Here is a 50,849-nt window from a genome sequence, read left to right as displayed (position 1 = left end):
GACGACCGCGGCCGTGACGACCGCCGTGACGACCGCGGCCGTGACGACCGCCGCGGGCCCGACGGGCAGCAGAGCCGCGTCTGGCACAACGGCCGTCGCTACGTCGGCGGCACCACGAGCGTGCGCAACAGCGACCGCCCCGGCGCCGCCCGCACCACGCCGAAGCCGAGCGGGGAGCGCGACGGCCACGGCGCGCCGCTCGAGGGCACGCCCGAGCGGCCGATCATCCCGGACTGGGACGCGGCGGACGGGACGGCGTCCGGCGGGGCCGAGCCGGGCCTCCAGGCCGAGGGGGAGCGCCTGCAGAAGGTGATCGCCGCTGCGGGCGTGGCATCCCGACGCGTCGCGGAGAACCTGATCGTCGAGGGCCGCGTGACGGTCAACGGGCAGGTGGTGGACGCCCTCGGGCGTCGCGTCGACCCCGCGACCGACGCGATCGCCGTCGACGGCGTGCCGGTGCAGATCGACTCCTCGCGGCGGTACATCGTGCTCAACAAGCCGACCGGCGTCGTCTCGAGCCTGCAGGACGAGCGCGGCCGCCGCGACCTGACCGAGTTCGTCGACCGCTACGAGGAACGGCTGTTCAACGTCGGTCGCCTCGACGCCGAGACCTCGGGGCTGCTCGTCCTGACGAACGACGGCGACCTGGCCCACGTGCTCGCGCACCCGTCCTTCGGGGTGCAGAAGACCTACATCGCGAAGGTGCACGGCAACGTGAACCCGGCCGTCGTGCAGCGACTGCTCGAGGGCGTGGAACTCGAGGACGGCCCGATCAAGGCCGACCGGGTGAAGTTGCTCGAGTCCTCGCGGGGAGAGTCGCTCGTCGAGATCACCCTGCACTCGGGCCGCAACCGGATCGTCCGTCGCATGCTCGAGGCCGTCGACCACCCGGTGCTCGAACTCGTCCGGCGGTCGTTCGGGCCGCTGCACCTCGGCAGCCTGCCGCCGGGCAAGATGCGCGAGCTCGGCACGGTCGAGGTGGGCAAGCTGCTCGCCACGGTCCGCGACGCGAAGCCGACGGGCCGGGACGACCGCGACGTCGCGCTGGACGACGACGACGAGGACGACGACGAGTCGGCGGACTGACGGGGACGGACACCGCGATCGGTAGGCTTGCCCGGTGACCGACCTGACGCCGCACGACACGGACCGCCGCCTGCGGGGTCCGGTGCGCGTCGTCGGCGCCGGGCTGCTCGGCGCCTCGATCGGCCTCGCGCTGCGCGAGAAGGGGGTGGACGTCGTCCTCGACGACGTGTCGCCCGCCGCGCTGGCGCTCGCCGTGGACTACGGAGCCGGTCGTCGGCCGGCGGTCGGGGACGCCCCGGAGCTCGTCGTCGTGGCCGTGCCGCCGGACGTCGTGGCGACGGTCGTCGCCCGCGAACTCGCGGACCACCCGGACGCGATCGTGACGGACGTCGCGAGCGTGAAGGCCGGTCCGCTGGCGGAGCTCGTCGCCGCGGGTGCGGACGTCAGCCGCTACATCGGGTCCCACCCGATGGCGGGGCGTGAGCGCAGCGGCCCGACGGCGGCGCGCGCCGACCTGTTCGTCGGTCGCCCGTGGGTGATCGCGGGGCACGACGGCATCACCTACCAGCGCGCCGCGGTGGTCGAGGACCTGGCGCTCGACGTCGGCGCGACCGTCGTGCCGATGGAGCCGGCGGCGCACGACCTCGCCGTCGCCTACGTCTCGCACGTGCCGCAGATCGTGTCGACGCTGATGGCCTCGCGGCTGCGCGACGCCCCGGACGGCGCCCTCGGCCTGGCCGGCGGCGGCGTGCGCGACGTGACCCGGGTGGCCGCGAGTGACCCCGGGCTGTGGGTGCAGATCATCGGTGCCAACGCGGCGAACGTCCGGCACGTGCTGGCGGACCTGCGTGACGAACTGACCGGGCTGCTCGGCGCACTCGACGACCCCGCTGCGGCCGGTGCCCCGCGCACCCTCGCCGAGGCGATCGCCGCGGGCAACCGCGGCGTCGAACGGCTGCCGGGCAAGCACGGCACCACCAAGCGCTTCGCCCAGGTCGTCGTCCTGGTGGACGACACACCGGGGCAGATCGCCGCGCTCCTGACGTTCATCGGGGAGATCGGCATCAACCTCGAGGACATGCGCCTCGAGCACTCACCGGGCGCACCGATCGGCATCGTCGAGGTGTCGGTCGTCCCCGAGCAGGAACAACGACTCGTCGAGCAGCTCGAGGGTCGCGGATGGAGGATCGCAGCAGCATGGGCATGATCGACGACGTGGACGCAGCGACGAACGAACCCGGCGCGACCGGCGGACCCGACGGGCCCGACACCGGCCTGCCCACCCCGACGCCCGGCGACGGTGCGCGCGGCGGCGCCGAGGGCGGCCCGCTCGGCGGCCCGGCCGGCCTGGGCGAGCCCGGCGGCGAACCGGGTTCGACGACTGCTCCGGTGCCGTCCGGCCTCGCCGACGGGGCCTACGTGGCGAAGACCGTCATCGCGGTCGACGGTCCGGCCGGCAGCGGCAAGTCGAGCGTGTCCCGCGCGGCGGCGCGCGTGCTGGGCTTCGGCTACCAGGACACCGGAGCCGCGTACCGGGCACTCGCGTGGCACGCCCTGCAGCAGCGGGTCGACCTCGACGACCCGGCGGCGGTCCTGGCGAGCTGGGACACCTTCGACTACGCGATCGGCACCGACCCCGACGACTACTTCGTGAAGGTGGGGGAGACCGACGTCACCGAGGCCATCCGCACCCCCGACGTCACCGGCGCGGTCGCCCACATCGCGAAGCTGCCCGACGTCCGGCACCGCCTCGTGCAGCTGTTCCGCACCGTGATGCGGAAGACCGACGCCCCGGGGATCATCACCGAGGGCCGGGACATCACCACGGTCGTCGCCCCCGACGCCGAGGTCCGGATCCTGCTCACCGCAGACGAGTCCGTTAGGATGGCCCGACGATCGGCAGAGGTCACGACCCAGTCGGCCGCCGAGACCTCCGCAGCGCTCGCTCGTCGTGACGCGGCGGACGCGAAGGTCGTCGACTTCATGAACGCCGCGGACGGCGTCACGACGCTCGACTCCACCGACCTCGACTTCGACCAGACCGTGCAGGCGGTCGTCGACCTGGCCCGCGCGGCCACGCACTGACGCGGACCGGACGGCCTCGGCCGGCCGGTCACGCACCGACGCAGGACCGGACGGCCTCGGCCAGCCGGTCACCGCACCGCACTGACGCACGACCGGACGGCCTCGGCCAGCCGGTCACCCACGGCCGGACCCCCGGCCCCGGCCGGCAACGGCCACCGACACCGCGGCCCCGGCCGCTCGCGAGGAAAACCACCATGGCCCAGCTGGACAACCCGGACAACGACGACTTCCCCGAGTACGACGACGCCCTCGGCGCGCGCCTCGCCGGACTCGACGAGGCAGAGGCCGAGCAGCGCGCCACGGCACTCCGCGCCGGACTCGAGGAGTACGACCTCGAGGACGAGGACCTCGCCCTGCTCGAAGCCGGTCAGATCGGCGAGGACGGCGTCCACTACCTGCCGGCCTACCCGGTGCTCGCCATCGTCGGCCGCCCGAACGTCGGCAAGTCCGCGCTCGTGAACCGCATCCTCGGCCGCCGCGAGGCCGTCGTGCAGGACGTCCCCGGCGTCACGCGCGACCGGGTCAGCTACAAGGCCGAGTGGAACGACAAGCGATTCACGCTCGTCGACACCGGCGGCTGGGAACCCGACGCCCAGGGCATCAACGCCTCGGTCGCCGCGCAGGCCGAGGTCGCCATCGACCTCGCCGACGCCGTGCTCTTCGTCGTCGACGTCACGGTCGGCATCACCGCCACCGACGAGCACGTCGTGAAGATGCTCCGCGGCACCGACCGTCCGGTCATCGTCGTCGCGAACAAGTCCGACGACGACCGCCGCGACCTCGACGCCTACGAGCTGTGGAACCTCGGCCTCGGCGAGCCGCACCCGGTGTCGGCACTGCACGGCCGCGGCGTCGCGGACCTGCTCGACCTCATCATCGCGACGCTGCCGGACACCTCGGCCGTCGCGAAGCAGGAGGTCGGTGGCCCCCGTCGCGTGGCCATCCTCGGCCGTCCGAACGTCGGCAAGAGCTCGCTGCTCAACAAGGCCGCCGGCGAGGAGCGCGTCGTCGTGAACGACCTCGCGGGCACCACCCGCGACCCGGTCGACGAGCAGATCGAGCTCGGTGGCAAGGTCTGGCGCTTCGTCGACACCGCCGGCATCCGCAAGCGCGTGCACCTGCAGCAGGGCGCCGACTTCTACGCGTCGCTCCGCACCACGGCCGCACTCGAGAAGGCCGAGGTCGCCGTCGTCGTCCTCGACGTCACCGAGCCCGTCTCCGTGCAGGACCTGCGGATCATCGACCTCGTCCTCGAGTCGGGCCGCGCGCTCGTCCTGGCCTACAACAAGTGGGACCTGCTCGACGACGAGCGCCGCCGCTACCTGGAGCGCGAGATCGAGCAGGACCTGGCGCACGTCGCCTGGGCGCCGCGCGTGAACATCTCGGCCCGCACCGGCCGCCACCTCGAGAAGCTCGTGCCCGCGCTCGAGACCGCCCTCGACTCGTGGGACACCCGCATCCCGACCGGCAAGGTCAACGCGTTCATCGCCGAGCTCGTGCAGGAGCACCCGCACCCCGTCCGCGGTGGCAAGCAGCCGCGCATCCTGTTCGGGACGCAGGCGTCGAGCCAGCCGCCGACGTTCGTGCTGTTCACGTCGGCCTTCCTCGACCCGCAGTACCGCCGGTTCATCACCCGCCGGCTCCGCGAGGTCTGGGGCTTCTCCGGCACGCCGATCAACGTCAACATGCGAGTGCGCGAGCGCCGGAAGCGCTGACCCGCACAGTCCGCCCAGAACGCGCCCCGGATCCCCGGGGCGCGTTCTGCGTCGCGGTGCTCCCGTCCGTCGGTGCTCCCGTCCGTCGTGCTCCCGTCCGTCGGTGTCGACCGGGAGGCCCGGTGCGGCTCCGCCCCGTCGGTGCGGCACCATGGGAACGTGCGCATCGAGCGGTGGGGGACAGGGCGACGTCGGTTCGCGACGGGTGGCGTCGTGGCAGCGGTCGCGGTCGCGGTCGTCGGCGCGGTGGCGCTCTGGTCGGGCGCTCGGTCCGACGACCAGGAACCCGTCGCCCGCGTCGACACGGTCGACCACGGGACGGCACGGGTCCCGGCCGAGGGCCTCGTGCCGTCGAACGGCCTCGGGGACACCGTGCCGGACTCCGGGGAACAGGCGCGTCCGGTCGACACGTCGCCGGTCGAGCCGTGGTGGCTCCGGGTGCCCCCGGTCGCCGGCGAGGTCGTCGGCGTGGGCGGAGCGGCCAGCGGACACGTCCGCATCGCCCGGCTCGGCGGCGAGGACGCGATCGAGGTCCACGTCGACGGCCTGCGCACCCGGGCCCGGAGCGGCGTCTCGGTCGTCCTGGCAGCGGGGACGGTGCCCGCCGACGGCGACCCCCGGACGGAGATCCCGGGCACGTCCGTCGAACTGGCGCAGTTCCAGGCCTCGGAGCGTGAACTGTCGATCACGGTGGGCGACCCGTGGAGCCTGCCCGAGGAGGTCCGCTCGCTCGTCCTCACCGACACCGCCACCGGCGAGGTCGTCGGCAGCGCGACCCTCGTGCCGGTCGGCTGAGCGCACCGGGGACACCGCCGGGTACGGCACCATGGACTCGTGACCCAGCAGAACGACGGCCTCGGTGCCCGCGCCGATCGTCTCTGGTGCCGTCTGCGGCTCGACCGTCTGGCCGGCGGCCGGCAGGGCGGCTACGTCGTCCGTGAGGACATGCTCGACCACCCGGACACCGTGCGGTCCTTCCGGTGGATCCGGTGGCTGCTCGTCGCCGAGACCATCGTCGGGGTCGCCGCCGTGGTGATCGCCGTGCTGCTCACGCACGCCGGGCAGTCGGTGCCGTGGGCGGTCTGGTTCCGCGCCACCGTCGTCCTGCTCATCACCCTGACGCTCTACGTCTTCGCCTGGCGCGCCCAGCTCGGCTACTACTGGGCGTACCAGCGCATGCGGTTGTTCAGCCGGGTCTTCCCGATCGTGACGCTCGTCGTCGCCGCGATCCCCGGGCTGTACCCGTTCTGGATGGTCATCGAGCAGATCGTGTTCTCCCTGCTCATGGTCGGCATCGGCGACGTGCTCACGTCGGACCACATGCGCACCGCGTTCCCCAAGCCCGCGCGGCAGTAGCGCGCTCGTCCCCAGGCGCCGCACCGCGGGCACCCGCGTCGTCGGGCAGCGCTACGATCGAGGCCACGGGGGTGGACTGTGAAACTCAAGGTGACCATCGCGGACGCGGGGACCGAGCGGGACGTCGTCGTCACCGCGGACGTCACGGCGACGATCGGCAGCGTCGCGGAACGGCTGGTCGGTGGCCAGGGCGTGCAGACGGGCGTGCCGCTGACCCTGCGGGTCTGGCTGCCCGACCGCCCGCAGGCACGACTGCTCAACCCGTCGGCGAGCGTGCACGAGTCCTCGCTCCGCTCCGGGTGCCGGGTGCAGGTCGTCCCCGCCACCGACCGCCGCCGCGGCGACGACGTCGAGGACGCCCCCGCCGCCGTCGTGCAGGTGCTCTCCGGGCCCGAGGCGGGCAACGAGTACACGCTGTCCCAGGGCGTCAACCTGATCGGGCGGGACGCGATGGCCCAGGTCTACCTGGCCGACGACGACCAGGTGTCGCGCCGGCACGCCTCGGTGACGGTGGGCGAGACGATCGAGGTCGTGGACCTGAACTCCGCGAACGGCGTCGCCGTCGACGGCCGGCTGATCGCGCGTTCCTTCGTCGGGCCGGACGCCGTCGTCCAGGTCGGCGGCTCCACCCTGCGGATCCTCCCGCTGTCCACGTCACCCCTGCCGGTCGCGCCGGGTGCGGCCGGGGCGGACCACACCGAGTTCTCCCGTTCGCCGCGCGTCGACCCCGCGCACCGCGGCAAGGACTTCACCCTGCCGGAGATCCCGGTGCCCGGCGAGAAGCCGCGGCTGCCCGTCATCGCGATCCTCGCGCCGATCATCCTCGGCGGCGTGCTCTTCCTCGTCACGAAGCAGCCGTACACGCTCATCTTCATCGCGCTGTCCCCGATCATCATGATCGGCACCTGGATCGACCAGCGCGTGCAGAACCGACGGCGCAAGCGCGACGAACGGCAGCGGTTCGAGGAGTCTCTCGAGGACACCGGTGCCCGGCTCGCCGCCGCCCGCGCGCAGGAGGTCGAGGCGCGCGTGGCGGAGTCACCGGCACCCTCGGTCGTCACCGCCGCCATGCGCGACCGCTCCGAGCTGCTCTGGACCCGCAAGCCCGAGCACACGACCTTCCTCGAGGTGCGCTTCGGCGCGGGGGAGCAGCCGTCCCGCTCCACCGTGGTGATGCCGTCGAAGAACTCCGGCAGCGTCGACGACTGGAACCGGGCCGAGGCGCTCGCCGACGAGTACGCGACCGTTGGACCCGTCCCCGTCGTCGAGACCTTCGAGCGTGCCGGGGCCATCGGCGTCGCCGGCACCGGTCTGGTCGCCGACGACGTCGCCCGGTCGCTCGTGGTCCAGCTCGTCGGCCTGCACAGCCCGGCCGACCTCGTCGTCACCGCCTTCGCCGGCGGCACCACGACCGACCAGTGGGCGTGGCTGAAGTGGCTGCCCCACGTGGACTCGCCCTACAGCCCGCTGCGCTCCGCCGGGCTGGTCCGCGACTTCGCGGGCGCGTCGACCCTGCTCGCCGAACTCGAGGGCCTCGTCGCCACCCGTCGCGCCGCCGGCGTCGGTCGCGGCGAGCACGTGCGGTCGCGCATCGACGAGAGCCGTGCGCTCGACGAGGAGCACGGCGAGTCCGTCGACCGCCTGCCGGCGACCCCGGCCGTCGTCGTCCTCGTCACGGCCGAGGCCCCGGCGGACCGCGCGCGCCTCGTCGCCCTGGCGGAAGAGGGCCCCGACTACGGCGTCCACCTGCTGTGGTTGGCCTCGACCCTCAGCGCGCTGCCCGTGGTCTGCCGCACGTACGTCTCCCTCGACCGCGCCTCGGGCACGGCGACCGTCGGCTTCGTCCGCTCCGGGCAGTCCGTCGTGCTCGACGAGCTCGACCGAGTCGACAGCATCGAGGCCGCCACCGTCGCACGGTCGATCGCGCCGGTGCAGGACTCGGGTGCCCGGGTGCTCGACGAGACCGACCTGCCGCACAGCGTCGCCTTCGTCGACCTGTACGAGGGCGACGTCGCCGGCGACGCCGGAGCAGTCGTCAGCCGGTGGGCGAAGAACGACAGCCTGACGGCCGACTGGGTCCCCGGTGCCGGTCGCGAGTCGGGCGGCATCCGCGCCGTCGTCGGGCAGGGACCGAGCGAACCGCTCGCCCTCGACCTGCGCGCCCACGGCCCGCACGCGCTCGTCGGCGGCACCACCGGTTCGGGCAAGAGCGAGTTCCTGCAGACCTGGATCATGGGCATGGCGGCGGAGTACTCGCCGGACCGCGTCACGTTCCTGCTCGTCGACTACAAGGGCGGCGCCGCCTTCGCGGAGTGCGTCGGGCTGCCGCACACCGTCGGCCTCGTCACCGACCTCAACCAGCACCTGGTCCGCCGGGCGCTGACCTCGCTCCGCGCCGAGCTCCGGTACCGCGAGCACCTGCTCAACGAGCGCGGTGCGAAGGACCTCGTGACGCTCGAGCAGCGCGGCGACCAGGCGGCTCCGCCCGCGCTCGTCATCGTCATCGACGAGTTCGCGGCGCTCGCGTCCGAGATCCCGGAGTTCATCGACGGGGTCATCGACGTCGCCCAGCGCGGACGCTCCCTCGGGCTGCACCTGGTCATGGCGACGCAGCGGCCGAGCGGCGTCATCAAGGACTCCCTGCGGGCGAACACCAACCTGCGCATCGCGCTCCGCGTGGCCGACCCCGTCGACAGCGAGGACGTCCTCGGGGTGTCCGACGCCGCCTTCTTCGACCCGGGCACCCCGGGCCGAGCCGCGGCGAAGATCGGCCCCGGGCGGGTGCTCGACTTCCAGACCGCCTACCTGGGCGGCAGGTCCGACGACGTCGTGCACGAACCCGACGTCGAGGTGCAGGAGTTCCCGTTCGGCCCCGGCACGGTGTGGCCGAGCGCGCCGCGCGCCCCGCGCGACTCGAAGCGCGCGAAGGACATCGAACGGCTCGCCGCCACGATCACCCGGGCTGCCGACGACCGGGCGCTCGCCGTGCCCCGCAAGCCGTGGCTCGACCAGCTGCCGGACACGATCGACCTCGGGGCGCTGCCCGCGTCGACCGGTTCGACGCTCGTCGTCGGCACCGTCGACGTCCCGGAGTCGCAGCAGCAGACGCCCTTCGGCATCGACCTCGACCTGATCGGCAACCTGGCGGTGCTCGGGGCCGGTGGCGCGGGCAAGTCGGCTGCGCTGCGGGCGGTCGCCGTCGCAGCCTCGGCCGTGGCCGACCGCTTCCCCGTGCAGATCACCGGGCTCGACTTCGGCGGCGGCGGCCTCAGCATGCTCGAGGCCCTGCCCACGGTGGGGACCGTCATCAGCGGGCCGGACGACGAACGCATCACGCGCCTCCTGGCCGACCTCGAGGCGACCGTCTCGGACCGTTCCGCGCGCTTCGCGGCCGCGCGCGCCGCGAACATCAGCGAGTACCGGGCGGTCACCGGCGTCGCGGAGCCGCGCATCCTGGTGCTCGTCGACGGCATGGGCGCGTTCCGCAACGAGTACGAGTTCCGCCCCGGATCGCAGCAGGTCTTCGACCAGGTCGTCGCCGTCGCCGCCACCGGGCGTGCGCTCGGCGTGCACCTGGTGATGTCCGCCGACCGGATGGGGGCGTTCCCCTCGAACCTGCAGGCCGCCATCGGCGAGCGGATCGTCCTCCGCCTGGCGAGCGAACTCGAGTACATCGCGGCGGACGTCCCCGCCGACGTGCTCGAGGACGCCGTCGCCGGCCGGGGGCTCGTCGACGACCACGAGGTCCAGCTCGCCGTGCCCGCCGGCAGCGCGGACCTGGTCGTGCAGGACGCCGCCGTGTCGTCGCTCGCCACCGCACTCGTCGCCCGCGGCGTCGCCGTCGCGCCGCCGATCCGTCGCCTGCCCGCCGTCGTGGACCAGGCGTCCCTGCCGGCGTCGGTCGGCGGTCGGCCGACCATCGGCCTGGCAGACGACACCCTCGCGCCCATCGGCATCCCGGGCGACGGCCTGTTCGTCGTGACCGGCCCCTTCGGATCCGGGCGTTCCACGACCATGCAGACCCTCATCCGGTCGGTCCGCCAGACCTGGCCCGAGCGACCTGCGCACCTCATCGTCGGACGCCGGTCGGTCCTGCGGGACGCCACGGCCTGGGCGTCGGCATCCACCGACGGATCCTCGGCCGAGACCCTGGCGTCGGAGCTCGCGACGCGGCTCGAGAGCGCCACGCCCTTCGACGACGCCGAACCGATCATCGTCATCGAGAACGTCGGGGACTTCGAAGGGCTGCCCGCCGAGGGCCAGGTGGCGCGGCTCATCAAGGCCGCGCGTCGCGCCGGCGTCTTCGTGCTCGCCGAGGCGGACACCGTGACGGCACCGAGCGCGTGGCAGCTCTTCGGCGAGCTGAAGACCGCGCGCGCCGGCATCGCCCTGCAACCCGAGGAGACCGACGGACTGACGCTGTTCCGCACCGCGTTCCCGCGGGTGACCCGCTCGGACTTCCCGGTCGGTCGAGGGATCATGGTGGACTCGGGGCGGATCACCCGGGTACAAGTCGCTCACACAGTCGAAGCGAAGGTGACCCGCTAACAGGGGGTAGACATCTCACGCGCGAGGTTTTATCACGTGGTGGTACGGTGGGCGTAGTCGCCGGAGGGGCTGGCGACACCGACCACCGTGAAGGGGTGCAACCGTGGCGAACATCAACGTCTCGTACCAGGAGCTCAACAGCAACGCCGACCGGCTCGTCGCCGGCCGTGACGAGATCAACGCGACCCTGTACAAGCTGCAGGCGCAGATCGCCTCGCTGACCCAGGCGGGGTTCCAGACGGACCGCTCCTCGGGTGCGTACAACGAGGCCTACCAGCGCTTCACCACCGGCGCGCAGAACACCATCGGCGGGCTGAACGACCTGGCGCAGTTCCTGCGCACCACCGCCCACACGCTGGGCGACGTCGACCAGCAGCTCGCGTCGAAGCTCGGTCGCTGAGCGGAGAGATCTGACATCGGGAGGCCGATGCCGCAGCAGTGCGGCGTCGGCCCTCCCTGTCATGGGGGTGACGGGTGAGCGGCAAGCTCAAGATCTCGTACGACGCGCTGGACGCGCTGTCGACGAAGGTGACAGCAGCGGGGGACGACATCGAGATCGGATCGAAGATCGAGGGCGGTCAGGGGAACGCCGAGCTGGGATCTGACGTCGTGTCGGGTGCCCTGCGCGACGCCACGGCGCAGCAGGTCCAGCGGTCGAAGATCGCTGCCGACAGCATCCGCGACGCCGGCAAGTTCCCGACGTCGGTGAAGCGGTCGTACGCCGACGCCGATGCCGCCCAGGCACAGGCGGCCGGCAAGTGAGCTGGTCGGAGGCGGACCCCGGTCAGGGCAGTCCGGCCGGTATCCAGGGCGTCGCAGCGCTGCGCACCGCGCGTGCCGCCAAGGTTCGTGATGCCCAGCGCACCATCCAGTCCGTGGCGTCGCAGTCCGGCGTCGACTGGGAGGCAGCGAGCCAGCGGTCCTTCGCGGCGGAGCTCTCGAAGAAGGCGGCTGACATCGAGCTCGTGGCGACCGGCCTCGAGAAGCAGGCGACGGCGCTCACGACGTACGCCGGTGCGCTGACGCAGATCAAGGACCGGCAGGTCGTGCTCGAGACGCGTCGCGCGACGGCGGAGCAGGACTTGGCGTCGGCGCGCGCGAAGATGCCGTTCCCTGAGCTGTTCCCCCAAACGACCTCGCCGCTGCTGACCGGCAAGCCCGCTCCGGACGACGAAGCTGCGAAGGCTGACCTCGCCAAGCAGAAGGCCAAGGCGCAGGGGCTGATCGACGATGCACAGAGCGACCTCCGTGCGATCGACGCCGAATGGGACACCCTCGTCTCCGATCGCCGCCGTATCGACGCGACCTGCGCGGCCGCGCTGCAGAACCAGGACGTCCTCGGCGGACTGAGCAACTTCTCGGGAGTCGACGTCGCCAGCAAGTCGCCCGACGACCTGTTGGCGCTGCTGGTCGGGCTGTCCGCGACCGACCGCGAGATGCTCCTCGCCGACAACCCCGACCTGGCGAAGAAGATCGCGGCTGCGTCGCCCGAGGCCGTGGCCGCGTGGTGGACCGCGATCGGTGACCCGGCCGACCCGACTGGGTTCAGCGAACAGCAGCAGTGGTTCCTCGCCACCATGCCGGTGACGATGGGAGCGCTCGACGGACTGGCACCGCAGGCACGTGTGGCGGCGAACAAGACGAACGCGCAGGACCGGCTCGATGCCGACCAGACCGAGCTCTACTCGGTGATGGTGACCATCGCTGCGCTCGAGGGCCACGTCAGCACCCGTGCCCTCGAGAAGCGTCGGGCCGAACTCGAAGCCGAGATCGCTTACCTCAAGGATGCCGTCGGAGACAGCCCGACGAGGCAGCTGTACCTGTACGACCCCGATCGGTCCCGCATCATCGAGATGGAGGGGACGATCACCGACCAGACGAAGCACGTCGTCACGTACACGCCGGGTACGTTCGCCGACCTGGCCAAGTTCTACGACGGCTCGACGCAGGCGATCGCATCCTCCATCGTCGCGGGCCACCCCGATACCGTCGTGTTCGTGTACAAGGACGGTCGGTACCCGGGGGAGTACGGACAGAAGAGCGACATGGACCTCACCAAGATCTTCGAGGCCAACGACGAAGAGTTCGCCCTGCAGTCCGGGAAGCAGCTCGCGTCGTTCGAACAGGGGTTGAACGCGAGCAGCCCGATCGTCCGCGCGGCAGAGTCGACTGCGATCGCACACAGTTGGGGGCTGGCGAACGTCACGTCCGCCGAGGTCGCCGGTGCGCACTGGGACAACGTCGTGTCGCTCGCGGGTGCCGGCATGCCCGAGCAGTGGTCCCCGGACCCGTCGACGAACTACGTCCACGAGAGCTACCCCGACCTGCTGTGGGAAGCCCAGTTGACGGGGAAGGTGTGGGACGGCCGGAACCCCGGCACCTCGGACGCCTTCGAACAGCACTTCTACGCCGGACCCGAGTCCTTCATCAAGACGGGTTCGGTGATGGGAGTGGACTACGCCTACCCCGATCAGGGTGTGCTGTTGGACAACCACAACCTGATCGCGTCCAACGCGCGAGAGAATCGAGCCGTGCTGGACCACATCGACAAAGTCATCTACGGGGTGCGATGAACCGCTCACGCAAGCTCATCGCACCGATCGTGTTCCTGACTCTCCTGACGGGATGTTCGACCATGGACAACAACCGACCCGAAGCTCCTTCCGAACCGGCGACCCCGAGCGCCTCGCCCGAGGTCGAGATCCGTGCGGCGAAGGCGCGGACGCAACGCGTCGAGCTCGAGATCGCCGAGGTCGTACCCGACCGATCGAGTGTTCGTCAGCAGGAGAAGGGGGCGCTCTTCCCGTGTGGTAAGCGCCAGCGTCAGTGGTCGGGAGGCACGAACGTCGTGACGACCGACGAGCCCGACATGGACGCGGTCGTCGCGGCTGTCGAGAAGGCGTGGAGCGACCGGTCGGGCTGGACGATCGACAAGCGTGAAGACACGGTGGGACTCGCGACGATCGACATCTCGACCAGTGACGGGGAAGGCTACCTGATCTCACGAGGGACCGAAGCGAAGACTGTGCACATCCGGTCGTCGTCGTCGTGCTTCGCCGTGCCGGAGATCTTCTCGGGCGGTGGCACCTGGTGATCGCGAGTCGACTCCGGGCAGCCCGACAGGGCGTGATGGCCATGGAGGAGCGACGTGTCGAGCGGGTCGACATGAGGCGAGGGACGACGATCGCGCTGGCCGCCTCGACGATGGCTCTGGGACCACAATCGTCATAGTGACCGCCACTGATGCTGACCAGCGTGAAGACGACGTCGCCGCTTCCAGCAGTGATCTCCTCAAGTCGGCTTATTCGGTGAACGAATGGAAGCCCACCGCAGGGGTTCGAGTCGTAGTCGAGGACTACGACGGTCCACCGCTCGGGCGACCCCTGGATCGTGCTGGGTGGGAGCTCGTGGGATGGGACCAATCGGTCACCGGAACGGTCTTCCTCGGTGCCGCCGAGATGGGGAGGCAGTTCGGTCAGTGGCCAGCGGCGGCCTCGTGGACGTCCCGCTGGCTCACGATGCGAAGCCCCTCGAGAAGTCCGCGCAGGTCCGCAGAACGGCGAGCAGCGAACTGCCCTTGGTTCGTCGGAAGACCTGTGACGCCATTCGAGTCGGCTCCATGACGTCGAGCATCCATCGACCGCTACCGACGACGACCAACTTCGGACAGAACATGCGACTCAGACTCATCGCGCCGATCGTCCTCGTGGCCTTGCTGACGGGCTGCTCGGCACCGGGCAACGATCGACCCGCAGCCGGCGAGCCCGCAGCACCCACCGCGTCGCCCGAAGTCGTCATCGGCAAGGCGAAGGCGGAGACCCAGCGCACGGAACGGGAGATCGCGGAGGCCGTCCCCGACCGATCACGTGTCCGGCAGCAGGAGAAGGGCACGCTCTTCCCCTGCGGCGAACACCAGCGTCAGTGGGTCGGTGCCACGATCGTCGTCACGAGCGGGGAGCCCGACATGCATACTGTCGTCGCGGCGGTCGAGGATGCGTGGCGCGGCAAGTCGGGGTGGGATCTCGAGAAGCGTCGGGATTCCGATGGACTCGCGACGATCGACCTCTCGGCTGATGACGGGGAGGGGTACCTGGTCTCACTCGGGACCGAACCGAACACCGTGCACATCTTGTCCTCGTCGCCGTGCTTCGCGGTGCCCGAGGTGTTCTTCGGGGGTGGCTCGTGGTGACCGCGCGTCCCCGCCTGCTGCTCGGCGCCACCGGTGCTGTCAGCGCGATGGTCGTCCTGCTGAGCGGTTGTGCCCTGGTGCGTGGGCCGGTGGAGGACCCGGAGGTCAGTACGGCCCAGGCCAAGAAGTCCGCGCAGGACGCCGAAGAGTCGATCATCGATCTGATCCCGCCGTCCGATGTGGTGGCGACGCACCAGATCGAGACTGCATCCTTCCTGAGTTGCTCGACCGGCTTCCTGTGGTCCGGGAACATCCAGGCGACGCTCGCCGAGGGCACCGACGCCGAGCGGGTCCTGCGGGGCATGGGTGCGGCGGCGCGACGCGAGCAGTTGGACGTCAGTCATGATCGGACGTCCGTCGGGTCGCTGCGGTACGCGTTCGTCGACCGGCAGGGTGTGCGACTGTTGGCGTCCGTCTGGGACGACGGCCGGAAGATCGACGTCAATTCGTTCTCGGCGTGCTTCAGGGTTCCGGACGACTGGGTGCCACCATCGAGCTACTGACGGTGACGATGCGAACGTGTACGGAAGGGGGGAGCCGATGGAGTCCGGTGAAGAGTCGTCCGCTGCGCGGGGGCGTGTGCAGCACTGGAAGATCCTCGTCCCGGCAGCGCTGACGGTCGTCAGTGCTCTGGTGGCGTACCTGTCACTGGAAGGCGTGTCCCACGGGAGACCGGGGTGGGCGATCTTCTGGTCGCTCGTGATGGTGTTCTCAGCGCTCGGGACGCTGATGGGGATCGCTGACGTGACGGATGCGAGCCGTCTCGTTCGTGTGCTCGGCATCGTCGCCGTCCTGTTCGCTGGCGTCCTGCTCGCTTTCGAGGTCCTCCTGCTGGTCGTCGTCGTGATGGTGACCGTCGCGAACTCCGGTGGTGCCTGATGCGCGCTCGAACGATCGCGGTCGCCACAGCCGCCGCGGTCGGGCTGCTGCTGGCCGGTTGTGCGCACGCCGACCCACTGCCCGCTGACCCGGATGAGCGCCTCGCCGTCGTGAAGGCGACCGTGCAGCGTGCCGAGCTGCGGACGATCCACGCGCTGCCGTCCACGCAGGTCGGGTCGGTGCGACAGCTGTCGACCGGATCGTTCCTCGACTGCTCCTCCGGCGTGCGGTGGAGCGGCAACATCCGAGCGACCCTGAGCGAGGGGGTGGACGCGACGGCTGCGCAGCAGCGCATCGCCGAGACGTTCGCCACGAGGGACGGCTACGACGTCAGCGAGGACCCGTTGCGGCGCGGCGACGTCCGGGTCCAGATCATCGACCCGGACGGGGTGCAGCTCCTGGTGACCATCTGGGACGACGGCACGGTGATCGACGTCATCTCCGGCTCCGCCTGCTTCGGGTTGCCGCAGGACTTCGACCTGCCGTACGAGTACTGACGCTGGCGGATCCCCAGCGCCGTGCCCTGACCCGGCTCAGGCCACCGTCGCCAACGCGAACGGCAGCACGGCCGACGCACCCGCGCGACGGAGCTCCCGCCCCGCCACGGTCATCGTCCACCGGCTGTCGACCAGGTCGTCCACGAGCAGCACCGGGCCCTCGTGGGCCTGCAGAGCGGCGGCGAGCGACGGGTCCACCGTGAAGGTGTCCCACACGCCGGACAGTCGGTACGCGCTGTTCGTCGCGCCGTCCCCGCGGGGCGTGCCGCCGTTCCGGCCGAGCGTGCCGAGGAACTGCAGCCGGCCGATCGTGGACAGCGCCTGCGCGAGCGACCCGACGAGTTCGGGCCGTGACCGCGAGGACATCGCCACGACACCGGTCGGCCGGGTCTCCCACGGCCAGTCCTTCAGCGCACGGACGCAGCCCTCGACGAGTTCCCGCGACACGGGCGCATCCGGCACACCCGACCCGAACAGTGCCCGCAGTGGCCCACCCCAGCCGAGGTCGGTCAGACGCGCCACAGCTCGGCCGGGCTGCACGAGTTCGTCGGGGCCGATCTTGCCGCGGACCGCGACGCCGAGCGAGGCCATACCGGAGGGCCACTGCGCACGCGGGGCGACCTCGACGCCGACCTTGTCGAGGGCGGCGGCGGCACCGGTCGAGTCGGAGTCGGAGACGTCGGTCGGGAACCAGGCGCCCGCGCAGTTGTCGCACCGGCCGCAGGGCTCTGCGGAGGGGTCGTCGAGGTCCTGCTGCAGCAGCTGCATGCGGCAGGCAGAGGTGGCCTCGTAGTCGAGCATCGACGCGGCCTCGGCGGCACGGGCCGCGGCGACGCGTTCGTACCGGGGTGCGTCGTACTGCCAGGGCTGCCCGGTCGCGACCCAGCCGCCGGTGACCCGTCGGACGGCACCGTCGACGTCGAGCACCTTGAGCAGGAGTTCGAGGGTGGAGCGCTTGATGTCGACCAGGCCTTCGAGGGCGACGGTCGACATCGCGGTGTCGGTCGACAGGGCGTCGAGCACGGCGGCCGCGCGGGCTTCGGTCGGCATCGAGGCGCTGGCGAAGTACTGCCAGATCTCGCGGTCCTCGCGCCCGGGCAGCAGCAGGACGTCGGCGTTGTCGGTGGCGCGGCCGGCGCGACCGATCTGCTGGTAGTACGCCACGGGCGACGACGGTGCGCCGACGTGCACGACGAAGCCGAGGTCAGGCTTGTCGAAGCCCATGCCGAGCGCACTGGTGGCGACGAGGGCCTTCAATTCGTTGCCCTTGAGCTGCTGCTCGAGCTGCTCCCGCTCGTCGGTGTCGGTGCGCCCCGTGTAGGCGCGGACGGCGTACCCGTTGTCACGCAGCAGCCGCGCGATGTCCTCGGCCGCCGAGACCGTGAGCGTGTAGATGATGCCGCTGCCGGGCAGGTCGCCGAGGTGGGCGAGGAGCCACCCGAGTCGCTGCCGGGCGTCGGGCAGCGTCAGCACGCCGAGGCGAAGGGACGCTCGCGCGAGCGACCCGCGGATCGTGAAGACCGGGTCGGCGGGACCGGCGGTGAGCTGCTCGGCGACGTCCTCGACCACGCGCTCGTTCGCGGTCGCCGTGGTGGCCAGCACGGGGACGCCGTGGGGGAGCGAGCGGATGAGCTCGGCCAGCCGCCGGTAGTCCGGTCGGAAGTCGTGGCCCCAGTCCGAGATGCAGTGCGCTTCGTCGACCACGAGCATGCCCATCCGGGCGATGAGGGTCGGCATCTGCTCGTCGCGGAACTTCGGGTTGTTGAGGCGTTCGGGGGAGACGAGGAGCACGTCGACCTCGTCACGGGCGAGCGCCGCCTGGGTCTCGCCCCACTCGTGCGCGTTCGCCGAGTTGATCGACACCGCTCGGACGCCGGCCCGGGCTGCCGCCGCCACCTGGTCGCGCATCAGGGCGAGCAGCGGCGACACCAGGACCGTCGGGCCGCCACCACGGCGACGGAGCAGCAGGGTCGCGAGGAAGTACACGGCGGACTTGCCCCACCCGGTGCGCTGCACGACGAGGGCGCGCTGCCGGTGCTCGACCAGGGCGGAGATCGCCTCGAGCTGGCCGGGGTGGAACACGGCGTCGGGCCGGCCGGTCAGGGCAGCGAGGGCCTGCTGTGCCTCGGCGGCGATGTCCGCGGACGGTGCGACGGCGGACGGAGCGGGGGAACCGAGACCAGACATGCCCCCATGCTGTCAGCAGCGACCGACGAAACCCCGCCCGGGCGCCTCACTGGTAGGTGATCAGCGACGGTGTCGGGGTCACCTCGGACATGGTCTGCGACGGGGTCAGCATGGGCGTGTCCTCGTCGTAGAAGTTCTTCCAGCCCCAGTGCAAGCCCTTCGGCGCGCCGGCGTGCAGGGCCTTCCACGTCGCCTGCTTGTCCGGCTGCGAGCCCTGCCCGTCGACGTGCACGAGCATGTCGAGCTCCGGGTGGGTCTCGAGCGCATCGCGGTCCTGGATCATCGACAGCCGGAACTGGTGCAGCACCAGGGCCTTCGGCGGCAGACCTTCCTTGCGCACGAGCGCAGCCAGCCACGAGGAGACCTCGTTCACCTCGGACGCCGACACGCTGCCGATCTGCTTCAGGGGCACCTGGTCCTTCGTCAGCCGCCACTCCGGGTCGAGCGCCAGCCAGACGCCGGGTTTCTTCAGCAGCGACTCGTACTTCTTCGCCTGCGACAGGAAGTCCGAGCGCCCGGGCTGCAGGTCGATGATCACCGGCATGTCCGCGTCGTGTGCCGCATCGACGTAGGGCTCGAGCGTCGACACCGGCAGCTCCGTCGAGTAGTCGCCGTCCGCCCCGGCGTCGCCCGCGGCGACGGTCGCGATGACCTCCATCGCCGGCGTCACGAGTTCGTCGGACTTCGCCCGGTACGGCTTCGCGACGGCCTCGGCACGCCGGACGGTCGCCTCCGGCCCCTGCTCGCCGAGCACGCCGAGCGCCGGCGCACCCGGCGCCCCGTAGAGCGCGACGTAGCGGTGTCCGTCGAACGGCCGCTGGCCGCCGTTCCGCAGCTGGAACCCGCTCTCGGCCGCCCGGACGGTCCACTCGGGGTCGGGCAGCGCGGCGAACGCCGACCCGACGAGCAGCGTCGGCCCGCCCGCGCCGTCGTGCAGGGCCGTCACGACGTCGGGCGCCGCCGCGGGATCGGTCACCCCGTCGGGCATGCGCACGACGTGTGCACCGGCGGCCTTCGCGGTCGCCACGACCGCGGCGTCGGCGCTCGCGTCCGCCACCACGACCGTGGTCGGCCGGGAGGCACGCCCCGCCTCCGGTGCGTCGCCCCCGTCCGGCGCGTCCTGCTCCGTCGCGTCGGTGTCGACCGACACGTCGCCCTCGGCCTGGTACCACCCGGCGCCGAGCCGGTCGAGTTCCCGGGCGACGGCCTTCCCGCCGCCCTCGCCCGCGAGGAGCACCGGCACGTGGGAGCGCTCGGCCACCCCGCTCGCTGCCGCCACCGCGTCGGCGTCGCCGGCCGGTGCGACGACGGCCCCCGGCGCGCTCCGGAACAGGGCGCGACTCGCCCGGAGCGACCGCTCGGCCGCATCGGACCCGGCCGCCACGGTGACGGTGTCCGCGGACGCGCTCGACAGGGTCGCGCGGGTCGGCTCCGGCTCGCTCGACGTGCACCCGGCGGCGCCGATCAGCAGCCCGCAGGCGACGGTCGCGACGAGGACTCGGGCAGCAGGTCGGGAACGCATCGGGCCACCCTACGAGCCAGGCGGAGAGGTCCCTGGGAATCCGACGGGTGTCGTCTCGTAGAAGGGAGGTATGCCCCACCACCCCGACGACCGCCCGCTCATCGGACCGGTCCGGTCGCCCGAGGTGCACTGCATGACGCTCAACGTGCGCCGCCGCGTGCCGCGGCCACCATCCCACCCGGACGCCTGGGAGCGACGCCGCGACGCCGTGATCGCGCTCGTCGCCTCCGAAGCGCCCACCGTCCTCGCCGTCCAGGAGGCCCTGCCCACCCAGGCCGCCGACCTCACCGCCGCCCTCGGGTCCGGTTGGGAACCCGTGCTGGTCGGCCGCGGACGCAGCGGCGGTGGCGAGCAGGTCGGGCTGTTCCTCGACCGCTCCCGCCTCGACGTCGTCGAACAGCGCACGTGGGCGCTCTCCCGCACCCCCGCGCGACCCGGGTCCCGCTCGTGGGCCACGTCGTTCCCGCGGCACGCCGTCGGCGCCGTCGTCGACGACCGGGCGACCGGCGTGCGGTTCCTGGCGATCGCGACGCACCTCGACGTCGCCTCGCCGTGGGCCCGGCTCCGGTCCGCCGGACTGCTCGGCCGCATCGTCCGGCAGCGCGGGCTGCCCGCGGTCGTCATGGCCGACTGGAACAGCCCGGCAGGGTCCGCACCGTGGCGAGCACTGGCGGACGCCGGTGTCGTCGACAGCTGGAACCGGGCCTCCCGTCAGGTCGGCGAGGCGTACGGGACGTACCCGCACTACCGGAGCCCCCGTGTCGGCGACCGGCGCATCGACGGCGTGCTCGTGACCGACGAGGCGGAGGTCGAGCGGGTCGCCGTCTCCGACCGGCGGCCGGGCGACGTCTGGCCCTCCGACCACGCGGCCGTGCACGCGGTCGTGCGGTGGGCGTCGTGATCCGCTCGCTCGGGCCGACGTTCCTGCGGCCGCGGTTCCTGGCGGCCGACGTGGTGCGTGCCCTGACGCTCGTCAGCCTCGTCGTGGCGAGCATCGGGTGGGGCGGGACCGCGCTGCCGGTGATGGCCCTGTCGCTGCTCGGGGTCGTCGTGCCGCGGATGCTCGGACTGCGGCCGGCGTTCGACATCGCCGTCTGCGCGCTCGTGCTCCTCGCCGGGTGGTCGAGCGTGCTCGAGTGGTACACGACCGTCTTCCTGTGGGACAAGTTCATGCACGTCGTCCTGACCGGGCTGCTCGCGGCGGTGCTGTACGTCATCGGCTCGGACCTGCGGGCGGTCCCGGCGCCGCACGCCGAGCGCCGGGTCGTCGTCGCGGTCCTCGCGCTCGCCGCGGGCCTGGCCATCGGCGCGGCGTGGGAGATGGGGGAGTGGCTCGGCCACAACTTCGTCGACTCGGCGATCTTCGTCGGCTACGACGACACGATCGGCGACCTGGCGGCGGACGGCGCCGGCGGGCTGCTCCTCGGGCTCGGGCTGCCGTGGCTCGCGGCCCGGCGCGAGGTGGTGCAGCCGACCCGCCGTGGCACGGAGGCGGCCTGACGTCCGCTATGCTGGACCGGTCGCTCGCGCTCCGGTCGGACGCGGGCGAGGATCCTCCGGGATCCTGAGCCCCTCGGGGCTCACGGGCTGTGGCGCAGCTTGGTAGCGCACTTGACTGGGGGTCAAGGGGTCGCAGGTTCAAATCCTGTCAGCCCGACCGAAACACCGGCTCGGACATCGTCCGACACCGGTCGCAACGCAGAAGCCCACCGAGGACCTCGGTGGGCTTCTGTGTTGCCTGGTGGCAGCGACGTGTCGAGCGCCGCGCCCGTCGCTCATCCCGAGACGGCTGCGGCCCTCCGGCGTCGGTCGATCCGGCAGACGACGAGGGCGACGACGGCACCCAGGAGTGCGCCGATCGTGTTCATGAACCAGTCGTTCGTGTCGCAGCGTCGACCGAGTGCCGGTGCGAGGGCCTGCACGACCTCGATGACGGCGGACAGCGCGACCGTGCCGGCGAGGACGGTGAGCGGACGGTCCGTCGCCGCCCCGAGGAAGAGCGCGAGCGGCAGCAGCAGCGCGACGTTCGCGAGGGTGTCGAGGCCCTGGAACGGCACGGAGAACTGCACGGCGCACGTGACGCCACCCGTCCGGGCCCCGTCGGGCAGCAGGGTGAGTGCGAGCACCGCGACGAGCGACAGCCCCGACAAGCCCAGCAGCACGCCGCGGAGCCGCAGCCGGTGGAGTGCCCAGGCCAGCACGGCCGCGATGACGACCGCCACCCAGAACGCAGGACGGACCAGGGGTGCGTGCTCGACGAGGAACGTGGAGATCACAGGGTGCCTTCGTGGTCGAGTCGGTCGAGCCAGATCCGCATGAGTGCGGTCTCCTCGGGGAGCAACGCGCTCGACCCGTCGTCGTCGAGCCGGGCGCGGAGCTGCCGACGAGCAGCCGCGTCGACGTCGTCCTGGTCGCCGGCGGACGCCTCGACGAGGACGGCGTCGAGGACCGCGTCCCGGAGCGCGTCGTCGTCGGCACCGTCCGGAGCCGTCGTGGTCATCTGGTGGAGTGCGAGTCCGACGTTGGCGGCGAGCAGCATGGTCGCTGCGACGGGGACGTCGACGCGGAGCAGGCCCGCGGCCGCGCACCGGGTCAGCGTCCGTTCGAGCAGAGCGGTCAGGCCGTCCCGCGCGGAACTGCTCGCCCACGGCCGCGGAGCGAACATCAGCCGGTAGAGGGCGGCGTGCTCCCGAGCGAACGCGAGGTGGTCGTCCCATCCACGGCGCAGGTCCGCTGCCGGGTCGTCGGACACCTCGAGCTCGGCCTTCCGTGCGGTGTACCGCTGCAGGCCCGTCTCGGCGAGGGCGTCGAGGAGCCCGCGCTTGTCGCCGAAGATCCGGTAGAGCACGGGCTGGGTCACGCCGGCCGCTTCGCAGACCGCTCGGGTGGCGACGTCCCCGTCGGGGGCCGTGACCAGCTGGTCCTCCGCTGCGCGGAGCAGGGCGCTGCGGAGCGCTTCGTCAGATCGGGCCATGCACCGATCGTAGCGCAGATTGTACCGTTGATCGTAACCGTGCTACGTTTTGCCGTAGCGTCGAAATGCTCGACGCGTATCACTGAAAGGACAGACGATGAGCACCACTCCTCGCCGCGTCGCCGTGGTCACCGGCGGCTCTCGCGGCATCGGCCGCGCCGTCTCGACGCGGCTCGCCGCGAACGGCTTCACGGTCGTCGTCAACCACGCCAGCGGGACGGCCGCCGCCGAGGCCACCGTCGCCGAGATCGAGCGGACGGGCGGCCGTGCCGTCGCCGTGCAGGCCGACGTCGCGGACGAGCACGCCGTCGCCGCGATGTTCGACCGGGTCGAGGCCGAACACGGCGGCGTCGACGTCGTCGTGCACTCCGCCGGCCGCCTGGCGCTGTCGACGATCGCCGACCAGGACCTCGACGTCCTCGACGCACTGCACCGGACGAACATCCGCGGCACCTTCGTCGTCGCGCAGCAGGCCGCCCGTCGTCTCCGGGCCGGCGGGGCGTTCGTCGGGATGTCGACGTCGGTCGTCGGCACGCAGTTCCCGACCTACGGCGCCTACGTCGCGAGCAAGAGCGCGGTCGAGGGCATGACGATGATCCTCGCGAAGGAACTCCGCGGCCGGGACGTCACCGCGAACGTGGTGGCCCCGGGGCCGACGGCGACCGAGTTGTTCCTCGACGGCAAGACGCAGGAGCAGATCGACACCCTGGCGAAGGTCCCGCCCCTCGAACGGCTCGGCACGCCGGAGGACATCGCCGGTGTCGTCGCGTTCCTCGCCGGGCCCGACGGGCACTGGGTCAACGGCCAGACCATCCGCGCCAACGGCGGGATGGTCTGATGCCGACGCCGCGGGTCGTCCTCGTCACGGGCGCGTCGAGCGGCTTCGGCCGGCTGACGGCGGAGTCGCTCGCGCGGGCGGGGCACATCGTCGTCGCCGGGATGCGAGCGGTCGACGGCCGGAACGCGCCCGCCCGCGCCGCGCTCGACGACCTCGCCGTGCGCGAGGGCCTGCAGCTCGGCGCGGTCGAGCTCGACGTGCAGTCGGAGCAGTCCGTCGACGAGGCGGCCGGTGCCGTGATCCGCGAGCACGGGCGCATCGACGTGCTGGTGCAGAACGCCGGCCACATGGCCTACGGCCCGGCCGAGGCGTTCACGCCGGAACAGTTCGCCGCCCTGTACGACGTCAACGTCGTCGGCGCCCAGCGCGTCGCACGTGCCGTCCTGCCACACCTGCGTGCGCGCCGGTCCGGACTCGTCGTCTGGGTCGGCAGCTCGTCCACCCGCGGCGGCCACCCGCCGTTCCTCGCCCCGTACTTCGCGGCGAAGGCCGGCATGGACGCCCTGGCCGAGAGCTACGCGGCGGAACTGATCCGCTTCGGCATCGACACCACGATCGTGGTCCCCGGCGCCTTCACCTCGGGCACGAACCACTTCACGAACGCCGCCGTCCCGACGGACACCGCCCGCATCGACGAACACGACACGGAGTACGGGGCGCTCCGGCGCGAGCTGACCGACCGCCTCGCCGCGATCGTGCCTGCCGATGCCGACGTGCAGGACGTCGCCGACGAGATCGTGCGCGTGGTCGGCCTGCCGGACGGCGGCCGCCCGTACCGCACCCACGTCGATCCCTCGCGCGACGGCAGCGAGGTCGTCTCGGCGGTCGCGGACCGCATCCGGACCGAGTTCTACCACCGCGTCGGCATCGAGGACCTCCTGTCCTCGAACGCCGCACTCTGACCCCCCGGACCGTCCGGGACACCCCACCGAGAGGAACACCATGCCCTTCGCCAACATCAAGGTCCCCGCTGACACCCTGACCGCCGAGTCGAAGAAGAAGCTGCAGGACGCCGTCACCGACGCCATCGTCGACGTCTACGGCGAGCGAGCCCGCCCGACGACGCTCGTCATCCTCGACGAGGTCGCCGACGGCGGCTGGATGCTCGGCGGCACCGTCCTCAACGAGGCGCTGCTCGGCCGCGTCTGAGTGCGCGCGTGCGGTGGGGCCGGCAGCACCGGCCCCACCGCACACCGTGCGTCGTTGCTGCTGCGTGCCGTCAACGTGCGCCCCGCACTGGGGGCTTCGCCTGCGATCACTCGCAGGTACTGTTCCTCAAAACATGACACATTATCGCGTCCGCGATCTCCGTGTGTCGACACTCTCAAAGGAAGACCATGCAGCTCACCCAGCGAGCACGCCGCGCCGTCGCCCTCGCCGTCGTCCCAACGGCGGTCCTCGCGTCCGGCCTCATCATCGCCCAGGCGTCCTACGCCGCCTTCTCCGCCACCACGAGCAACGGTCCGGACAGCTGGTCGGCCGGGTCCGTCGCACTGAGCGACGATGACTCGGACACCGCGCTCTTCGCGGCCACCGGGCTGAAGCCCGGCGACACCCAGACCTCGTGCATCGTCGTCACGTCGACCGGGTCCCTCCCCTCGACGGTTCGGCTGTACGGCACGGGCCCTATGACCACCAACGCGCTGTCGAGTTCACTGAACGTCTCCGTCACGCAGGGCACCGGCGGGACCTTCGGCAACTGCAGCGGCTTCACCCCGCTGTCGTCCGGGGCCTCAGTCTGGTCCGGCACCCTCGCCGACTTCGGCACGACCGCCACGAAGTTCTCGAACGGCGTCGGCACGTGGCGCACCACCGGCGCCTCCTCCGAGTCGCGCACCTACCAGGTGACGGTCGCGCTCGACGCGGCGACCCCGAACTCCGCCCAGAACGGGACCGCGCGCATCGGTTTCACCTGGGAAGCACAGAGTTCCTGAGTCCGGTCGTGGTCGACGTCGCCCTGCGTCCGGACGGACGACGCGAACGGCGCCCGGTTGCGGTGGCGTCGCCGCCCGAGGACGCCTCTGCCGCAACCTGGGCGGTGTTCGTCGCGGCGCTGCTCAGCCGCACGATCCTCCTGGTCACGGCGAGCCTCCTGCTGTGGGCAGCGTTGCCCGCGGCGTGGGCGTGGATCCCCACGACGGTGGTCTCCGGTTCGATGGCGCCGCAGATCCGCCCCGGTGACGTCGTGATGGCGATGCCGGTCCACGATCGGGACCTCGCGGTCGGGCAGGTGCTCCTGGTCGAGGATCCCAACCGTCGGGGAACGCTGCTGCTGCACCGACTCGTCGCGCGGACGCCGTCGGGTGCCCTGCAGCTCCGCGGTGACGCCAACCCCACGCCCGACGTCCGGACGGTCAAATCGGAGGCCGTTCGCGGTATCGGCGTGCTCCGGGTCCCGCTGGTCGGTCTCCCCGCACTGTGGGTCCGTGAGCACGACGTCGGCAGGCTCGCCGTGACAGCGCTCGGACTCGTGGGCGCGCTCGTGCTGTCGTCCCGGCTGAGCGGCCCCACCGGCCCCGATGTGATCCGTGCGGTCCGGCACGGACGGCGACGGCGACGGTCCGCACGTGCGGAGCGGATCCGGAGCGTGGTCCTGATAGGCGTGCTGGCGGTCGTCGCCGGCGTCGTCGTCGCGAACGGTGCCGCACATGCCGCCTTCTCGGCGACCGCTGCGAACACGGGGGACCGGTTCGCCACCGGCACCTTCGCGTGCCTCCAGCGTGCCCCGTTCGCACACACGTACCTGACCTACCGGTTCAATGACGCACCCGGGACGATCGCGGCGGACGGGTCCGGGAACGGACACCACAGCACCCTCACCCCGGGTGTCTCGCTCGCCCCGGGCTCGTGCCGACCAGGTGACAGCCCGTCCCTGCTGACCGGCGGTGTCCGGGGGCAGGTCGTCACGGACGTGGCGGTCGATGCGCCGCAGGTGTTCGCAATCGAGACGTGGTTCCGGACCACCACCACGACGGGCGGGATGCTCCTCGGCTTCGGCAACGTGCAGACGGACCAGTCCACCAGGTACGACCGCCAGCTCTACCTCTCCGACGAGGGCGCGGTGTACTTCGGCGCCTACAACGGTACCAACATCGCGATCAGCTCCGCAGCGGGCCTGAACGACGGCGCGTGGCACCTCGCCACCGCGACCATGGACGCCTCGGGCATGCGGCTCTACGTCGACGGCAGGCAGGTCGCGACGAACACCAACGCCCGGGCCGAGGTCAGCACCGGGTGGTGGCGGATCGGCTTCGACAACCTCAACGGGTGGCCGGGCAACCACACGACGTTCCACTTCCGGGGCAACCTCGACAACGTGGCCGTCTACGACGACGCCTTGACCCCGACCGCCGTCCAGGAGCACTTCGCCGCCGGCCGATGAGCGGTAGTTCGTCCGGGACATCAACAAAGCGCTTCGAACTCGCACCGTCGGTGAGATCGATCTCACACGATAGGAACCCCAGACCGGTACTGACCTGGGAGTACCCCAGCGCGTGCGTCCGACGCACGTGACCGACGGACGGGAGGCCCGGTGCCAGCTGGCGCCGGGCCTCCCGTCCGCCCTCGGTCGCGCCCAGGGGGCGGGATCAGACGGACTCAGCCACGCGCTCGGCGTCGCCGGTTCCGCAGCGTCAGGACCACCCCGCCGGCGGCGAGCAGCGCGGCTGCGAGCAGCCCGATCGGAAGCAGGTCCGCTCCCGTCCAGGCGAGCGCACCGCCCGGGTCGCTGCCGGCCGCGGTGCCGCCGTCGCCGGGTGCCGCAGTGCCGCCGCCGGCGCCAGCGGTCGGCGTGCCGCCCGGCGCGGTGGCACCCGGTGTGCCGAGCGTCGGCGACGCGGTCGGTGCGGGCGTGGCAGCGGCGGCCGTGACGGTGAAGGCCGTCCTGGCGAGGGCGTCCCCGCCGACCGAGGCGGTGACGGTGACGCGACCGGAGGCCGTCGTCGGGACCCGCAGGTCGGCCGAGAACGCACCGGCCGCGTCGGTGTGGGCGGTGGCCGTCCCGATCCGCGGTGCGGTGGACAGGGCCACGTCGGCGTCGGCCGGGAAGCCGCTGCCGGTGACGGTCTGCGTGGCCCCGGCGCGGACCGTCGGGGACTCGACGCGGAGCACCGGGGTCGCCGCCGCCTCGCTGCTGAAGCGCACGACCGTGCGCTCGGTCACGGACCGCTCGTCGACCGGCACGCTGATGGTGCGCGTGTCGGCGTCGTAGCTCCAGGCATCCTCCGCGACCACGCGGCCGTCGATGGTGACGGTGCGGGGTCGGTCGGCGTTCGTGAACGTCGCCGTCCACGAGCGGTCCTGCACCTGGCCGGCGAAGGTCCCGTCGGCGGGCGCGATGTCGAGCTCGCCGCCGGTCGCCTGCTGCGTGTAGCGGACGGCGGTGGAGGCGCTGCCGGTGGCGGCCTTCGCGGTCGCCTTCGTCACCGCCGTCCCGCTGTCCTCGTGCAGGTCGAAGGTGCCGTCCGCGCCGGTCGCCACCGTCAGCGTGACGGCGTCGAGCGGTGCGGCGTCGTTCCGCACCTGCTCCGAGCGGGTGGGGACGATCCCACCGCTCTTCACGAACACGGGCATCGCGTCCAGGCCGGTCGTGACGTCGGCGGTGGTGCCGCCTGCGTAGGTCGTGCCGGTGAACCAGTCGGTCCACGAGCTGCCTGCTGGGAACCAGACGGAGCGGGTGGCCGTGCCGGTCTCGTCGTTCGGGGTGGTGACGGGGGCAACGAGCACGTCCGGGCCGTACAGGTACTCGGAACCGGCCTGCGCGTAGGACTCCTGCGCGTCGGGGTACTGCAGGTAGAGCGGCTGCAGGATCGGGGTGCCGGTCTCGGTCGCCTGGGCGGCGAGGGTGTAGGTCAGCGGGACCAGGGCCTCGCGCAGGTTCAGGAACTGCTTCGCCGAGGCCTCCGCCGCGGCCGGGTACTGCCAGGGCAGCCGGTCGCTGTGGTTGCTGTGCAGGCGGTCGATCGGCTGGAAGGCACCGAGCTGCACCCAACGGGCGTAGAGGTCCTCGGGCAGCTGGGTCGTGCCCTCCTCGGCGCCCTCGATGCCGTACTGCGCACCGTTGTGGCCGCCGATGTCGTGGCTCACCGATGCCAGACCGGTCGCCGCGGACTCACCGGGGGTGTAGCCGACCTCGGCGAGCAGCATGTCCCACGACGACGTGGTGTCGCCGGTGAAGTGCACGGTCGTGCGCTTGTCCGCCCACGGTCCGGTCGGCACCGCCTGCGGGTTGCCGTAGCCGCCCGCGGTCAGCGAGCCGTACGCCCGCGAGAACGCCAGACCACGGCCGCCGAGTTGCTCGTCGGTGTACTTGGCGTACTGCTGGTTGATGAACGCGTCGGGGGTGACGCCGTTCGCCGAGTACTTCGAGTTCTCGCTGCAGCACCAGTCGAGCCACCACATGTCGACGCCTTCCGGCTGCATCGAGCCGTGCAGGTCGAAGTACGCTTCGAGCTGGTCGGGGTCGGACCAGTCGAACAGGTACCGGTCGCCGTCGCCCTTCGTCAGCTTGCCCTTCGCGGTGGCCTGCGCCTCGGCGAACTTCGGGTCCTGGCTCGAGATCGACGGGTGGATGTTGAGGGTGTTGTGGATGCCCTCGGCGTGCCAGTCGGCGAGCAGGCCCGTCATGTCCGGGATGCGGGCCGGGTCGACCGACCAGCCGTCCCACTTGCTGTCGCCCTCGTTGGTGGGGCTGCCGATCTTGTAGTCGGTGTCGATGGCCATGACGTCGACGGGCACGTCCTCGTCGGCGAACCGCTTCGCGATGGCGAGGTAGTCGGCCTGCGAGCGGTCGTAGTACTCGGAGTACCAGACGCCGTACGCCCAACGGGGCAGCAGCTTGGTCGGGCCGGTCAGGACGGCGAGCTCCTGCAGCGCGTGGCGGTGGTCGGTGCCGTACCCGAACACGTAGCCGTCCTGGTAGGGCTCGCCGCCGTGGTCGCCGGCGGGCGTGACGGTGTCGGTGCTCTGGTCGTACAGGGCCGAGGCGCTGTCGTCGAGGAGCGACCAGCCGTCCTGGTAGAGCAGGCCGGGGTTCGTCTTCACGGCACCGTTCGCGGTGTCGAGGTCGCGGCGGTAGCCGCCGAGCGGGGCGTGCGCGGCGAGCACGGGCGACCCGGTGTCGACCACGGCGACCGTGTCGAAGTTGACGTTGCAGTTGTTCGCCACGGTCGGGCAGCCGATCACGACGTCGTTCGCCCCGGCGGCCAGGTGCACCGGCACGGTGACGGTGTTCCAGTAGTCCCAGCCGCTGGTGCGGGGGAGCTCGGCGGTGGTGGCCTGCTGGCCGGCCGGTGCCGCGGTGAGCGTGGGCGTGCCGGCGGAGCCGTTCGCGTAGCGGACCTGCAGCGCGTAGTCGCCGGCGGCGGGCACGTCGGTGACGTGGGTCGTCAGCTGTGCGCCGGCGCGCTCGAACCCGGCGACGAAGCCGGACCCGGCGGCGCCGTTGTGGTTCGTGGCCGTGGTCGCCGGGGCGGTGCGTGCCGAGTCCTCGGCCTGGCAGACCGTGCCGAAGGCGCAGTCCTCGCCGCTGACCGTGGTCGACGGTACCGGGTAGGCGTCGCCGGCCGGCACGAGGGCCAGGCTGTCGACGTTCACGCGGCCGGAGTCGCTCGCGGTGCGCTCGACGCGGACGCGGTGCTCGCCGGCGGGCAGGTCGAGCGTCGTGGCGGCGGTGGTCTTCCAGTCGTCCCAGTTCTGCCCCGGTGCCAGGCTGATGGTCGTCGGGGCGCCGCCGTCGACGGTCACGCTCAGGGTGCGGGTGGCGACCTGGCCGTCACCGCCCTGCGAGTTCGCGTACCGCAGGGCGAGGTCGTACGAACCGGCGCGCGGGGCCGTCGTCGTGAAGGTCATCGCGTTGCCGACCGACTCGAAGCCCGCGGCGAAGCCAGCCCCGGTGAAGCCGGTGTGGTCGGTGGCGAGGGACAGGCCGGTGAGGCCGAGCGTCTCGGCCTCGCACAACGTGCCGATCGCGCACGACGGGGTCGGCGTCGACACCCACGGCGTGCCGGTGACCCGCTGCCCGGACGGCAGGGTCAGTGTCGTCTGCAGCGTGTCCTGCGTGAACGCGCCGGAGCCCTCCTTGTACCGGACCGTCATCGCGCCGGTGTCGAGCGTCAGCCAGCCGTCGCGTTCGGTCTTCGTGAACGGCGTCGGCGCGAAGTCGTCGCGGCCGATGACGTTGAAGGTGCTGCCGTCGGTGAACGTCGAGTCGCCGGCGTACTCGGTGCGGATGAGGGTGGGGGAGAGCACCTCGAACCGGGCCTGCCCGGAGACGACGGTGCGGTCGGCTGCCGGATCCGCGGCGGCCGGGATCGCAGCGATGCCGACCAGGCCGAGCGCGGTCGCCGCGATGATCGCCGAGGACAGCGCACGGCGCGGCCCTCGGGAGCGGAAGGAGATGGGGCGCAAGTGGGTGCTCCTCGTGGACGACGTCGTCCATCGGGCCGTGCGACGGCCGGGATCTCGGGCCGCCACCACGGCGACTCGTTTACAACGCTGTAAACCATACGGCTCGGATGGCCCCCGAGGAAGGGGCACGAGGGGCGTCTCGTTCTGTGGACTCCGGTGCCGCCTCGCGACACGGGCGACCGTTCCGCTCCGGGCGATGCGGTCGTCGGCCCGGTCGTCAGCGCCGCCGTCAGGGCAGTCGTCGGCACCGCCGTCAGCGCGGTCGCCAGCCGGCGCGGTGGGCGGCGACGATCGCTCCGGCCCGGTCCCGCGCGCCGAGCTTGGCGAGGACCGCCGACACGTGCGACTTCACGGTGCGTTCGGCGGTGCGGAGCGCCACGGCGATCTCGGCGTTGCTGGCCCCGTCGCACACCAGGTCGAGCACGGCGCGCTCCCGCGGGGTGAGCGACGAGAGCGCCCGTGCACGGTCGGCGTCGGGCTGCGGCTGCGCGACGGCGCGCGCGACGACCCGGGGCAGCACCCGCGGGTCGATCCAGGTGCCCCCACCGGCGACCACCCGGACCGCTTCGACCAGGGCCTCGGCGGGACTGTCCTTGAGGACGAAGCCCGCGGCACCCGCGTCGAGCGCCGGCCACAGCACGTCGTCGTCGTCGAAGGTGGTCAGGGCCAGGACGGGTGGGGCGTCCGGCAGCGCTCGGAGCCGCCTGGTCGCCTCGATGCCGTCGGTGCCCGGCATGCGGACGTCGGTGAGGACGAGGTCGGGTGCGGTCCGTGCGACGGCGCGCAGCAGCGCGTGCCCGTCGGCGCACTCCTCCACGATCTCCAGGTCGGTCTCGGCGCGGAGCACGAGTGCCAGGCCGGACCGGATCATCGCCTGGTCGTCGGCGAGGACGATCCGGACCGTCACCGGATCGCCGCCCCGCTGTGGTCGGCCACGACCGGCAGGCGACACGCGACGAGCCAGCTATCGCCGTCGGGACCGCTGACGACCGTGCCGCCTGCGCGCTCGACCTGCTCCCGCAGGCCCGGCAGGCCGTAGCCGCCGGTCGAGGGGACGGGTCCGTCGAGCGGCCGCTCGTTCTCGACCGTCCCGACGAGGACGCCGTCGTCGTCGGCGATCCGCACCCGCACCGGGGTGCCCGGCAGTCGGTAGCGTGCGGCGTTGGCGAGGGCCTCCTGCACCACCCGGAACAGCGTGCCCCGGGCCAGGACGGGCAGCGCCTCGACGTCCGTGTCGACGACCAGCGACACCTCGACCCCGGCGTCCCGGTACGTCGCCACGAGGTGGTCGAGGCTCCACGACCGGGTCGGCTCGTCGCCGTCGGTCCGGAGCAGGCCGACGACGTCCCGGACGCCGTCGAGGCTCTCGCGGCACACGAGCTCCGCCTGCGACAGGGCCGTCTCGGCGGCGTCCACGTCGGTGCGGAGGATGCGACGGGCACCGCCGATCTGCAGCACGACGACGGTCAGCGAGTGCGCCACGAGGTCGTGGACGTCCCGGGCGAGGCGCGTGCGGTCCTCCTGCGCACGGGCGGCGGTGAGTCGTGCGTCGACCTCGCGCAGCTCGGCGGCGAGCGTGCGGGTGTGCGCGAGCAGGAGCCCGACGACGATCGCCAGCAGGTTGCCGATCGCGAAGTAGACGGCGCCCTCGTTGAACGGCCAGCCGACGGCGGCCGGAACGAAGGGTGCGGCGGCCCCGACGACCGCGGCCAGGGCGACCCGGCCGCGGCCCGCCCTGCGTCCGACGAACTGCGAGAGCGCCGACGTCACGAGGAACTCCACGGCGTTCAGGTCGACGAGCACCGTGACGACGACGGGCGGCCCGACGGCGAGGACGGCGGCCAGCCACTCCGGCAGCGTCCGCCGGGTGCCCGCGACCGCCCACGGCACCAGGGCGACCGCGATCAGGACGAGCGCCGGCGGCGAGTTCCACGACGCGACGGCGCCGGCGAGGGCGCCGAGGACCACGGGGACGGCCCACAGCCGCTCGAGGCGCCGGGGTCCACCCGGTTCCGATCCCTGCATCGTCGTCCTCTCCTCGGTGCACGCTAGCAAGCGCCCTCCGCCCGTCCCCCCGTCGACCGACCGGTCGGACACGGCCCGCAGGACGAGGTCGAGGCGTCCGCAGGGACGATGCGTCGCGCCGCCGGCCGCTCGACGATGGGTGCATGACCTCGCTCTCCACCCGGCTCCAGGACCGCATCGACGCCCGGCCGCACCGTGCGCCGGACCCGTCGGCGTCGGCCCCCGCTCGGCGTCTGCTCGGGATCGCGACGGTGGTCAGCCTGGCGTTGCTCGTCGTGAGCGCCGCCGCGATCGCCCTGGACGGTGAGCACATCGGCGGTGAGCCGGCATGGGTCAAGCCGTCGAAGTTCGCGGTGTCGATCGCGCTCGCCCTGCTGACCATCCGGTGGGTGCTCGGTGCGGTCCACGCGCACCGCAGGACCCTCACCGTGCTCGCGACCGTCCTCGTCGTCGCGCTGGCGGTCGAGGTGCTCTGGATCGACGTGCAGGTCGTGCGCGGCACGACGAGCCACTTCAACACCGGTGCCCCGTTCGACGCCGCCGCCTACGCCACGGGCGGTTTCAGCGTGGTCGCCGTCTTCCTCGCGACCGTCGTCGTGGCCGTCCTCGCACTCCGCACCACCGGCCTCGACGCCGGCGTCGCCGCGGGGATCCGCTGGGGACTGCTGCTGTGCGTGGTCGGCATGCTCGAAGCGGTGTCGATGATCGTGAACGGCACGACGTCGACCACGAACGGCGGACACACCGTCGGCGCGCTCGACGGCGGCCCCGGCCTGCCGCTCACCGGGTGGTCGCTGCACCACGGCGACCTGCGGGTGGCGCACTTCGTCGGGCTGCACATGCTCCAGGTGCTGCCGGTGCTCGCGTGGTTCCTGCTCCGTCGGACCCGGCTCGACGAGCGGGTCCGACGCGACCTGCTCCGGGTCGCGGGTGTCGGTGCGATCGCCCTCGTCGCGCTCCTGTGGTGGCAGGCGGAGCGCGGACAGGCCCTCCTCGAACCGGACGCCGCGACGATCGGTGCCGCGGTCGTCCTCGTGGTCGGGACGGCCACCGGTGCGGCGGCGGTCCTGGTGACCCGCGCCCGCCGGCCGGCGGGGCGGTAGGCGCGACCACGGGCGGACGGGAGGCACGTGCCGGTCCGGCACCGCGCCTCCCGTCCGCATCGTGGCCGGTCCCGGCGCCGTGGCGGGCGGGGGACAGCGCCTCAGCGCGTTCTCGGCCACGGCGGCGTTCCATGGACGCATGAAGTACGTGGTCTACGGCGAGAACAAGGTGATGACCGGCGACGCGATCGCGGAGGCGGTGCTCGCGTACGCGGCGGCGCTCGGCGAGAACGGGACGACGGACATCGTCGAGATCCCGACCTCGGACCAGGACGGCCTCGCGGCGACCGCGCAGGTGCTCCTCGGTCCGGCGTCCCAGGTGATGATCGAGGTCGCCCCCGAGGACGAGCTCGAACCCGAGGACCAGGACCTCGTCAACGAGCTGACACGGCGCACGGCGGAGGTCGGCGGGAGCCGCTTCGTCGACGCGGCGTCGTCGCACTCGGACGACCCAGCCGCACGGAAGCTGCGCACCGACCCGCCGTCGACGGACTGACCCCGCCGCGGTCGGCGCCGACGAGGCGCTGACCGGCCACACCCGCTGCGGCACCTCGCCGAGTGCGCTACGGTGTGCAGCAGAGGGAAAAATCCCGCACTGCTCAGGCAGTGCGGAAGCGCGCACGCGTCTCACGGGAGCCGCCACTTCTTCATCGAAGGAGTGCGCCCGTGACCGTCCGATCCCCGCTGCCGACCGGCACCTCGAAGCCACCGGACCGCCTCCGCGACGCATGGGTCGCGTTGACCGGCCTGTCCGCGGTGTTCCTGTTCGAGATGCTCGACAACTCGGTGCTGAACGTCGCGCTGCCCACCATCGGCCGTGACCTCGCAGCGTCGACCTCCGCGCTGCAGTGGGTGACCGGCGCCTACTCGGTCGCCTTCGGCGGCCTCATGCTCCTCTTCGGCGCCGTGGCCGACCGGTTCGGTCGCCGCCGGGTCATGCTCGTCGGGCTCGTGCTGCTCGCGGTCGCCAGCGCGCTGACGCTCGTCGTGGACTCGGTCGGCGGGCTCGTCGCCGTCCGGGCTCTGATGGGCGTCGCGGCGGCCATGACCACGCCCGGGTCGATGGCGCTCGCCTTCCGGCTCTTCGACACCGACGGCCTGCGCGTCCGGGCGCTCACCGTCATATCCACCGCCGGGCTCGTGGGCCTGGCGGTCGGGCCGACGGTCGGCGGGTTCGTCCTCGCGGTCGCCCCGTGGCAGGTGCTCGTCGTCGCCAACGCGCCGATCGCCGCCGTCGCGTTCCTCGGCATCCGTGCCGGGGTCGCAGCCGACCGGCCGGAGGACCTGCGGCGCGACCCGGTCGACCTGGCCGGGGCACTGCTCGGCGCCGTCGCGGTCGTCGGGGTGCTCGTCACGCCGACCGTCCTGGTCGCGGGCAGCGGGGGAGCGGCCGCGTGGGGAGCGCTCGCCGTCACCGTGGGCGCCGGGGTCGCGTTCGTGCTGCGCGAGCGTGCGGCGCGCCACCCCCTGCTCGACCTCCACCTCGTCGCACGTCCCCTGGTCGCGAGCGGTCTGGCGTACAAGGCCGCCGCCGGCCTCTCGATGGCCGGCCTGTCGACGATGGTGACGCTGCAGCTCCAGCTCGTCTGGGGCTGGTCACCCGTGCTCGCCGCCGTCGGGACGCTGCCGCAGGTGCTGGTGCTCCTGCTCAGCGGGCGCTTCGTCGGCCCGTTCGTCCGCCGGGCCGGACTCGGACGAGCGGCGTGGACGAGTGCCGCCGCGGTCGTCCTCGGCCTCGCCGTGTTCGCCGTGGCCGGCCGCTTCGGCTACCCGTCCGTCCTGGTCGCGCTCGTCCTCGTCGCCGCGGGGATGCGGGTGGTCGGTGCGGTCGCCGGCAACAACGTCCTCGCCGGCCTGCCCGCCGACCGGACCTCCGTCGGAGCGGCACTCGTCGACACCGCCGGTGAGCTCGCGACGGCCGTCGGCGTGACCGTGACCGGCGCGGTCCTGGCGGCGCTCGTCAGCGGCAGCATCACCGCGACCGTCACCTCGCCCGACCGGAGCGCGTCCATCGGCACGGCGCTCGCCGTCGCCGCCGGCGCGGTCACGGTCCTCGCCGCGGTGCTGGTCGGCGTCGGACTGGCACGCGCGCGTGCCGGGACCGCCGTGCCCGTGCCAGGGACACCCAGCACCGACCAGCCCGTCGCCGCCACCACCACCAAGACCACCACGACCACGATGCAGGAGCCCTCCGATGTCTGAGCCCACCGTCCGCCCGCCGTTCGACCCCGAGCTCGCCGGGTTCCTCGACGCCGTCGCGTCCCGCGGCCCGTTCACGCTGACCGAGGACATGCTGCCCGGGATGCGGCAGCTCGACGTCACCGAGGACGTCCTCGACGCCCGACTGCGGGAACGGGGACTCGAGCGGTCCAGCGTCACCGTGCCCGGGCACCGCGGCGACCCGATCACCCTCGCGGTCATCCGGCGCACCGGCAGGACCGGGCCGACGACGGCCGTCTACACGATCCACGGCGGGGGCATGGCCTTCGGGCACCACCTCGGCAACCTCGACTCGTACGACGGGTGGCTCCTCGACCACGACGTCGTCCTGGTCAGCGTCGACTACCGGCTCGCACCCGAGCACCCCGACCCGTACCCCGTCGAGGACTGCTACGCCGGCCTCGTCTGGGTTGCCGAGCATGCCGACGAGCTCGGGGTGGACCCGGCACGCATCGTCATCGCCGGCCAGAGCGCCGGCGCCGGCCTCGCCGCGGGGACGGCCCTGCTGGCACGTGACCGCCGGGGGCCGTCACTCGCGGCACAGGTCCTGGTCTCGCCGATGCTCGACGACCGGGACGCCACCGTCTCGGCGGCGCAGATCGACGGCGTCGGGATCGCCGACCGGCAGATGACCCGCTTCGGGTGGCAGGCGTACCTCGGACCGCGTCGCGGCACCGACGACGTCTCGGTGTACGCCGCGCCGGCCCGGGCGACCGACCTGTCCGGGTTGCCCGCGACCTACCTGGACTGCGGCAGCGCCGAGGTCTTCCGCGACGAGACCGTCGCCTACGCCGGCGCGCTCTGGACGGCCGGTGTCGACGCCGAGCTGCACGTCTGGCCGGGCGCCTTCCACGGCTTCACGAGCATGGTGCCGGAGGCGACCGTGTCGAAGCGGGCGACGGCGGCCCTGGCGGACTGGACACGGCGGCTGCTCGGCGAGCCGGAGCCGGTCGCGCCCCGGGCCTGATCGCTCCGGGCCTGACCGCTCCGGGCCTGATCGACCCGCAGCGTGCGGACCGGGAGGGCGACGGGCAGCCCGTCGCCCTCCCGGTCAGCGTGCACGGGTCAGGCGGAGCGGCGACGGCGCACGGCGGTCCAGCCGAGCAGACCGCCGCCGAGCGCGACGGCCACCGCGGCGCCCGCTCCGACGCCCAGGCCGACGGGCGAGCCGGTGTACGCGAGCTCGCCCGTGGCGGAGGGCCCGGTGCCGCCGTCCGTCCCGCCGACGACGGCCGGCGTCGCCGTGGCCGTGGCCGTGGCCGTGGCCGTCGGCGTGCTCCCCGTGGCGGGGAGCGGGGTGGGCGGGGCGACGACGGGTGTCGCGGACGGGGTCGGCGGTGTGGTCGCCGTGGGTGTAGCCGGCGCGGTCGGCGGGGTGCTGGCCGTGGGCGTCGCCGGGGCGCTCGGCGTGGGCGTCGTGCTCGGGGTCGGGGTGCCGGTCGGCTCCGGCGTCGCCGGGGCGCTCGGCGTCGGGGTGGCGGTCGCGGTCGGGACGCAGGCGGCGTCCGAGGCTCCGGAGTACGTCCGGTCGAAGCGCCGGTCGCCGTCGCCCGACGTGACCGCGACGGACCACGTGTGGGTCGCCGTGACGTCGAGCGCGTAGTGGCGGTCGTAGCCCTCGCGGCCGAACGTGGTCGTGCCCTGGTCGGCGCCGTCGAGCACGACGTCGGCGGTCGAGCCCGACGGGTAGCTCGTCAGGCTCACGTGCAGGTCGGTGCAGGTGGCCGAGACGACCGGGGTGTGCGCCGAGGCGATGCCGGCGACCGCGACGGCCGCGATCCCGCCGGCGACGATCGAGACGGCGGCACCGCTGAGGATGCGCGTGGTGGTGCGTTGCATGGTGTTCTCCGTTGGGTTCGGGTCCTTCACGGAGGGCCTGCCGAGCGACCGACAGGCGTCGCCGCAGCACGGCCTCGCCGGGGGCGGTGCCGTTCTGCGGTGGGTGCGGACGTCGGGTGAACTCGGGCAGTTCCGTCCTGGTGACCCCCGATCGGGGGTCGGAGGTACGTTAGCAGGTCTCATGTTCCTGCGGTCGGATCCCGTCCGGCGGCGAGGGTCCACCCGCGGGCAGCGCCACGGGCGGCACGGACGACGGGTGCCCGCGACGTGCCGTGCGCGAGCCCACCGGAGGTGCCAGACTGGCCGCATGGGGGGACCATCACGACGAGCGCGCGTGCTCGCGACGACCACGGCCATCACCTGCACGGCGATCCTGGTGGGCTGCAGCTCCGGCGGCGGCGAACCGCAGGGCAGCGGCGACGGATCGGCACGGCCGGCCGCACCGACCTCGACGCCGACCCCGACCGCCGCGCTCACCGAGGACGCCCTGCGCTCGGCGGTCCTCACCACGAGCGAGCTCCCCGTGGGCGGGTGGACCGAGAAGCCCGACACGAGCGACGGCGACGGTGACGGCAGTGGCGGTACCACCTCGCGCGATGCCGAGAGCCCCGGCGCCTGCGCGGCGGACTTCTCCGAGGCGTTCCCCGACGAGTTCGACGACGTCCCCGAGAGCGGTGCCGACTGGACCCGCGAGTCGACGTCGTCGTACCTCTCCGTCGCCGTCGCCGCCGACCCGGACGCCGCCGGGCACGTCCGGACCGTCGCCGACGCCGTCGCCGACTGTCCGACGGACGGCGCGACCTACACGATCGACGGCCAGCAGCAGCGCATCACGACGGTGCCGCTCGACCTCGGCGAGTGGGGTGCGGCGTCGACCTGCATCCGCTACGAATTGAGCTCCGTCACCGGCGAGACCTGCATGGTCGCCGGCGACGGGCACCTCGTCCTGGTGACCGTCGGGTCACCGTACTCGTTCGGCGTGCCGGAGGACACCGAGCTCCGCACGATCGTCGACGCCGCCGTGCAGAAGGCCGAGCGCAGCCTGACCTGACGCCCCGGGCAGCCGCCCGCGCGGTTCAGCGGTCGTCGTCCCCGGTGCGGTCCAGGGCGGCGTCGAGCGCCGGGTCCTCCGACACGTGCTCGGTCCGGACCGGGAAGTCCTCGACCGCGTCCGCGGCGACGGGAGCCTCCGGAGCGCCGGGTCGTGCGCCCCGGACGCGCCGCTTCACCGCCGCCCACGGTCGGGTCAGCCCGCCCAGGCCGCCCGCGCCGGGGCCGCCGCGCCCGCCGCGCTCGGTGGGCTCCTCGACCTCGAGGCCGTAGTACGCCCCGACGTGCTCGAGCAGCACCTCGCGCTCGGCCTTGTCGTAGGCACGGCGCTCCCGGGTGAACGCGATGATCGTCGACCAGCACGTCAGCAGCAGCACGACGCTGAACGGCAGGGCGGTGGTGATCGCCGCCGTCTTCAGGGCGTCGAGCCCGCCGCTCAGCAGCAGCGCCACGGCGAGCAGGGCGGACACGAACGCGAAGAAGACGCGGAGCCAGTTCCGCGGTTCGATGTCCCCGCCGGAGGAGATCATCGCCATGACGAGCGCGCCGGAGTCCGAGGACGTCACGAAGAAGACGCCGATGAGCAGGATCGCGCCGATGGTGAGCACGGCGCCGGCGGGCAGGTCGCCGAGGAGTGCGAAGAGGGACCCCTCGACGTCCACCGTGCCGTCCGCACCGACCAGGCCGCCCGCACCGTCGGTCTGGCGGTGGATCGCCGACCCGCCGAGCACGGCGAACCACAGGAAGGTCAGGGCGGTCGGGACGAGCAGGACGCCGAACACGAACTGCCGGACGGTGCGGCCCTTCGAGATGCGGGCGATGAAGACGCCGACGAAGGGCGCCCACGACATCCACCAGCCCCAGTAGAACGTGGTCCAGGCGCCCTGCCACTCCTCGCCGGCCGCACCCTGCTGCGCGGTGACGTTGAAGGACAAGCCGACGACGTTCTGCAGGTAGGCGCCGATGGACTGCACGAAGTCACGGAGCAGGAACTGCGTCGGCCCGACGATGAGCACGAAGAGCAGGAGCGCCGCCGCCAGCAGCAGGTTGAAGTTCGACAGGACCTTCATGCCCTTCGACACCCCGGTGACGAGCGAGACGATGGTGACGGCGGTGATCACCGCGATGATGGCGATCTGGCTGACGATGCTGCTCTCGGCGATGCCCGCGGCCTCGAGCCCGGCACCGATCTGGATCACGCCGAGCCCGAGCGAGGTCGCGACGCCGAACAGCGTGCCGACCAGGGCGAGGACGTCGATGAGGTTGCCCCACCCGCCGCGGACCCGCTGGCCGAGCAGCGGCTCGAGCGCCCAGCGGATCGAGACGGGGCGGCCGCGGCGGTGGATCGCGTACGCGAGGGCCAGGCCGAGCACGACGTAGATCGCCCAGGCGTGCAGGCCCCAGTGCAGGAACGTCTGCACGAGCGCCTGCTGGGCGAGTTCGTTCTCGTCGCCCGTGACGCCGGGGCGCGGCGAGGCGAAGTGGCTGAGCGGCTCGGAGACGCCGTAGAACACCAGGCCGATGCCCATGCCCGCCGCGAAGAGCAACGAGAACCACGATGCCGTGGAGAACTCCGGCTCGTCGGCGTCCTTGCCGAGCTTGACGTCGCCGAACCTGCTGAAGCCGACGAAGAGTGAGAACCCGACGAAGAACGCGGCGATGAGCACGTAGTACCAGCTGAAGTTGCGGACGATGCCGTCCTGCAGGCCGACGAACATGGCCTCGGCACTCGAGGGCGAGACGAGGGTGAACGCGACGAAGCCGAGCACGAGGACGGCCGCGGGCCAGAACACCCACCGCCTGACCTGGTGACTCGACGTCGTGGACTCGGGTGCTGGAGGGGTGGTGCGCGACATGCCCTCCATCGTGCCCGGCCGCGTGTCTGTACGCCCACTCAGGCGTGTCGCGCCGTGGACGCGGACGGTGACGGGCGGGAGGCGCGGTGCGGCACCGCCCCGCGCCTCCCGTCCGTCCCACGGCCCGGTCTCGAGCGCGCGGGGTAATTACAACGTTGACATCACCTTTACAGCGCTGTAAAAAAGGGGTGCGCGACGACGCGCACAGAGGGAGTGACCCGATGGTGGGAAGCAGGACCGGAACGCGAGCGGCCGTGAGTCGACGGGGGTTCCTCGCCGGCGCAGCCAGCGGGCTCGCACTCGGCACGATGGCGCTCGCGGGCTGCGCGACCCCGCGCGCAGCGGCCGGCGGCACGACGACGCTGCGCTTCTACGAGCAGAAGCAGGAGGTGATCGCCTATTTCGACGACCTGCTGCGCCGGTTCGAGGGCGCCCACCCGCGGCTGTCCGTGGTGCACGACACGACCACCGCGATCGCCCCGCAGTTCGTGCGCGGCGAGCCCGCCGACGTCGGTTGCTTCAACGACAACCTGGAGCTCGCGCGGTACATCGAGCGCGGGGTGCTCAGCGACCTCTCCGACCTGCCGTCGGCGGCTCGGGTCCGACCCGACGTCGACACCCTGACGAACCAGTACGCCCGGTTCGAGGACCGCACGAGCGTGCTGCCGTACTCGCTGGCGGCCGCCGGGGTCATCTACAACAAGCGGATCTTCGCCGACCACGACCTGCCGGTCCCGACCACCTGGGACGACTTCGTCGAGGTGTGCCGGACGCTGCAGAAGGCCGGCGTCACCCCGATCTACGCCACCGACCGCGACACCTGGACCCTGTGGCAGGGCCTGTTCGACTACTCCGTCGGCAGTCTCGTCGACACCGGCACGTTCTTCCGGAAGATGAAGGCGCAGGGCACCGACATCGGACCTGACTCCGAGGTCTCGTTCGAGCAGGACTTCGCGGTCCCGATGGAGCGCGCGAAGACGATCTCGTCGTTCTTCAACCCGGACCACGCCACCCGCGCCTACGCCGACGGCAACCTCGCCTTCGGACAGGGCAAGGCCGCGATGTACCTGCAGGGCCCGTGGGCGCTCGGCCAGATCGCGCTCATCGACGAGGACCTCGAGGTCGGCACGTTCGCCCTGCCGGTGTCGAACGACCCGGGGGACCGGAAGGCCCGCGTCAACATCGACCTCGGGCTCTGGATCCCGACGGCCTCGCAGCACCGTGACGAGGCCCGCGAACTCGTCGAGTTCCTCATGCAGCCCGAGGTCATCGACGCGTACAACGACGACAACCTGGCGTACTCGCCGACGAAGGACGCCCCGCCGCAGCAGGACGAGCGGCTCGCCGGTCTGCAGCAGTACGTCGACGACGCCGCCTTCTACCAGGGGGCCGGCACGTTCATCCCCGCCTCGATCCCGCTCGGCAACTACCTGCAGTCCGCGATCCGCAGCGGCGACTTCACCTCGATGCTGCGCCGGCTCGACGCGGACTGGCGGCGTCTCGCCGGCCGGTCGGCGACGGTCTGACCCGGACAGGAGCCACCATGACCATGCAGACACCGCTCTCCCGCGACACCGACCCGGCGACGTCCGGACCGGCGACCGCGGCCGCCCGCACGCACCGCCGCGTCGGGTCCCTCAAGCGCACCGAGGGCATGTACTACCTGTTCCTCGTGCCGGCCCTCGTGCTGTTCACGGCGTTCGTCGTCGCACCCGCGTGCGTCGGCATCTTCTACAGCTTCACCGACTACCTCGGCTTCGGGCAGTGGCAGTTCCTCGGCATCGAGAACTACCGGGCGCTCGTCTCCGACCCCGCGATCATCGGGTCCTACGGGTTCACGCTCGGCTTCGCGGTGGTGACCGTCATCGTCACCCAGGTCATCGCCCTCGCACTGGCGATCGCCCTGGCGAAGCGCGTGCGGTTCGCCGCCGGACTGCGCTCCGTCTTCGTCATCCCGATGGTGATCTCCGGCATCGTCGTCGCCTACGTCTTCAACTACCTGTTCTCGAACACGGTGCCGGCCCTCGCCACGGGCGTCGGGTTCGGGCCGCTCCAGCAGAGCATCCTCGGCGACCCGAACCTCGCCTGGCTCGCGATCGTCATCGTGTCCGCCTGGCAGACGGTCCCCGGGGCACTGCTCATCTACACGGCGGGGCTCACCTCGATCCCCGAGGACCTGTACGAGGCCAGCGCGCTCGACGGCGCCACCGGCTGGAAGCAGCTCCGCGCGATCACCCTGCCGCTGCTCGGCGGCTTCATCGTCATCAACACCGTGCTCGGCGTGAAGGGCTACCTCGGGGCGTACGACGTCATCGTCGGCCTCACCAACGGCGGACCCGGCAGCGCGACGAGCAGCGTCGCGATGACCATCTTCGGCGGCTTCACCGGGGGCGACTACGCCTACCAGATGGCGAACGCGACCGTGTTCTTCGTCATCACCGTCCTCATCTCCGTGCTGCAGCTCGCGGCGACCCGCGGAAGGAACCTGCGTCTCGCATGACCGCCACCGACACCCGCACCGACACCCGCACCCTCACCACCGCCGACACCGGCCGTCCGGGCCGCCCGCGCCGGCACCGCCTCGGCGGCACGAACTGGACGCTCACGGTCGTCCTCGGCCTCGCGTCGCTGACCGTCCTCATCCCGCTCTACGTCACGGTCGCGATGGCGTTCAAGACGAGCGCACAATCCGTCGACGGCAACGCGCTCTCGCTGCCGTTCCCGTTCAACCCGGGCTCCTTCGCCGAGGCGTGGCAGCTCACCCGCTTCCCGGTGTCCTTCACCGTGTCGCTCGGCGTCGCCGCGCTCACCGTCGTCGCGACACTGCTGCTCAGCTCGTTCGCCTCGTACGCGATCGTCCGGAACTGGCACCGCCGGTTCTTCCGCTGGTCGTTCGTGTACCTGCTCGCGGCGATGTTCCTGCCGTTCCCCGTCGTCGCACTGCCGCAGATCAAGCTCACCGCCGAGATGGGGCTCGACAACCCGGTCGGCGTCGGGATCCTGCACGCCATGTTCCAACTGTCGTTCAGCGTGCTGCTCTACTCGGCGTACCTGCGGTCGATCCCCGTCGAGCTCGAGGAGAGCGCCCGCATCGACGGCGCGTCCACGTGGCAGATCTTCTGGCGCATCATCCTGCCGCTCCTCGGCCCGATGAACGCGACCGTCGGCATCTTCGCCTTCCTGGCGTCCTGGAACGACTTCATGATGCCGTCGCTCATCACGGCGGACCCGGCGCTGCAGACGCTCCCCGTGGTGCAGAACATCTTCCAGAGCAAGTTCGGCACGAACTACAACGTCGCCTTCGCCTCGTACCTGATGGCGATGGCCCCGACGATCATCGTCTACCTGTTCGCGCAGCGCTGGGTCATCAGCGGCGTGACGCAGGGCGCGGTCAAGAGCTGAGGGACAGCGAGTGAGCACCACGACACCGACCACCACCACGAGCACCGTCCGGCCGTTCCCCGGGTCCGACCCGGTCGCCGACCCCGCCGCCGTCGTCACGGGGGAGCACTGGCGCGTCACCGTCCTCGACGCCGGGGCGTTCCGGGTCGAGTGGAGCGAGGACGGCGGGTTCGAGGACCGCGCCTCGACCTTCGCGATGCGCCGCCGCCTGACCGTGCCGTCGTTCACGGTCGACCGCACGGCCGACGGCGGCGTCCTCGTCACCACCGAGCGCGCCCGGCTGCGGTACGACGGCCGCCCGTTCAGCCCGAGCGGACTCGTCGTCGAGACGACCGGCCCGGACGCGAACCGGTGGCGCTGGGGACAGGAACCCCGCGACCTCGGCGGCACCGGACGCACCCTGGACGACGTCGACGGTCGGATGCCGCTCGAGTCCGGCGTCCTGGCCCGCGACGGCATCACCGTGCTCGACGACAGCGCGTCCTTCCTGTTCTCGGACGACGGTTGGATCGGCACCCGCGTGCCCGGTCGACGCGACGTCACGGTGTTCGCGTACGGGCGCGACTACGACGCCGCCCTGCGGGCGTACCACGCCGTCTCCGGCGCTCCCACCCGCCTGCCCCGGTGGGCCCTCGGCAACTGGTGGAGCCGCTACCACCCGTACAGCGACGCCTCGTACCTCGAGCTGGTGGACCGCTTCGCCGACGAGCACCTGCCGTTCTCCGTCGCGGTCGTCGACATGGACTGGCACCGCGTCGACTCCGTGCCGCCGCGCTTCGGCAACGGGTGGACCGGGTACTCGTGGGAACCCTCGCTCTTCCCGGACCCGGCAGCCTTCCTCGCCGAGCTGCACCGCCGGGGGATGCGCACCACCCTCAACCTGCACCCCGCCGACGGCGTCCGCGCCTTCGAGGACGCCTACCCGGCGATGGCCGAGGCGATGGGCGTCGACCCGGACACCGAGCAACCGATCCCGTTCGACCCCACCGACCGCCGGTTCCTCGAGGCGTACTTCGCCGTCCTGCACCGGCCCCTCGAGGACCAGGGCGTCGACTTCTGGTGGATCGACTGGCAGCAGGGCCGCGAGACCGGCCTGCCCGGCGTGGACCCGCTCTGGCTGCTCAACCACTTCCACCTGCTCGACTCGGCACGCGGCTCCGACACCGCCGACGGCATGACGTTCTCCCGCTACGCCGGCCCGGGCAGCCACCGGTACGCCGTCGGGTTCTCCGGCGACGCCGTCGTCTCGTGGGCGTCGCTCGCGTTCCAGCCCGAGTTCACCGCCACCGCCGCGAACATCGGCTACCCCTGGTGGAGCCACGACATCGGCGGCCACACCCGCGGCGTCCGCGACGACGAACTCGCCACCCGGTGGGTGCAGTTCGGGGTGTTCTCGCCGATCATGCGCCTGCACTCGGCGAACAACCCGTTCATCCGCAAGGAGCCGTGGGCGTTCCCCGCCGAGGCCCGCGCCGCGATGGGCGACGCCCTGCGCTTCCGGCACCGGCTCGTGCCGTACCTGCACACGATGAACCACGGCACCGCCGAGGGCGCCGCCCTCGTCCGACCGCTCTACCACCTGGAACCCCGCCGGGACGAGGCCTACGAGTCGCCGAACACCTACGCCTTCGGGTCGGAGCTGCTCGTCGCCCCGATCGTCGCACCCCGCGACCCGGTCAGTCGGCACGGGGTGGCACGGGCGTGGCTGCCGCCGGGCACCTGGACCGACGTGTTCACCGGCACCACCTACGCCGGCGACCGGTTCGTCGACCTGCACCGCACGCTCGACACCGTCCCCGTCCTGCTCCGCGAGGGCGGCGTGCTGCCCCTGGCAGCACCGGACGAGACCGACGCGACCGCGAACCCGACCGCACTCGAGGTGCTCGTCGCCCCCGGCACGTCCGGGTCCTTCACCCTGGTCGAGGACCGCGAGGGCGACCCCGACCGCACCGCCCGGACCCGCCTGACGTGGGACGCGGCGCTCGCCGAGTTCCGGGTCCACCCGACCGAGGGCGCGGTCGACGTCGTGCCCGGCCGTCGCTCGTGGCGGGTCACCTTCCTGGCGGTCCCGGCCGACGGCCAGGCGACGTCGGCGCGTGCCGAGGACCGGTTCTCCGTCGACCTCGACGTCGACACCGCCGCCGGGGGAGTGGTCACCCTGGCCGGCCCGCCGGTCGTCGGGCTGGACGCCCGACCCGCCGTCCGCCGCGTGCTCGAGGGCGCCCAGGCGGGCAACCCCGAGAAGCTCGCCGCCTGGCAGGTCGTGTCGAAGGACCTGCCGCGCGCCGACCGGATCGTCGAGCTCGGCACCGTCGGCCTGCCGGAGTCGGTGCGCGCGGTCGTCGTCGAACTCCTCGGCAGCGTGCACCCGAGCGGCCACTGAGCGGGCGGGCCGGCACCGCGCGGACCGCGGGTCGGCACCCGGGCACGCGTCGGACGGGAGGCACGGGGCGGGTCCGCCACGGGCCTCCCGTCCGACGGCGGTCACCGCCACCCCGGTGGCTGCGTCGGCACGGAGGGTCCTGCCCGGTGGGGCGGCGGCCGTCAGGCCGTCACGCCGGCCGGGGCGCGGTCGACCGTGCCGTCGGGGAACGGTGCGCTCTCGCCGACGACCAGCCGGTGGCCGACCGTGACGAGCCGTCCGGGCACGTCCGACCCGTCGATCCGCTCGAGCAGCAGGTCGAGCGCCGTGTCCGCCAGCGCCACCGTGTCCGGCGCGACCGACGTCAGGCTCGGCACCAGGCTCGAGCCGAGCCCCATCGCGTCCCAGCCGACCACGGCGACGTCCCGCGGGGCGTCGAGCCCGCGCAGCCGCATCGCCCGCAGGACCCCGACGGCGGCCAGGTCGTCGCGGCAGAGCAGCGCGTCGAGCCGGAGCCCGGCGTCGAGCGCGCGGCCGAACGCGACCTCGGCCCCCGCGGCGTCGCCGACCTCGCGGGGGACGAGCAGTGCGTCGTCGAGGGGCAGCCCCGCGGCGGCGAGTCCGGCACGGTAGCCGTCGAGCCGCACGCCCGAGGTGCTCGACTCCGGTCCGGTCTCGTGGCCGAAGAACCCGATGCGGCGACGGCCGAGCGCCACCAGGTGGGCCACCGCCTGCGCTGCCGCGGCGGCGTTGTCGATGACGACCTGGTCCGCACGCTCGGGTCGCCGGTCCTCGCCGAGGAACACCACCGCGGTGTCGCCGCGCAGGCGGTCGATCACCTCGGGCGACAGCGCCTGCGGGTGCAGCACGACGCCGTCGACCACCCCGGACTCCCGCCCGCGCACCGCGGACCGCTCGCCGTCCGCGTCGCCGAGGGTCTCCTCGAGCAGCAGCTGGTAGCCGCGAGCGGCGCACACCCGCGAGAACACGTGCGCGAGCTCGGCGAAGTACGGGCGTCGCAGGTCGGGGAAGGCGAAGGCGAGCATGTTCGACCGGCCGGTGGCGAGGGACCGGCCGGAGACGTTCGGGCGGTACCCGAGCTCGTCCACCGCCGCCTGCACCCGGTCGCGCATCGCCGGGCTGACGTGCTGGTACCCGCGGACGACGTTCGAGACGGTCTTCGTCGACACGCCCGCGTGCACGGCGACGTCCTGCAGCGTGACCTTGCCCATCCGGCCACCGTAGCCGGACCGGCGGATTGCCAGGTGCAATCGCATGTGCAGGCCCTAGAGTCGCGACAAGCGCAATCGCGTGAACTCTCTCGAACCGGCCGAAGGGCCGGTCCGTACTGAAGGTCGGTCCTCATGACCACCACTCCGCTCGCTCCCGGGTTCACCCGGACCCGCCCCGGCACGGGGAGCCGCAACGGCACCTCGACCTACTCCTCCCTCCTCGCGCAGGTGAAGGACAACGGGCTCCTCAACCGCCGCACCGGTTTCTACTGGGCGCTGTTCGGCAGCCTCGTCGGCACCTTCGCCCTCGCCTGGGTCGCCTTCGCGTTCCTCGGCGACTCGTGGTTCCAGCTCATCGTCGCCGGCGCACTCGGCGTCCTCTTCACCCAGTTCGCCTTCCTCTCGCACGAAGCCGCGCACCGCCAGGTGTTCGCCTCGCAGAAGTGGAACGACCACGCCGGTCGCTGGCTCGGCACCTTCATGGTGGGCCTCAGCTACTCGTGGTGGATGAACAAGCACACCCGCCACCACGGCAACCCGAACACCGTCGGCAAGGACCCGGACATCGCCCCTGACGGCATCCGGTTCCTGCCGGAGGACGCCGCCGCGGCCAAGGGCCCGCTCATGTCGACGTTCCTGCGCTTCCAGGGCTGGCTGTTCTTCCCCCTGCTGACGCTCGAGGGCCTCAACCTGCACCGCTACGCCGTGATGAGCATCGTCACCGGCAACGGCACCAAGGCCGACGTGAAGCACCGTTGGCTCGAGGCCGCACTGCTCGTCGCCCGCTTCGGCATCTACCTGACGGTCGTGTTCTGGTTCCTGCCGTTCGGCATGGCCTGCGCGTTCCTCGGGGTGCAGCTCGCCGTGTTCGGCGTGATGATGGGTGCCTCGTTCGCCCCGAACCACAAGGGCATGCCGACCATCGCCCACGACGCCAAGGTCGACTTCTTCTCGCGCCAGGTGCGCACCTCGCGCAACATCCGCGGCGGCTGGTGGGTCTCGTTCCTGATGGGCGGCCTGAACTACCAGGTCGAGCACCACCTGTTCCCGTCGATGCCGCGCCCCGCGCTCAAGCAGGCCCGCCTGCTCGTCCGCGAGCACTGCGACACGCTCGACGTGCCCTACACCGAGACCACGCTGCTGCGTTCCTACGGCATCGTCGTGCGGTATCTGAACCGGGTCGGGCTCGCCGCCCGCGACCCGTTCAACTGCCCGATGGTCGCGCAGTTGCGCATCCACTGACGCCGTGTTGACGAGCATGCCCACCGGCACCGTGAAGTGGTTCGACCACGCCAAGGGATACGGCTTCATCCACCCCGACGACGGGTCCGAGGACCTGTTCGCCCACTTCTCCAGCATCGTCGTGACGACCGGCTACCGGTCCCTCGAGGAGAACGACCACGTGCAGTACGACATCGGGCCCGGCAAGAAGGGCCCGCAGGCGGACAACATCTCGATCATCCGCTGACGCGGGGGTCGGAACGAACTGCCGGGCGCCCCGGTGCCACTCGGCACCGGGGCTCCCGGCCGTTCCGGTGCGTCGGGGCTGGTGGCCGCGTGTGGGTGCGGGCGCGGGTGCGGGTGCGGGTGCGGGTGTGGGCCGTGGCTGCACCGGGTTGCCTGCCGATCGAGCGTGCGTTCCCTCCCGCTGCAGGTGAGATCGGAAGCTGTTGCGCGCGTACGTGGTCGGAAGGACGGGCTTGGTCCGCGCGGTACGTCTCCCCGTGCTCAGGACGTTCGACCCCGGCGCGGGCCCGGTTCGGGCGGTTCCGTTCGGCGAGCAGGAGCGTCGGCGACCAGGTCCGACAGGTTCCGTGGCGTCCGGAGTGCTCCGCTGCAAGGTCGGGCACCCGGCGTCTGAGCGCGCTCTTCCCCGCCGAACGGGGGACGGGAAGCCGTTTCGTGCGGAGGCGGTCGGAACGGGTGTCGTCGCACGGGCGGAACGTCACGGCACACGTCTGATGGCGTTGCCGGGCCGGGGTACTGGTCGGATCCGGTTCGTGACGATTCTGGTTCGCGATGAGCGGGTTTCGGGAACCAGGACCGTCAACCGTCGGTGCAGATGTGCCCGCCGCTGCTGCTCGGCTGTGCAGCACGCTGGAGCGGGAACCGTCGTCGGAGCCGTGGTTCGCCGGGCGGAGCCGGGGGTGTGGTGACACGATCTGGTCGTTGACGGTCTTGGTTCGTGGGGTCCGGGTTTTGGGAACCAGGACCGTCACGGCGTGCTGGTGGTCCCGCGGTGCGCAGGGTCCGGGCGCGCGTTCCGTCCCATTGCCCGTGGGATGGGAAGGTGTTTCGCGCGTTGGGGGCCGGAACGAACGGCTTCCTGTGCGCGGAACGTCGCACCATGCACGGACCGCCCTTCCATGCGCGGAACGACTACCTGCATACGGACCGCCCTTGCATGCGCGGAACGACCACCTACGCGCGGAACAGCACCAACCCGAACCACCCCCGGGGCGTGCGGAAGGGCCGCCCCGGGGTGTCCCGGGGCGGCCCTTCGCGTGGTGGTGCGGTGGTGTTACTTGATCTGGGCG

43 protein-coding genes and 1 tRNA gene are annotated in these 50,849 nt (G+C 72.3%); 34 read left to right on the top strand and 10 right to left on the bottom strand.

The annotated features are described in order from the left end of the window. Positions 1 to 300 precede the first annotated feature (300 nt). The 15 genes from BIU97_RS02060 (at position 301) to BIU97_RS01990 (ending at position 16,295) form a co-directional block, all read left to right on the top strand. Positions 301 to 1,086, top strand: coding sequence for a pseudouridine synthase (locus BIU97_RS02060; RefSeq protein ID WP_254782838.1), 786 nt, complete (start codon positions 301 to 303; stop codon positions 1,084 to 1,086). 34 nt (positions 1,087 to 1,120) lie between these two features. Continuing rightward, on the top strand, positions 1,121 to 2,233 hold the full coding sequence (locus BIU97_RS02055; protein WP_071296950.1) for a prephenate dehydrogenase: 1,113 nt from the start codon (positions 1,121 to 1,123) through the stop codon (positions 2,231 to 2,233). A gap of 182 nt (positions 2,234 to 2,415) precedes the next feature. Further along, on the top strand, positions 2,416 to 3,111 hold the full coding sequence (cmk, locus tag BIU97_RS02050; protein WP_441294385.1) for a (d)CMP kinase: 696 nt from the start codon (positions 2,416 to 2,418) through the stop codon (positions 3,109 to 3,111). Between the two features lie 194 nt (positions 3,112 to 3,305). Then, positions 3,306 to 4,826: a ribosome biogenesis GTPase Der gene (gene der / locus BIU97_RS02045; RefSeq protein ID WP_071296949.1), complete on the top strand. Its 1,521-nt coding sequence runs from the start codon at positions 3,306 to 3,308 to the stop codon at positions 4,824 to 4,826. A 159-nt stretch (positions 4,827 to 4,985) separates the two neighbouring features. Then, positions 4,986 to 5,621 carry a hypothetical protein gene (locus BIU97_RS02040; RefSeq protein ID WP_139195863.1) on the top strand — a complete coding sequence of 212 codons (636 nt, stop codon included), beginning with the start codon at positions 4,986 to 4,988 and terminating at the stop codon, positions 5,619 to 5,621. Positions 5,622 to 5,660: 39 nt separating this feature from the next. Continuing rightward, the gene (locus BIU97_RS02035; RefSeq protein WP_071296947.1) at positions 5,661 to 6,182 is read left to right on the top strand and encodes a hypothetical protein; all 522 of its coding nucleotides are present in this window, start codon (positions 5,661 to 5,663) and stop codon (positions 6,180 to 6,182) included. Between the two features lie 78 nt (positions 6,183 to 6,260). Next, positions 6,261 to 10,730, top strand: coding sequence for an FtsK/SpoIIIE domain-containing protein (locus tag BIU97_RS02030; protein WP_071296946.1), 4,470 nt, complete (start codon positions 6,261 to 6,263; stop codon positions 10,728 to 10,730). A 103-nt stretch (positions 10,731 to 10,833) separates the two neighbouring features. Beyond that, on the top strand, positions 10,834 to 11,130 hold the full coding sequence (locus tag BIU97_RS02025) for a WXG100 family type VII secretion target (RefSeq protein ID WP_071296945.1): 297 nt from the start codon (positions 10,834 to 10,836) through the stop codon (positions 11,128 to 11,130). 74 nt (positions 11,131 to 11,204) lie between these two features. Next, positions 11,205 to 11,492, top strand: coding sequence for a hypothetical protein (locus BIU97_RS02020; protein ID WP_071253485.1), 288 nt, complete (start codon positions 11,205 to 11,207; stop codon positions 11,490 to 11,492). Then, the gene (locus tag BIU97_RS02015; protein ID WP_071296944.1) at positions 11,489 to 13,303 is read left to right on the top strand and encodes a hypothetical protein; all 1,815 of its coding nucleotides are present in this window, start codon (positions 11,489 to 11,491) and stop codon (positions 13,301 to 13,303) included. The genes BIU97_RS02020 and BIU97_RS02015 overlap by 4 nt, the downstream gene beginning before the upstream one ends. A gap of 62 nt (positions 13,304 to 13,365) precedes the next feature. Beyond that, positions 13,366 to 13,824 carry a hypothetical protein gene (locus tag BIU97_RS02010; protein WP_217640090.1) on the top strand — a complete coding sequence of 153 codons (459 nt, stop codon included), beginning with the start codon at positions 13,366 to 13,368 and terminating at the stop codon, positions 13,822 to 13,824. Positions 13,825 to 14,226: 402 nt separating this feature from the next. Next, positions 14,227 to 14,919, top strand: a complete 693-nt coding sequence (locus BIU97_RS02005; RefSeq protein ID WP_139195862.1) for a hypothetical protein — start codon at positions 14,227 to 14,229, stop codon at positions 14,917 to 14,919. Then, on the top strand, positions 14,874 to 15,422 hold the full coding sequence (locus BIU97_RS02000; protein ID WP_217640089.1) for a hypothetical protein: 549 nt from the start codon (positions 14,874 to 14,876) through the stop codon (positions 15,420 to 15,422). Before BIU97_RS02005 ends, BIU97_RS02000 begins: the two co-directional genes overlap by 46 nt. 37 nt (positions 15,423 to 15,459) lie before the next feature. After that, a complete protein-coding gene (locus BIU97_RS01995) occupies positions 15,460 to 15,798 on the top strand; it encodes a hypothetical protein (RefSeq protein WP_139195860.1) in 339 nt (112 codons plus the stop codon). After that, positions 15,798 to 16,295 carry a hypothetical protein gene (locus tag BIU97_RS01990; protein ID WP_071296939.1) on the top strand — a complete coding sequence of 166 codons (498 nt, stop codon included), beginning with the start codon at positions 15,798 to 15,800 and terminating at the stop codon, positions 16,293 to 16,295. Before BIU97_RS01995 ends, BIU97_RS01990 begins: the two co-directional genes overlap by 1 nt. A 36-nt stretch (positions 16,296 to 16,331) precedes the next feature. Here the strand turns inward: BIU97_RS01990 and BIU97_RS01985 are convergent, their stop codons facing one another. Both BIU97_RS01985 and BIU97_RS01980 read right to left on the bottom strand, forming a co-directional pair. Then, the gene (locus BIU97_RS01985; protein WP_071296938.1) at positions 16,332 to 18,482 is read right to left on the bottom strand and encodes a RecQ family ATP-dependent DNA helicase; all 2,151 of its coding nucleotides are present in this window, start codon (positions 18,480 to 18,482) and stop codon (positions 16,332 to 16,334) included. 46 nt (positions 18,483 to 18,528) lie between these two features. Beyond that, positions 18,529 to 20,004 (bottom strand): hypothetical protein, encoded by a 1,476-nt coding sequence (locus tag BIU97_RS01980; protein WP_071296937.1) that lies wholly within the window; start codon positions 20,002 to 20,004, stop codon positions 18,529 to 18,531. Between the two features lie 70 nt (positions 20,005 to 20,074). Here BIU97_RS01980 and BIU97_RS01975 point away from each other — a divergent pair, with 70 nt between their 5' ends. The 3 genes from BIU97_RS01975 to BIU97_RS01965 all read left to right on the top strand — a co-directional run bounded on the left by BIU97_RS01975 (position 20,075) and on the right by BIU97_RS01965 (position 21,661). Beyond that, on the top strand, positions 20,075 to 20,905 hold the full coding sequence (locus tag BIU97_RS01975; RefSeq protein ID WP_071296936.1) for an endonuclease/exonuclease/phosphatase family protein: 831 nt from the start codon (positions 20,075 to 20,077) through the stop codon (positions 20,903 to 20,905). Further along, a complete protein-coding gene (locus BIU97_RS01970) occupies positions 20,902 to 21,504 on the top strand; it encodes a hypothetical protein (RefSeq protein ID WP_071253569.1) in 603 nt (200 codons plus the stop codon). The genes BIU97_RS01975 and BIU97_RS01970 overlap by 4 nt, the downstream gene beginning before the upstream one ends. Positions 21,505 to 21,587: 83 nt before the next feature. Further along, positions 21,588 to 21,661: transfer RNA gene (locus tag BIU97_RS01965), tRNA-Pro, on the top strand. A gap of 118 nt (positions 21,662 to 21,779) precedes the next feature. Here the strand turns inward: BIU97_RS01965 and BIU97_RS01960 are convergent. Then, complete coding sequence (locus tag BIU97_RS01960) at positions 21,780 to 22,280, bottom strand: VanZ family protein (protein WP_071296935.1); 501 nt, start codon at positions 22,278 to 22,280, stop codon at positions 21,780 to 21,782. Beyond that, the gene (locus tag BIU97_RS01955) at positions 22,277 to 22,978 is read right to left on the bottom strand and encodes a TetR/AcrR family transcriptional regulator (RefSeq protein ID WP_071296934.1); all 702 of its coding nucleotides are present in this window, start codon (positions 22,976 to 22,978) and stop codon (positions 22,277 to 22,279) included. Before BIU97_RS01955 ends, BIU97_RS01960 begins: the two co-directional genes overlap by 4 nt. A 97-nt stretch (positions 22,979 to 23,075) precedes the next feature. On the opposite strand from BIU97_RS01955, the gene BIU97_RS01950 reads away from it, so the two are divergent. From BIU97_RS01950 to BIU97_RS01930, 5 genes are all read left to right on the top strand, one after another. Further along, positions 23,076 to 23,816 (top strand): SDR family oxidoreductase, encoded by a 741-nt coding sequence (locus BIU97_RS01950; protein WP_071296933.1) that lies wholly within the window; start codon positions 23,076 to 23,078, stop codon positions 23,814 to 23,816. Further along, positions 23,816 to 24,718, top strand: a complete 903-nt coding sequence (locus BIU97_RS01945) for an SDR family oxidoreductase (RefSeq protein ID WP_071296932.1) — start codon at positions 23,816 to 23,818, stop codon at positions 24,716 to 24,718. The genes BIU97_RS01950 and BIU97_RS01945 overlap by 1 nt, the downstream gene beginning before the upstream one ends. Positions 24,719 to 24,758: 40 nt before the next feature. Further along, complete coding sequence (locus BIU97_RS01940; protein ID WP_071253526.1) at positions 24,759 to 24,965, top strand: tautomerase family protein; 207 nt, start codon at positions 24,759 to 24,761, stop codon at positions 24,963 to 24,965. 188 nt (positions 24,966 to 25,153) lie between these two features. After that, positions 25,154 to 25,750: a hypothetical protein gene (locus BIU97_RS17480; protein ID WP_071253528.1), complete on the top strand. Its 597-nt coding sequence runs from the start codon at positions 25,154 to 25,156 to the stop codon at positions 25,748 to 25,750. 8 nt (positions 25,751 to 25,758) lie between these two features. Further along, positions 25,759 to 27,198: a LamG-like jellyroll fold domain-containing protein gene (locus BIU97_RS01930; protein WP_139195859.1), complete on the top strand. Its 1,440-nt coding sequence runs from the start codon at positions 25,759 to 25,761 to the stop codon at positions 27,196 to 27,198. A gap of 215 nt (positions 27,199 to 27,413) precedes the next feature. On the opposite strand, the gene BIU97_RS01925 is transcribed toward BIU97_RS01930, so the two are convergent. From BIU97_RS01925 to BIU97_RS01915, 3 genes are all read right to left on the bottom strand, one after another. Further along, a complete protein-coding gene (locus BIU97_RS01925) occupies positions 27,414 to 31,223 on the bottom strand; it encodes a TIM-barrel domain-containing protein (protein WP_071296930.1) in 3,810 nt (1,269 codons plus the stop codon). A 253-nt stretch (positions 31,224 to 31,476) separates the two neighbouring features. Then, a complete protein-coding gene (locus BIU97_RS01920) occupies positions 31,477 to 32,130 on the bottom strand; it encodes a response regulator transcription factor (RefSeq protein WP_071296929.1) in 654 nt (217 codons plus the stop codon). Continuing rightward, positions 32,127 to 33,248 carry a sensor histidine kinase gene (locus BIU97_RS01915; protein WP_071296928.1) on the bottom strand — a complete coding sequence of 374 codons (1,122 nt, stop codon included), beginning with the start codon at positions 33,246 to 33,248 and terminating at the stop codon, positions 32,127 to 32,129. Before BIU97_RS01915 ends, BIU97_RS01920 begins: the two co-directional genes overlap by 4 nt. 143 nt (positions 33,249 to 33,391) lie before the next feature. Here BIU97_RS01915 and BIU97_RS17475 point away from each other — a divergent pair, with 143 nt between their 5' ends. The 4 genes from BIU97_RS17475 to BIU97_RS01895 all read left to right on the top strand — a co-directional run bounded on the left by BIU97_RS17475 (position 33,392) and on the right by BIU97_RS01895 (position 37,538). After that, positions 33,392 to 34,351, top strand: coding sequence for a hypothetical protein (locus tag BIU97_RS17475; protein WP_139195858.1), 960 nt, complete (start codon positions 33,392 to 33,394; stop codon positions 34,349 to 34,351). Positions 34,352 to 34,490: 139 nt separating this feature from the next. Continuing rightward, positions 34,491 to 34,847, top strand: a complete 357-nt coding sequence (locus BIU97_RS01905) for a hypothetical protein (protein WP_071253540.1) — start codon at positions 34,491 to 34,493, stop codon at positions 34,845 to 34,847. A 170-nt stretch (positions 34,848 to 35,017) separates the two neighbouring features. Next, positions 35,018 to 36,553 (top strand): MFS transporter, encoded by a 1,536-nt coding sequence (locus BIU97_RS01900; RefSeq protein ID WP_302846691.1) that lies wholly within the window; start codon positions 35,018 to 35,020, stop codon positions 36,551 to 36,553. Next, positions 36,546 to 37,538, top strand: coding sequence for an alpha/beta hydrolase (locus BIU97_RS01895; RefSeq protein WP_071296927.1), 993 nt, complete (start codon positions 36,546 to 36,548; stop codon positions 37,536 to 37,538). Before BIU97_RS01900 ends, BIU97_RS01895 begins: the two co-directional genes overlap by 8 nt. A 98-nt stretch (positions 37,539 to 37,636) precedes the next feature. On the opposite strand, the gene BIU97_RS01890 is transcribed toward BIU97_RS01895, so the two are convergent. Then, positions 37,637 to 38,410: a hypothetical protein gene (locus tag BIU97_RS01890; protein WP_071296926.1), complete on the bottom strand. Its 774-nt coding sequence runs from the start codon at positions 38,408 to 38,410 to the stop codon at positions 37,637 to 37,639. A gap of 307 nt (positions 38,411 to 38,717) precedes the next feature. Here BIU97_RS01890 and BIU97_RS01885 point away from each other — a divergent pair, with 307 nt between their 5' ends. Beyond that, positions 38,718 to 39,461 (top strand): hypothetical protein, encoded by a 744-nt coding sequence (locus BIU97_RS01885; protein ID WP_139195857.1) that lies wholly within the window; start codon positions 38,718 to 38,720, stop codon positions 39,459 to 39,461. Positions 39,462 to 39,486: 25 nt separating this feature from the next. Here the strand turns inward: BIU97_RS01885 and BIU97_RS01880 are convergent, their stop codons facing one another. Further along, entirely contained in the window at positions 39,487 to 41,316 is a 1,830-nt protein-coding gene (locus BIU97_RS01880; RefSeq protein ID WP_254782836.1) for a BCCT family transporter, read from the bottom strand. 254 nt (positions 41,317 to 41,570) lie between these two features. Here BIU97_RS01880 and BIU97_RS01875 point away from each other — a divergent pair, with 254 nt between their 5' ends. From BIU97_RS01875 to BIU97_RS01860, 4 genes are read left to right on the top strand one after another with little or no spacing between them, the layout of a single operon-like run. Continuing rightward, entirely contained in the window at positions 41,571 to 42,842 is a 1,272-nt protein-coding gene (locus BIU97_RS01875) for an ABC transporter substrate-binding protein (protein ID WP_083420783.1), read from the top strand. 17 nt (positions 42,843 to 42,859) lie between these two features. Beyond that, positions 42,860 to 43,816, top strand: coding sequence for a carbohydrate ABC transporter permease (locus BIU97_RS01870; protein WP_071296922.1), 957 nt, complete (start codon positions 42,860 to 42,862; stop codon positions 43,814 to 43,816). Next, positions 43,813 to 44,718, top strand: coding sequence for a carbohydrate ABC transporter permease (locus tag BIU97_RS01865; protein ID WP_071253555.1), 906 nt, complete (start codon positions 43,813 to 43,815; stop codon positions 44,716 to 44,718). Before BIU97_RS01870 ends, BIU97_RS01865 begins: the two co-directional genes overlap by 4 nt. A gap of 10 nt (positions 44,719 to 44,728) precedes the next feature. Then, positions 44,729 to 47,101 (top strand): glycoside hydrolase family 31 protein, encoded by a 2,373-nt coding sequence (locus BIU97_RS01860; protein ID WP_071296921.1) that lies wholly within the window; start codon positions 44,729 to 44,731, stop codon positions 47,099 to 47,101. Between the two features lie 161 nt (positions 47,102 to 47,262). Here the strand turns inward: BIU97_RS01860 and BIU97_RS01855 are convergent, their stop codons facing one another. Further along, positions 47,263 to 48,357, bottom strand: a complete 1,095-nt coding sequence (locus tag BIU97_RS01855; protein ID WP_254782834.1) for a LacI family DNA-binding transcriptional regulator — start codon at positions 48,355 to 48,357, stop codon at positions 47,263 to 47,265. Between the two features lie 87 nt (positions 48,358 to 48,444). On the opposite strand from BIU97_RS01855, the gene BIU97_RS01850 reads away from it, so the two are divergent. After that, the gene (locus BIU97_RS01850) at positions 48,445 to 49,554 is read left to right on the top strand and encodes a fatty acid desaturase family protein (RefSeq protein WP_071253561.1); all 1,110 of its coding nucleotides are present in this window, start codon (positions 48,445 to 48,447) and stop codon (positions 49,552 to 49,554) included. 16 nt (positions 49,555 to 49,570) lie between these two features. Next, a complete protein-coding gene (locus tag BIU97_RS01845; RefSeq protein WP_071253577.1) occupies positions 49,571 to 49,780 on the top strand; it encodes a cold-shock protein in 210 nt (69 codons plus the stop codon). The last annotated feature ends 1,069 nt before the right edge of the window (positions 49,781 to 50,849 follow it).

It is taken from the genome of Curtobacterium sp. MCBA15_009 (assembly GCF_001864895.1).
Taxonomy (GTDB): Bacteria; Actinomycetota; Actinomycetes; order Actinomycetales; family Microbacteriaceae; genus Curtobacterium.
This window is presented reverse-complemented; position numbering and strand designations above follow the sequence as displayed.

Coding starts and splice junctions, on each gene's coding strand:
- BIU97_RS01890 (WP_071296926.1), bottom strand. CDS start 38,410: ATGCAACGCACCACCACGCGCATCCTCAGCGGTGCCGCCGTCTCGATC.
- BIU97_RS17480 (WP_071253528.1), top strand. CDS start 25,154: ATGCAGCTCACCCAGCGAGCACGCCGCGCCGTCGCCCTCGCCGTCGTC.
- BIU97_RS01865 (WP_071253555.1), top strand. CDS start 43,813: ATGACCGCCACCGACACCCGCACCGACACCCGCACCCTCACCACCGCC.
- BIU97_RS01950 (WP_071296933.1), top strand. CDS start 23,076: ATGAGCACCACTCCTCGCCGCGTCGCCGTGGTCACCGGCGGCTCTCGC.
- BIU97_RS01885 (WP_139195857.1), top strand. CDS start 38,718: ATGGGGGGACCATCACGACGAGCGCGCGTGCTCGCGACGACCACGGCC.
- BIU97_RS01985 (WP_071296938.1), bottom strand. CDS start 18,482: ATGTCTGGTCTCGGTTCCCCCGCTCCGTCCGCCGTCGCACCGTCCGCG.
- BIU97_RS01845 (WP_071253577.1), top strand. CDS start 49,571: ATGCCCACCGGCACCGTGAAGTGGTTCGACCACGCCAAGGGATACGGC.
- BIU97_RS01870 (WP_071296922.1), top strand. CDS start 42,860: ATGACCATGCAGACACCGCTCTCCCGCGACACCGACCCGGCGACGTCC.
- der (WP_071296949.1), top strand. CDS start 3,306: ATGGCCCAGCTGGACAACCCGGACAACGACGACTTCCCCGAGTACGAC.
- BIU97_RS01880 (WP_254782836.1), bottom strand. CDS start 41,316: ATGTCGCGCACCACCCCTCCAGCACCCGAGTCCACGACGTCGAGTCAC.
- BIU97_RS02010 (WP_217640090.1), top strand. CDS start 13,366: ATGGACAACAACCGACCCGAAGCTCCTTCCGAACCGGCGACCCCGAGC.
- BIU97_RS01975 (WP_071296936.1), top strand. CDS start 20,075: ATGCCCCACCACCCCGACGACCGCCCGCTCATCGGACCGGTCCGGTCG.
- BIU97_RS01990 (WP_071296939.1), top strand. CDS start 15,798: ATGCGCGCTCGAACGATCGCGGTCGCCACAGCCGCCGCGGTCGGGCTG.
- BIU97_RS01905 (WP_071253540.1), top strand. CDS start 34,491: ATGAAGTACGTGGTCTACGGCGAGAACAAGGTGATGACCGGCGACGCG.
- BIU97_RS01945 (WP_071296932.1), top strand. CDS start 23,816: ATGCCGACGCCGCGGGTCGTCCTCGTCACGGGCGCGTCGAGCGGCTTC.
- BIU97_RS01940 (WP_071253526.1), top strand. CDS start 24,759: ATGCCCTTCGCCAACATCAAGGTCCCCGCTGACACCCTGACCGCCGAG.
- BIU97_RS01895 (WP_071296927.1), top strand. CDS start 36,546: ATGTCTGAGCCCACCGTCCGCCCGCCGTTCGACCCCGAGCTCGCCGGG.
- BIU97_RS01980 (WP_071296937.1), bottom strand. CDS start 20,004: ATGCGTTCCCGACCTGCTGCCCGAGTCCTCGTCGCGACCGTCGCCTGC.
- BIU97_RS01855 (WP_254782834.1), bottom strand. CDS start 48,357: ATGCGATTGCACCTGGCAATCCGCCGGTCCGGCTACGGTGGCCGGATG.
- BIU97_RS17475 (WP_139195858.1), top strand. CDS start 33,392: ATGACCTCGCTCTCCACCCGGCTCCAGGACCGCATCGACGCCCGGCCG.
- BIU97_RS01915 (WP_071296928.1), bottom strand. CDS start 33,248: ATGCAGGGATCGGAACCGGGTGGACCCCGGCGCCTCGAGCGGCTGTGG.
- BIU97_RS01995 (WP_139195860.1), top strand. CDS start 15,460: ATGGAGTCCGGTGAAGAGTCGTCCGCTGCGCGGGGGCGTGTGCAGCAC.
- BIU97_RS01955 (WP_071296934.1), bottom strand. CDS start 22,978: ATGGCCCGATCTGACGAAGCGCTCCGCAGCGCCCTGCTCCGCGCAGCG.
- BIU97_RS01850 (WP_071253561.1), top strand. CDS start 48,445: ATGACCACCACTCCGCTCGCTCCCGGGTTCACCCGGACCCGCCCCGGC.